The following is a 57,671-nucleotide window of genomic DNA, read 5'->3' on the forward strand; positions in this document are numbered from 1 at the left end:
TGGATGTCTTCAAAATCCTCGCCGTATTGTTCGCTGAATATCCGGTAGTCAAATTCCGCAACCCGGTATATAGTAGTTTTAATATCAATGTATTGTGCGCGCAAATAAAAGTCCATCCGGCGGACCTCTCCTTCAAAATTTACCATTGGATTTCGAGCTGTTAGATATCAGTTTGGAAATGCAAGTTAGCTAACTAATCTCAAACAAAGCCCTCAAACTATCGTTTAGGCACAGAATTCCCCCAATCCGCATAGCAATCATTTTCAAATAATTTTATAGCGCAGTAATGATCAAAAATGGATCATCTAAGTAACTGCCGGATCGAAAGTTTTTAATTTTTTCTGACTGTTTGGGTATCTCTGATATAATATGCTCAATGCACCAGTCTCCAGAAACAGGCTGAATGATCGGTTGAAGTAATTCGTTCGTGTTTGGTTTGTAATGTAGCGGCCAGCGCATCTTTTTAGCGTTTCCCCATTCATATACCTGAATGTAAGAACCGTTACTCACGCCCGTCTCTTGTGTCGGTAAAAGACATTTATAAAGCCGTGGTGTATCTCCATTAAAATACCCATCTATGGGAGGCATTTTTTTAAATCCTAGCTTCCGCCAAAATTTTTCAGATGTAGCAGGCGCGCATTCTAAATATAGCGCGAGTATCCCTTTTTCCAACAAATACGCAAATAACGTCTCAATAAGGTAACAGCCAACTCCCGACCGCCGATGTTCAGCAGCTACCGCTGCAACTGAAATATGACCGCCACGTTTGAATGTGTCCCAGGTCACAAATCCAATTGTTTCATTTGCAGTTGTAATCGTCGCGAACGTGTTTTTTTCAGCATGGTAACTTAGAATACTCAAATCATGTACCAACCCCGTTCGCTTTTTATTTTCTTCAATCATCCAGATATTGATCTGTGCGATCTGTGCTTCCTTAGGCTGAAAATCTATAATATATTTTTGATCGCTCATCTTTTCTTACGTTTTCGTCCGAATTTCAAAGACAGATTTTCCGTTTCATCCAGCTTATCGAAATCAACAACAACCCGCTGATGTTGGGTATCGCGGAATAACTTGCCATCATGCATCAAATCGTGGATACTTGCTTCCCCAATGTTAAAGGCCTTGAGCTCATCCGCCTTTAACCATAATTGCAGCGATTGTTCGCCGGGCTCTTTAATTTCTTCTACTAGATAATCCGAATATTTGAAGTGAAAGAACATTTCTGCTAGCAAGAGATAATTGATGAGTTCTGCCATACGGTTGATCAGGTACTGGCCCTCGGTGCCCCTCAATGGCTTTCGGGGTATTTGAATAATCACAAAAGTATCTTTAAATTGAATTGTTCTTGCCGGCATGTCGTTTTTTTGACAGCCTTGCGCGAACAAGCGAATAAAATAGTCTCGCCTTTCTTCTTCCGAAAGTTTATTGCTATTCCAGACCTTATCGTAGGTCCGGTCATTTTTATTACGCCTTACTGCCAGTTGTTTTTGTGTGATTAAAGGCTGGAATGCCCTGGCGGCTTCTGAGGTTTGCACTATGGTATCTTTCATGTCCAGCCCCATGATATTGACCGCTGTTTCAATAGCAACAATGAAATCGATCAGGTCCTGGATATAATCAATCAACTGTGCTGTCGTTACAATTTTGGTGTCGCTAACTGAAGGCTGGCCGCTGCGTTTGATATTCCTGAACAGGATATGGTCCCCGTCACGGGAAATACCATGTGAGCCGGCATGGGAAATGGCATTACGGATGATCGAAAAATACCCTTTGAGCAGATCATCAGAGCCTAATCGTTTTTTAAGGAACTCATACTTATTAAATTCCCCATGTTCCAGGTTGGCAAGTTCAAATGACTTAAAAGCACCCTCTTTTAATTGTATGGACGCTACGAGTAGAGACACATAAGGGTCGAACAGATCGGCCACTATACTTCGATAAACATTCTCCAGCGCGATTTGCCGGGTTTCTAATTTGATAGTTCTTTTCGCCTTTTTGAATGCTGACAAAATAAAATCCTGACGCGCGTAAGTCGCCCTTAATGTCAATTGATTGGGGAAAAACAGATCTTTAATAAACGTGACGGGCTGCACACCAAACGCATCATGAAAAAGTTGAAGTATCTCTTCGGTGTATCGCGTAGCAATTGCTTCAGTCGATATCCATTTATGAACTATCTTTTCAATTCGTACAAATGTTTTAAGGTCGCTCTTTTCCGGTTTTTTCAGTAACCTGATGTGATCAGTAACACGCATTAACAAAACCTTTGTAATACTGCCTGCTCAGGTGTAATTCCGAGTTCATCGGCTGGCGCATTGATAAAACGGCCGATGTTGATCTCAGGTTTACTGGTTTCTGAACCATTATACTGATTAGTAAAAAAGATAATTAAGTAAGAACTGCCCGATTTTCGGAACACATAGGCGGGATTGGCTACATATGGGTTTTTGGTATTCCAGCAGAAATAGCAAAGGTCGCCTTCGTTCAGTTCGACATTAACCCTCTTATTGCTGGCGTAATGCAATGGCTTGATTCCTTTCACCGTTTTACGTCCGTTATCGATCAGCTTTTTAAGTGTGGGATTAAACTTGATAGTTTCAATTAATTCTCCACAGCTGGTCTCCGCTTTCACAATATCCCTGATGAGGGTTTTTCTATGCTTACCAACTGCTGCACTATTTTTAAAAATGAATTCCGAACAAATGTTCTTCACCATTTTCTGGGTACAGGTATGCCAGTCTTCCAAATCACCATCACACCAAATTTCTTCAGTACTTTTTCCACATTTAAACAGTGAAAAATCATAGTTTTCCCTGTATTTAAAAACGACACGTTCTTCACCAAGCCATTGATCGATCTCCAACTTCCTGAACACGAAATTATTTTCCAGGTAAGCCATAATAGCCGAATACAATTCTCTGTCGGAATACGGCCGGGTGCGGTGGTATGTTGGTGCTGCGATCATTATGATGGGATTTTAAAACTGAAAATTACGAATGTCGAAGCGGATTCCGCAAAGGAGTTTTAAACATAGTGTTATAGCGATCCCAACGGGGCGGGCGCTCTCCTGTACTTTAATCATTCTAAATAGATCTACAAAGAAGGTGGTAACTAATTCCCAATACGTAGAGATATATTATTGCTATATTGCTCAGACCTTTAACACCTCGCAATGTTTTTAACCAACCTTAAACTCTGGAACTTTCGAATATTTGGAAGCGCGGGATCGCTCGATATCCAAAAGCCAGATCTAAACCTTGATTTCAGCAAAGGGGTCAATGTACTCATTGGTGAAAATGATTCGGGCAAGACAGCTATTATCGACGCAATTAAAATGGTGCTCAAGACGCACAGCGCGGAATGGATAAAAGTGGAGGATGAGGATTTTTTTAGAGACGCCGACCGTTTCCGGATAGAATGTCGCTTTAAGGATATTAATGATGACGAGGCAAAATACTTTACCGAATGGATCGATTGGGTTGTTAACGATAAAAAGCTCGGTGAACCTTATTTGACTGTCTATTACGATGTTTCACGTCGGGATAGTAAGATCATGCCTTCAGATATTAAAGCTGGTATTGATGATGCCGGCCATATATTGAACGCCGAAGCTAAAGAAATGTTGAGGACGACCTATTTGCGTCCGCTAAGGGATGCTAAAAGCGAACTCTCCCCCAAAAGAAATTCGCGCTTATCGCAGATATTGTACGCACATGCCGCCTTTGATGATAAAAAGAACCATCGCTTAATGTCGTTGGCAAAAATACTTAACAAGGAAATATCAGGTTATTTTAAAGGCGAGGACGCGAGTGGGGTGGCATTACCGGCTGCTGATCTGCTCGGAAAAGGTGTCAAAGAGGTAATCGATATGTACCTGAACCAATTCTCTAAAAGAAATACGGAATTTGAAATGACGCCGGCCGATCTGAAGGGAATCCTGGAATCACTAAATTTGCTTTTTGAGGATGGCTATAATTTGGGATTGGGTAGTCACAATTTGTTATGCATCGCTTCAGAATTGCTGCATTTGAAAAAAGATAACTGGGACGGTCTACGTTTAGGTTTGATAGAAGAGATCGAAGCACATTTACATCCGCAGGTACAGCTACAGGTGGTAGAAACCTTAAAAAAAGAATCGCAGGATATGCAGCTGATCTTTACTACGCATAGTCCAAATATCGGTTCGAAAATATTACTCGAAAATTTGATTATTTGCCATAAGGGAAGAGCATTCCCTCTAACAAAGGGAATGACCAAACTGGACAAAGACGACTACCAGTTCCTGGAAATATTCCTTGACACCACTAAAGCAAACTTGTTTTTTGCAAAAGGTATCATTTTAGTTGAAGGGTGGGCCGAGGAACTGCTTATTCCGGCTATCGCAAAAGCGATTGGAATTGACCTTACAGAATGCGGGGTAGCGGTTATTAACGTAGGAAGCACTGCCTATCTTAGATTTTCAAAGGTGTTCCAGCGTGAAAATCCGCCATTGATAGATATTCCCGTGGCTATCGTTACGGATGTTGATATCCGTACTTATGAAAAAGAGATAGTTTTAGACAAGGCCGGGAAAGTGGTTTTGGACAAGGATGGAAAGGTTACCTATGATTATGTTTTACGGGACGGATCAACTGTCAAAGCTGAAACATTGGCTAAAAAAACCAAAATCGACGAATCATCTGATAATGTTCAATATTTCATCGCAGAAAATTGGACGTTGGAGTACTGCCTTTTAAATTCAACCTGTATGCGCCCAGTTTTTGAGCCAATAATCAAAGCTATCCACAATCGTACGGACTGGATGGATATGGAAAAAGGGGTGGCGAAAATGCTGATCAATAAAACAGCTAACAAAACGGAGATAGCATACCGCATGGCGAAAACTTTATTATCGGCGCTGGAACTTGATCCGGGCAGGACAAAAGCACCGTTGCTGGCAATCAACGGGATTGGAGCAGGTGACACTATTGATTATATCATCAAAGCGATCAAGCATGCCTCTGGAAATTGAAATCACAGATGCCCAAATAGGCTTGGCTGAAAGTGTACTTTTACCCGAAGGCAAAGGGTTCGATGACCAGCGGGTGGATTTTATAAAAAACCTAGCCACCCTTGATTTGCATGCGGTACCGGGTAGTGGCAAAACAACCGCCTTAATGGCAAAGTTGATTGCGCTTGAACAACATTTGCCCTTTACCGATAAGTCGGGTATTTTGGTGTTATCCCATACTAATGCGGCTGTTGACGAGATCAAAAGTAAAATAGGGCATTTCTGCCCTAGATTGTTTAATTATCCGAATTACATCGGCACCATTCAGAGTTTCACGGATGCGTTTTTGACCATTCCTTATTACAAAACATTACACCGGAAAAGGCCTGTGCGGATTGACAACGAGATATATAATGAGCACCATTACCCTGATCCGAAACTTAAATCATGGTTGGGGAAACGCGGAGATGGCGACGAGATACTTTATGACTATCGTTTAAAAGATGGGGACCAGTTGACCTACAAATTGGACGGTACTCCTTTCAAATTCAAAACAGGCTCTACCTTTCAAAAAATATTGAACATAAAGAAAAAATAAGAGATGATGGCTTTCTGTGTTTCGACGATGCCTATATCCTTGCGGAGGAATATATTACAAATCATCCCCGTATGATCAACATTTTGCAAAAACGTTTTAAGTACGTATTTGTGGATGAAATGCAAGACATGGCAAAGCACCAGTATGATCTGCTGGAAAAACTTTTTGCAGGAGCGCCCACTGGTGGTTACCAAAGAATAGGAGATAAAAATCAGGCTATCCATAATGATGAGTCCGATATGGCTGACGTTTGGAAAGAAAGAAATGTTAAAGAACTAAATGGCAGCCATCGTCTCAATCCGTTGATCGCCGCCATTGTCGAACCTTTGGCATTAAACGCTATTAAAATAACCGGCAGCAAATCAAATTCAGATGGAACATCCATTGATATCAGACCCGTAATGTTAGTTTATAACACCGCGTCGGTCAACAAGGTAATTCCGAAATATGCCAAAATTATAAATGACTTGATAGCTGCCGGTAAAATTAATCCGAAAAGCGAAAATATCTTTAAGGCGGTGGCCTGGACAACAAGCCGGGCCGGTGACCGGAGCGGTATCTTCAAACTCAATCATTATTACCCGGATTTTTCGAAGGAGCAACTCAAATTACAGATCAATTATTCTTGCCTGGAAAGTTATTTACACTATTACGAAACCGGCCCTGCAAAACTGGCCTCGATACGGAAAAGTATTTTAAATGGTCTTTTGAAAGTATTTCGCCTTGAAAATATCCAAAATCCCGACAATGGCCGTGCGTTCACAAAAAAGACATTTATCGAACATTTAAAGACAACCCATTTTTCAATAGAGCAAAAATTCAAACTATACTTATATCTTACTGCTAAGAAAGTCGCAGAAAATAAGATTGCAGAGGCGCTTACTTTATATGTGAGGTTAATTAAAGCAACATTAAAACGATTTGGAGTTAACATATCCGGGTCGAAGCCCTTTATAGATGGCAAACATACGTCCGGAACTACTACCGCCTCGGCTCCGATAATTAAACCAGCTAATCAATATATACTTGATGGTGTAACAATTGATATTTCGACAGTACATGCGGTAAAGGGACAAACGCATACCTGCACCTTATACATGGAAAGTTTTTACCAGATAGCGGTTGATAGCAAGGGGCAATACGAATCATCCAGAATAGCTGACCAGCTTCAAGGCATTGCTCTTCCGGCAACAGCGCATGATTATATTAAGCAATCCTTGAAAATGACCTACGTAGGCTTTTCCAGGCCAACTCATTTACTTTGTTTTGCTATTCATAAATTACGTTACGACCAACTTTATTCCGGCAAACCGGAAACTGCAAAGTGGAATATTGTGCAGGTATGATGTTTAAGCCGGAACGTATCATTATTTAGTTAGGGTGTTAACCCTCGGTATTCCCTTTATTTTGACCTGCTTTATTTTTAGTTGTGACAGCCTGAATTTTAATTTTAAGCAAAACCGCATTATTTGTATATTTTAAATATTTGATTATCAGTATGTTTTGATGATTTTTAAAACTGAATTAAAAAAACATAGCTTTAGTTAAGTTAAAGAATTAAATTAATAAGGGCAGTGTGACAAATCAACCAACCAACCAACAGGAAAAATATGAGTTGTTCTTAAATGATCACCTTAAGCAAATATTATTTGCCAGCGGGTCCGATCTAAAGGGGCTGCTCATGGAAGAATTCAATATCTCTGAAACGAACGCCAGGCAGGCGGTGAGCCGCGCAGCCAAGGCGAAAGTAATTGCTTCGTCTTACCCCTACACGTTTGGGAAAAATCAATACATCTATCTATACCGAGAAAACTATCTAACTGTGTTTATGATAATGGCGGTTAGCCAAAAAAGCCGTCCGCCAATGTACCGCCTGTTAAGATCAATGCTCGATAACGGCGGTATTATATCTCATTATGAAGGAATGAAAATTACTGCGTCGCCAGGTATCGCAACCTCTACGAAAGTGGCAACGCTGGATGATATGATCAAAGTACTCAGCAGCATGAGCATGGTAAGAACCTATACTGATGCCAGGGATATTAAATACATACTTTTTAAAGAATCTCCTTTCAATTTGGGAATTGGTGTTGTTTCAAGTGCCGACGAAGGCCCGTTAATAAAAAATCATTTTAATAAAATGCTGATGGATGCAGCATTGATGCCGGATATCCTGCGCTGGTTATACCGCTCGAACTTGATTGACAATACGAAAATCATCTACAGAAACAAGAAAAATCCACAGACCGGCGCTGTTCATAATAAACTGACTTGGGATGCATTTAGTTATACCAAGGCCACCGGGATAAATCCTACTTTTGGGGCGAAATCAGAAGAGGTTGAAAAACAGACGATGGTCGCTTTGGATATTGTTCTTTCACGAAAATACAGCCAGGAAGATCTTGACGGGTTTTTAGACAGGATACAGATCAATCTCAATTCTGTGTCGGTTGGTCACAGAAAGATGATGCCAATTATCTTTTACAGAGAATGTGATGAATTGGTGTTGAACACAATAAGTAAACTGGGAATAATCGCTTTTGATATAGGTGCGATTTTTGGACAGAAGATTTATGAGGTGCTGCAAGAATTGAGCGAATTAAATAGTCTTTTACAGATTACTGATAACGCAGACGTTGCAGTCAAAAACGTCTTGAAAACGATCAGAAAAACCGGGCAAGATGATCTTTTACGAGATTTAAAGGGCTCATTGTTTGAAGTACTGATGTATCCGCTACTAAAAAATATATTTGGTGACTCTACTATGGAACGAGGGAGAACTCTGATAACTAAAGGACCTAAAGATGCGGAGGGGAAACAAGACACCGAGAAATATGAATATGATTTTATCATACATTCGGCGCATCCTAATGAGTTGATTTTTGTAGAATTAAAAGGCTATATGTCGAACGTCCTAATTCCTTTGGGTGACCGCGATAAAAGAAACTCATTAAGCTGGTTCTTCCGGAGAACTTTGCCATTTGGAGCGACGCATTATCCTATGGAATTGGCGAACGGCAGGGTTTTAAAGGCGATGTATATCACCTCAGCTCAATTTGATCAGGATGGCCAACTGTTTATAGATGATTTGAACAAGGGAAAGCTGAAATCCAAAAACGGTATAACGGCGTATGACCACCACGACCTGATACAATTATTGACCGAAAAGGAATTTAAAAATGAGGTTAAGATCATTAAAAAGTTTTACACTTATAAGCCAGAAAAAAAGAAAGCCGTTAAACCTGCTGGAGAAATTAGCCACGATGTTTTGCCCGATTGGAGCACTGAAAAATTGGATGATATTTTTTAAATCAGTATACAGCCTAGGTAGGAATCTTTCAGGTAAAAATTCTTTACTTAGTTTAAGACAGCAGACGCTCAGCTAATCTGAATTTTTCAATATGACTTGGATTAATATTTAATTCTTGGGCAAACTCATTTATTCTATTCAAGCTAGCATCAGAATGGAAACTGACTTCCCATTCAATATTCTTTGAATCGTCGTTCACTTCTAAAATTTTTTCAAAATAAGGCATGTCAACTTTAGCCAGCGAATGCCCTATCACAATAATCCTTTTTATTTTATTCAAAGATGAAATAACGATTTTATGCGTTTGCAGCACTTTATAAAAATTCTTAAATGATTGTTCGTAATAATCCTCTATTCTTTCTACTGCGAAGTTGATAGCGTGATACTTCGCTTCTGAACCCCAGTTACCGTTACGCTCATCCTCAAGAAAATAGGCGAGATAAGTAGGATTTGAATTATTGTAATATCTATTTCTTTTATTCTTTAATCGAGATTGGAACCTTGGCTTCTTATCGTTCTCCTTAAGCCAGTTTTCTAAGCTATTTTCCGGACTTTCTCCATGTCCTAAAACAATACTTCCAACTTTATCCGACTTCTTGCCATGTAAATAACAAATTTGATGAGGGGACACCCTATATATTGTTTCTATAAAATCAGTATAATTAAAGGATAGGAATAGTGCATTTTTATCAACTTCAATTATCCTACGTTCATATCCCGTAGGCATATTCAATGTTCTGATCCACTGATGAAAGCGTTTCCGTAAGTTTTCCGTAAGTTCGTCAACTAAGTCTCCTGCGTGGTCTTGAGAAAAGAATAATTCTGCATAGGTAAAATCATCATCGTCTACTTCATTCGCAGGAAAAAAAGGGCTTATATATTTGATAAAGGTTTCCCGGGAAATCGTTAATAGATTTTTTTCAAAGTCTCCCCATATATTTTCACAATCATATAGATTCTCTAAAGCATATAGGAGGTCCCGATCATGCTTTGCTAAATATATTTTAAAATCGGAATACTTTGAAGCTATGCCATGATGCAAATCAAATCCATTGCCTATTATGTAGAGGGTTTCCTCCATCCTTTGATTTAAATATTACAGAATTGCTCTATTACAAACTCCTATCAAAAATAATTATTTATTATCACGGAGATAACCTATGAATTTATAAGATGAGCAGGTTAGTAGCCGTTGTTTGGGCTCGAACCTTATTAGCATGATTCAATTATTTGTTGATTCAACAAGATTCTTTAAATGATCTAAAACTGGTGCGCTAATATTAAGCAAAACTCATCGTTCATATTAAGATTAGATTTCTAAATGGCATATACCTTGGATTGTTATTTATAATTTTCATGTACCCATAATAATTCATTACCCTTTTTCGGTAATAAATTTTTTTTATGAAAAATATTACGTACTTTTGAAAAAGATTACCCTTTTTCAGTAACTATAATTTGATGAAAGTAAGTTTCGGTAGTAATAAATTAAAGAAGCAAATGAGCTCGGCATCAGAGATTAAGCGTGCTTTTGGTGTTTTTGCTAAAAAAATACAGCAACGTCTTGATGAAATGCTGACTTCGCCGAATCTGGCTGTACTGAGAAAGATTCCAGCCGCTAATTGTCATCCATTAAAGGGTAACCTACAAGGAGAATGGGCGGTCGATATTTCAGGGAATTATCGGATCATTTTTGAGCCGGATCAAGACCCTTTGCCGAGAATGGAAAACGGCGAAATTGAAATCATTAAAATTACAGATATCAAAATTCTAAGAACAACAGACTACCATTAAATGGCCCTAAAATTAAAAAAGATGAACATGATAAATGACGAAAGAGAATTATTGTCGAAGCCGGGGGATACCATTTTGGAAACAATCGAGTATTTAAAAATGAGCCAGGCGGAACTCTCTGAACGTATGGGTAAGAAACCATCCAAAATAAACGATATAATTTCTGGTAAAGAGCCAATTACAGTCAATACTGCTTTGCAATTGGAAATGGTATTAGGAATTGACGCTCAATTCTGGCTAAACCGTGAAGCATTATATCGAGAGAGACTAGCGAGAATTGAGCAAGAAGAATTCCTCGAACAATGTAAAGAATGGCTGCAACAGCAGCCTTTGAAAGAATTGAAAAGTCTTGGATATATAAAGGCAGAAAAAGCCGGACCGGAAATGGTTAATGAATGCTTACAATTTTACGGCGTAGTATCACCCAATCAGTGGGAATCTATTTATATCGCAGATTATGCTGCAACTAACTTCAGAAAAAGCGGTGCGCACGCTACAGCTCTTGGAAGTATGGCGGCTTGGTTGAGGATTGGCGAACTCGAACTGCAAAAGATAAAAATACCTGAATTTAGCAAAGACAATTTCAAAAAGTCCCTTGAAGTAATTAAGGGTATTGCTAAAGATCATCCAGAAGATTTTGCTATCAAATTAAGAGAAATTTGTTTTGAAGTGGGAGTTGCATTAGTTTATTCGATGAGTCTCCCAAAAGCTCCAATAAGCGGCGCAGCAAGGTGGATCGGTGGGCAACCATTAATTCAAATGACAGATCGTTATAAAACGAATGACCACTTTTGGTTTACTTTTTTTCATGAGGCAGCACATATTTTGCTTCATGGAAAAAAGGATGTTTTCATAGAGGAATTTCAGGGTGTAGAAAATGACCAGGTAAAGGAAAATGAAGCAAATGAATATTCTGGCAATATGCTTTTGCCTAAATCTGCAACTGAGGATTTACCGGAATCTATCACTGAATTGGATATTCGTCGGTTGGCCAAACAATATAATACACATCCTGGGATAGTTGTAGGTCGGCTACAAAAACTCCAACTTGTGCCAAGGACATTTGGAACTAAATTTAAAATGCTAGTAAATCTGGATAATGTTATGAATGTCAAATAAATCAGAATGAACTGATTATTAACACGTAAAAATATGGCTGGGGAATTTATGTACATGCCGGTATTTAGGTTGAGGACCCAAGAAATTAATGTGCTCACAAGCTTTAATTTCGGCGACGAAATGTATCCTTGTTTGGAAGTAATCCGGGAATATCTCGATGTGAAAGACGCTGCAGTTGAAAAGCCGTTTGAGGATACCTATATGCCAATTATCAATAGTGTTCGCAGTAAAAAGGTATTCCTTGACCTGCCAGCTCAAATTAAAGAAAAGCAGGGTATGCAGGAAGATGTGCTCTCGTTTTTTACAAAAGTTGTAGCTAATATGGATACCCGGACCCAATATATGCTCAAATTTAAAGACCGTGCGGATAAAATTATTCCAGTAATATCGACCTATCATAATCGTAACAATCTTTCAAATACTATTGTAAAGCAAGAAATTGATTTAAGAGACTCATTTAATTCATTGGCATTTAGGACCTTTGAGCTAACAATAAAAAGCGATATCCAACAAATAAAGTTGGTTGCCCAGCCCCAAGATTTTTTAATAGTGGATATTGATGATTATGAAGCAAATCCGAATGATGAATATGTCATCCAACCCATCATGGAGCTTTTAGCCGATTTCGACACTTGCCCGGTTATTTTAGTAAGGAATGCCGTTTGGAGTTCAATTACAAATTCCGGATTAAAGCACAAGCAAGTCGTACCGGAAATAAACAACACGTTAATGAACAACTATAAACGTATAAGATGTCAGTGTTTTGGCGATTATGTAGGAATAAAAAAAGATGGGATCAATACAGCTAGAGGTAGAAGTCCTGGTTTTATTTTTTACGACCCTGTTGAAAATAACTCCTATGGCTTCAGAGGTTCTGATGCTAGGCTTTTCGAAGATTTTGAGACCATCATTATTCCAGATGTCTATAATTCAGCAAGTGCTACTAGAATGCAAAACTCCGGGGTGGGGTATCTCCATCGGGATAACTTTGGCTGGCAGATGATAATCGAAATATTAAATGGCGATAGGAAGGGCAAAAGTCCCTCGACATATAAGCGTATCGCTATGGAGCACTACCTTCACTGCTTACGAATTAAAATTGAAACCGGACAAATCTAGCTTTGAAAGTAAATATGTTTCGGCTCGATATTGGCATTAAAGAAAAACTGAATATCAAGTGGTAGGATTTGCTCAGCTCGGCACTTAACAAAATTCCAGCGATATTGATAACGAGTTTTAAGTGCTTCTTTAAATTTTATATTGATACTTTCCGGACTGTTCTCCCGTAAAATATCGACCAATTGCCATTTTCCAAAAGAGAATATCAATTCTTTCTTTGTAAGGAGTGTTAGTTGAAACTCAGCGTCTATTTTTTCATTATACGCGCCCGGTTCGATTATCTTTTTTTTTCCCCGATGAATTGTGATTATACCATAATGCTCTGGAACGATTTGACGGGCATTTTTTAAATGACGTTCATCGATTACGATATTGTTATATTCAAACGCTTTCAAATAGTCTGTGGATTGTTTGGAGAGCTTTTGAAGTGTATCTAGGCTTGATTTAATTTCATATCCGGTTGTGACGCCATTAATAGTTAGAAAGTCAAGTCTACTATTATTTACGTTTATTTCAAAGGCTGCAATAACAGGCTTTAGTTTAAATGCCTTGAATAAGGCATATTTGATGGCTTGCTCCCCGTGATACTGATCGAGCAAATGGTTATTAATACGCTGGTGAAGTTCGAATTTCGGTAAAGACATATAATCTTCTAGCGGATGAATAAGCGAAACTAGTTCCTGCAATTGCGGAAGATAACTCAAGGCGTGGTATCTTTTTGCAATATGCTTTATGACAGTATGGTTATTATCAGAAGCTTTCGCTTTTTTCATATCGTTTGACAAAGGGCTTTCAAATTAAAACTTTAAATCGACTTTTACGAATTGTATACAAAATTTGATAACTCTATCATCAATTCAAACAATAAAATTGCATCAAAATATATTTTTTCATACCTTTGATGTAACTCATTTGCATTCAATTAGTTGCAAAAAATAGGTGAGCATCTGGTGAGCACCAGGTTTTTAGAAAGTAAAAACATTGATTTTTAACGATATAAGGGATAGGTTCGAGTCCCGTCCATTCCGCAACAAAGCCTCACAAATTGTGAGGCTTTTTATTTTATGTCGTTTTACGTTTATATAATACAAAGCAACCACGAATTCTAACAGTATATCAAGTACGATTGATGTTTTGAAAGAAAGCTTTGGGGGACTGGCCTGAAAAACTCCGAAAGTCTTTGATCAGATGGTTATCATCATAATAGCCATGTTCTAAAGCTGTTTGCAACAGCGCTTTGGAAGATAATGAATCCAAACTGCGATAAGCATTCAAAAAGCGTCTAAGCAATAAATAGTCTTTCGGGGATACACCGATGTGCTTTTTGAAGTTTCTTTCCAACCACTTGTAGTTTAAGCGTACACCAAATGCTTTTGCCAGCTCCTTGACGGTGAGGCTCCGTCCCTGCTCAATATGATTAATTAGGTCTCCTAATAGATTTGGAAATGCAGTTGCGCATATCCTTTGGGATAAAAAGTTAGTTGCTACTTCAACTTTATGCTCAATAGAGGCATTGCTGTAAAAGTCATTATTGAAAACGCTAAAATCATCAGTGACAATTTCCACTAGATCAAAAACCGGCTTATGCTTAAAGACATTTTCACTAATATTGAACAACTTAAAAAAAGTAATGGGGTTAAAGCGAATAACAAAAAACTCTTCAGTACTGATGGAGGATTCACAATAGATGTTTTTTAGAAGACCGCCGCAAACCCATGCATTGCCAATATTTATGATATCACCTTTTAAATTGATCAGCATCTTACTTGCACTGTGCTGCATCAAGGTAATTACGGGATAACCATCATTAAAAAAGAGTTGTCTTCCATACAAATCCTGAGTTTTAAATAAATAAAACCCTTCAACGAAATCTCTTAAGCTTTCCGGTGGGCTTATCCTGGTAATAAGCGCATCATTAGGAGTGCAGATATGTCTAAAAAAATTGATAGGCATAATGCGAAGATACCAATTTGTTGATTAGCCAACAGATGTCTAATTTATACTGTCAGGGATAGCTCAATGGCGATATTTTTGAAGCAAAATAAACATGACGATAAATAACGAAAAAGAACTTCAGGGAATGCGGGCCATTAGCGAAGCTGTAGCTGTGACCTTAAAGGAAATGCGGGCATATACCCGGCCGGGAATGAGTACAAAACAATTAGATAATTATGGAGGCCAGGTATTGAGTACTTTCGGTGCGCGGTCTGCTCCGCAGCTTACGTACAATTTTCCGGGATTTACTTGCATTAGCTTAAATAATGAGGTGTGTCACGGAATTCCCTCAAATGATCGGATCATACAGGATGGCGATGTTATAAACATTGATGTTTCTGCCGAACTGGACGGTTATTGGTCAGATAACGGCGGTTCTTTTATAGTTGGACAAGATCGCCATGAAAAAAAGCACCTGGTAGATACCTCGCGGGATGTCCTTAAAAAGGCAATCAATAGCATTAAAGGCGGTGTAAAAATCAATGAAGTTGGCGGACTGATTGAAAAAGAAGTCAAGAATGCTGGTTACAAAGTGATAAAAAACTTAGGTGGACATGGCATTGGAAGGGGACTCCATGAACAACCGGACACTATTTTGAATTACAAAGACAGGATTGATGAAAGACGGTTCAGAAAAAACAGTGTTGTGGCAATTGAAACATTCATCAGCACAGCCTCAACCTGGGCTGTGGAGTTAAGTGACGGATTTACGCTTGTGGGGGACAAAGGCGGGTTTTCAGTACAACACGAGCATACCATTGTTGTAACAGATGGCTTGCCGATTATCCTGACCGAAGCCAATGGAATTTGGGATTAAATGATAAATGCCAAAGATTAATTAACAATACCCATTCGGCAAACAGAAAGAAAGCGCCCAATATGGGATACCTGGTTTAAGCGCATACCACAATAATGGCCAATCAACAATTAGTCCGGGAGGTGTCTGGCCTAAGAGATGCTCCATGCCAATGTTCTATGTTCGGGGAACATCGGATTAACGTCAACTTTATGAATTAATTAAATAGGTTTCCCTCTTTCCTGATAGTAACCTGATCCATCTGTCACCAAAAGTATCTATCCGCCGGGTTGGTAGTGCCACCCGGTAACTACAAGGAAAGTCCCGGTTGCTGATTGATCGGCTAAGTACACATTGTGGCAAACGTGACGGATGGCTCGTTGGGAGACGTTTTAGGACGCTTTAAATCGTATACTTCCAAAAGCTATTTGAACTGATCGCCAATAATGCAAATGAAAGCAGGCGGAAGCCGAGCAGTGTAGCCCATTCGTTGAACGCGATCGGGCTAACGTGTTCGATCCTAAGAAGGACTTTCCCGCCGCTACGCAGGCAGGCTCGATCTGACCTCTATCCGGTCGAATCGACCATTTCCGAAGGTGCTTGGACGTTTGACATGCTGAAAACAAGATTGACTGCGTCCTGTTATGTCAAAGCGGATGTTTTTAGATAGTTCAATGATAAGTATTAACTCTAAAAATTAAAAAAATGAAAACAGTAGTGTACGGTAACATCACTTCATTAAGCGGGTGTTTGCTGATCAACAAAAAAGGAGGTGTGTTATGAAGGCGATCGTTGTAACAGACCAGGCTGCAGGAACAGCCGGGATGAAACTGGTGGAGTTGCCCGAGCCGCAGGCGGCCATAAACGACGTTATCGTTCAGGTTTACGCGTCGAGTATCACCGGGGACGAGCTGTCGTGGCCGTCGACCTGGACCGATCGCGCCGACCGTGACCGGACGCCGTCGATCCCAGGCCACGAACTGGCCGGAGTGGTCACCGCACTCGGCTATGGCACAACTGGGCTGTCGGTGGGACAGCGGGTATTCGGCCTTACAGATTGGTATCGCAACGGCACCCTGGCGGAGTATGTAGCCATTGAGGCGCGCAACCTTGCGCCGCTGCCGGGCGACGTTGACTTCACGGAGGGCTCTGCTCTCGTGATGCCAGGCTTGACCGCGTGGCAAGGACTGTTTGACCACGGCCACCTTCGGGCGGGGCAGCGCGTCCTCGTGCATGGTGCGGCTGGCATAGTCGGTTCGATGGCGGTCCAGCTCGCACGTGAGGCCGGCGCGTACGTCATCGGCACCGGGCGCGGTGCTGCTCGTCAGGCGGCGCTCGACTTCGGCGCACAAGAGTTCATTGACCTGGATAACGACGCCTTAGAAGATGTCGGCGAGGTCGATCTGGTTTTCGATGTCCTCGGCGGCGACATCGCGAAGCGGTCTGCGGGCCTGATTCGTGCAGGAGGAACGCTGGTGACCGTCACCGGCGCGATCGAGGCGCGGCCCGCTGATGGTCTGATTATTGACTTTGTCGTTGAATCAGATCGTGCCCAGTTGGGTGAGATCGTCCAGAGGTTCCGGGAGGGACGTCTGAGGACGAACATCGGCAATATCGTTACGCTCGACGACGCGGTTGCGGCATACAACTCGACCGTTCGGGTCAAGGGCAAGACGATTATCCGGGTTCGCCCGTAAGTACTCGGGGAGGTCGAACGGTCTTGGCCTCCCCGTGGATGGGTATATGGATATTCCGGTAGGCTTGATCATGCTATTCCGTGCGCTTTAGAGCACCGGGTTGTGTTGGTAATTATGGAAACCGCAATTAACAGGCAATAGATTAGTATGGTCAAAGTGTTTCGGAAATACCTGTTTGCAATTCCGGAATGAGGTGGTCAATGGCTCCGGAATATCCACCTACCCGTTCAAACATAAACGTGCGTCCGCTTGAACGCAAAAGACCTGGAGCGTCCACGTGCCCGGGAGCATTTAAAACTACCCCTACTCAACCACTCTTGTTGTAAGGATAACGTCCACCCCTCCATCATATTGCGCATAAAAAAATATAGTTGAAAAACCGTGTTTTGATCCGTTATACCTCATATTTTTGGCTTTGCACATCTCTAAAAAAGCCGCCAACATGATCCCGGAAAACAAAAAAGCAGGAAAAAACATAAACACATATGTACTTGGTTTTCAGGAAATCGACAGGTCAAAATTAATGGTTGCAGGCGGCAAGGGCGCTAACCTGGGCGAACTGTCAGGGATCAACGGGATCCGGGTGCCGGAGGGTTTTTGTGTAACTACTGAAGCGTATAAAAAAATAACCGGAAACAACGCGGAGCTTAGCAGCTTGCTGGATGAATTAACGCGCTTTAAGGCAGAAGAGCGGGAAAATATCAGCCGGATCAGCGCAAAGATTCGTATGTCCATTGAAAGCGTACCCATTGCAAAGGATCTGGCAGAAGAGATTGAGATTTATCTTACAAAGTTTGGTGAAAAAGATGCCTTTGCTGTACGGTCGAGCGCTACGGCGGAAGACCTGCCGACGACCTCCTTTGCAGGCCAGCAGGATACATATTTGAACATTATCGGGAAGGAGGCCATCCTAAAGCATATCAGCAAGTGCTGGGCATCGCTATTTACGGATCGTGCGGTGATTTACCGCATTCAAAACGGCTTCGATCATCGTAAAGTGCACCTGGCTGTGGTTGTTCAGCAAATGGTGTTCCCGCAGGCGGCAGGGATTTTGTTTACCGCCGATCCCGTTACCGGTAACAGGAAAGTGTTATCTATTGATGCCAGCTTCGGACTTGGTGAGGCCATGGTATCGGGCCTGGTGAACGCTGATAGCTATAAAGTACGTGGTGGTAAGGTTACCGATAAGAAAATATCCGCCAAGAAACTGGCTATTTATGCCTTAAAAGATGGCGGTACAAAAGAACAAGCTATTGAGCCTGCGCAGCAGAATAAGCAAGCGCTGACGGATGAGCAGATCTTACAGCTTGAGCGCATAGGCAGAAAAATTGAAGAACATTTCGGCAGCCCCCAGGACATCGAATGGTGTTTGGCCAGCGACACATTTTATATTGTCCAAAGCCGGCCGATCACTACTTTATACCCAATTCCTGAAGCGAATGACCAGGAAAATCGCGTTTACGTTTCTGTCGGTCATCAACAAATGATGACCGACCCCATGAAGCCATTGGGATTGTCTTTATGGCGGCTAACAGCTGCCCGACCGATGTTTAAAGCTGGCGGAAGATTGTTTGTTGATGTAGCAGCTAACCTGGCGTCACCTGCCAGCAGAAAAATGATAATAGATGTGATGGGAGAACACGATCCGCTTATAAAAGACGCTCTTATAACCATCACAGACCTCGTGGATTTTATAAAACCGGTACCAAATGATAAAGAAGAAGTGAGTCTCATCAAAAGCAGTTCAGGTAAATCGTTCGCGGAAATTATGGCACAAATCAAGAACGATCCGGCAATAGTTGCTGATCTGATCAAGCGTAGTCAAATATCGATAGAGGAGTTAAAACAAAACATCCAAACGAAGTCAGGAACGGATCTGTTTGATTTTATCCTGGAAGATATTCAGCAATTAAAGAAAGACTTATTTGATTCGCGAAAGAAGGGTGTTATTATGGCTGCTATAGATGCTTCAACGTGGCTCAATGAAAACATGATGAAGTGGTTAGGTGAAAAAAACGCAGCAGATACACTTTCTCAATCTGCACCCAACAATATTACTTCGGAAATGGGCCGCGAGTTATTAGATGTCGCAGATGTGATCCGTCCTTATCCAAAAGTAATTGAGTATTTACAACATGTAAAAGATGATAACTTTTTGGATGATCTGGTTAAGTTTGATGGCGGGCAGGAAACCCGGGACGCTATCTATGCTTATCTCAGCAAATATGGAATGCGATGTGCCGGAGAAATCGATATTACTAAAACGCGTTGGAGCGAAAAACCGGCTACACTTGTGCCCTTGATCCTCAGTAACATCAAAAACTTTGAGCCGAATGCCAGCAATCGGAAATTTGAGCAGGGACGACAGGAAGCTTTGAAAAAAGAACAGGAGTTATTGGATAGATTGAAGCAATTACCGGAAGGGGAACAAAAGGCCAATGAAACAAAACAAATGATCAGCCTGCTGCGGAATTTCGCCGGTTATCGTGAATATCCAAAATACAGCATAGTTAATCGCTCCTTTGTTCATAAGCAGGCTTTACTGAAAGAGGCCGAACAACTGCTGCAAGCCAGCGTTATTCATGAAAGGGACGACGTATACTATCTCACTTTTGAAGAATTTCGCGAAGTGGTACGCACAAATAAATTGGATCACCAGATCATCAGCAAACGAAAAGACGAGCACAAATTATATGAAAAACTAACTCCGCCACGTGTTATCACGTCTGACGGTGAAATCATTACAGGTGAGTATAAACGAGAAAACCTCCCAGCCGGAGTTATTGTAGGTCTGGCTGTTTCTTCCGGAGTTATAGAGGGACGGGCACGTGTCATCTTAAACATGGAAGATGCTGATATAGAAGATGGAGATATATTAGTCACCTCATTTACTGACCCTGGCTGGACACCATTGTTTGTATCCATAAAAGGCCTGGTCACCGAAGTTGGTGGATTGATGACCCATGGAGCAGTTATCGCACGTGAATATGGCTTACCGGCAGTTGTAGGAGTGGAGAATGTTACCAGGCTGATTAAAGACGGACAGAGAATCCGGGTGAATGGAACGGACGGATATGTAGAAATACTATAACACGGTCTTCTATCCTGTCCGCTGTTTTTTGTTAGTGAAGCAAAAAGAAGTGGACGTGGGAGGGAAGACCGTGTTAGCAAACAAGACAACGAGTACATTGACCTTAAAAATTTGGCGGATCTCCTCTAAACTCAGTTCTTCTGCCGAGCCACCTATAATCTCAGGCCCTTGATAGTCATTGAAATGCGATAAAGCAAATTTCAATGACTTTTAGGGGCAATCCGGGCGCAGGAATAAGAAATAGCTTAAATCTGACGATGCGGTAAATTGATCAGCGTAGCTCCCAGGCTCATTGTTTTGAGATTACAGGAGTTACACCTTTAGGACCGTACCAATCTATGGTCGCCACATAATTAGGTAGCCGGGCATTCCTTGACCGCGCATCTACAAGCATTTTATCACCCGATGGCAGCAATACGCCAAAATAAGGGGTGATCCTGCCTTGCCTGTAGTCGGTGAGGGACTGATGATCCAGATCCCAGCTGTAATCGTCATTATAACCATACATGAATACCCTGGCGCCTTGTTGCAAATAAACAATCTCAAGCACCCCGATATTGGTACCCGTTTGTTGTTGTATGAAAAGTCCGTTTTTGGTATAAGATGTCACCCCGTTAGTTGCAAAAATAATACTGCTCAGGTCGGGATACCAATAGCCATTAACTGGTCCCGCATTAACATAGGGGCCGCTCCAAGTCGTTCCCTTCACGGAAACCCCTGTTGACGGAAATAAGGCTAACTTATACGTGTGCGAACCAGGCGATATGTTATTAGGGTCGTTAGGTGCCATAACCAGGTCTTTTCGGTTGGCAATTGATATTATTTGATCTCCTCCGATGTCAGGAAAATTTACGCTGATGTGCGTACTTCCATCTGCAACGCTGTCGATCTTACTGATCGTACCTTTGATACTATCCGCTGCTGTGAAATATATTCCATCGGTGGTTAACATAAAAAGGGAATATATGGTAATGCTGTTATCCGCATTAAATTTCATGGAGCTAGGCTGTGGATATTGAGCGCGACGACCATCATCAGTACCTGTCCATTCAGTATTTTTCAAAAAATCACTATAAGTTTTTTTTACTGGCGTTGGTGCCGGTGTATTACCACTTTTTTTGCAGCCGGCAACACCAATCATAAAACAGATCATCAGCATGACTTTTTTCATATTTTTCAATTTATTAGAAGATTATATATCAAACTAAGCAAAGAGAACCAACCCGGCGAATAGCCGATATACAATGTAAATACGTGCAGATCTCAATGGGTTTTCACTTGCCACGCAAATCTATACTCCTTATTTTTTTTAGGATTGTAAAAAAGCGCAAATTTTGGTACTTTTCCGCATAAGGTGATTAACGGCAATTTTTATGGCTGCTCAAAGATTTTACCCGCACATAGCCCTTCGTGAATTTGTTTCAGGATACATCCTTAATGATTATCACAGGGATGTCTTGGTGGATAATGACACTTGTATATATCCGGCAGGTTCGGCAATGTTGTGCTTCAGCTTAGATCGTCCGTTTTTATTTAAGGAGATATGTTCGGGCCGTATAATTAAATTTACCAGGTTCAACTTCATTCCTCAGTTTAAACAAGCCCGGTTTTATCAGGTTATTGACTCCCCCAGTAAAGTACTGCATATTGTATTTAAGCCTTACGGCGCATACCGGCTATTGGGCATTCCGCAAAATTGTTCGTTTGACGAACATGGGACTGCTTTATCGGATATGTTGACGAATCAGGTCACCCCTTTGTTAAACCGGATAGAAGATGCCGCTGATGATAGTGATCTGATCATCCAGTTTGTGAATGAATGGCTGGAAGCTAAACTTGTTAAGCATAGCAGTATTGATGTTAGTCGTATTCGTCATGTATGTACATTGATCGAAGCCAATTTTGGTAACTTACCTATTGGACGGTTAGCACAATATGCGGGGTTTTCAAAAAGGGCGTTGGAATACCGGTTTCAGGAGCAGGTTGGACTATCGCCTAAATTATTCAGCCGCATCTCCCGGTTCAATTCATTGCTTGGATTGATCAAAAGTGAGCAGGTTACCAACTGGCAGGAACTGGTTTTTAAATATAATTATTTTGATCAGGCTCATTTTATTAAGGAGTTCAAGTACTTTTCAGGAAATTCCCCAACCCAATTATCATCAATTCACCCTATTTTGACGACGAATTATTGATGTTAAGATGTTAGAATAAAGTATAGCTCTTTGTTGCAGGTAAAAATGAATTGTATCCTGTGCCACAAAACCAGATCGATATAATCCACGGAAATATAAAACAAAACCCTGGTTATTAATTAATCTTGCATACCGACGAATAATGTATGCATGATAGTAAAATTAAAAGCCCGATAAATGTACTGTCTTATCGGGCTTTTATTATATAGTTTAACATGCGAAATACGCATGTCTGGCGGGTACGCTAATGCAATTTCAATATTTCTAAAATATTGGTGGTTACTTTTCTTCCTTGTATTAACGCTGTATCAATAGAAGGCTGATAATGTATACCTGCATAAAATCTGGAATTTCCTGCATCTTCTCCAATCGCTTTGAACGAAATAAATGTTCTTGGAGCAAAACCCATATAATCATAGGTATGATCTGTAAAGTTGCCAATGTTACCAAAGATTGCAGTAAGCGCATCAGCTGTTGCTGACGATATAACAGCATGAGCTGAAGAATATTCAGGATGTGCCGGAGTACTAAGTGTTGAATTCCAGGTTGTAAAGCCCATTACATTACGTATATAGGTTATGGGACGTACCTGGTTATAATGATATTTAGTTTGCCAGCAACTAATGGATGCATCATTTAAACAAACACCAGTTACAGCATATGCAAGGGCTGCTTTTGCAATCGAGGCATGGGTCTGTTGTAATACTTGTTTTAAAATACTTAGCCAATGGCCGGGCGAGGTAACGCCTGGAATATCTCTCCAGAATAGTGCCATGCTTATTTGTTCCGGTGTAAGATTTTGTGAAGCATCATAAAGTTGTTTTACCATATGGAAAAAGGGTGAGGATGGTTCTTCTGAATAAGGAATAGGCGCACCCGGTTGTGTATTAATAATACTGCCTGCAACAGCTGTCCTGTTGTTGCCCCAATAGGGTGTGATGGCTTTTGCAAATGCAGGCGGTGTTGACACCCATAACCCAAAGCCAATTGGCGGAGTATAAGCATTGTTTGCATTTTTATATCCATCTGTTTCTGACCAATTAAAAACGACGTCTGCAATAGATTTTCCAAATGAATTTGACCGGGTTATAACTTCAGCATTACTAATGGACCGGAATGAGTTGTTCAAAGCGGTCTCCAAAGAATCAATGGAAGCTTTATCAGCAGTGTTGGCTGTGGTAAATATGTCCCTGTTCATAGTGGCCAAAGCGGTATTAACACTGGCAGGCCAATAATAAGATTTAGATTTATCCGTTACGGGCAATCCTGTTAATCCATTCCATTTTCCACTTAAAGCTTCACTTTCGGGAAGGCCGGGTGTCAATGCTTCAAGGGCTGCTATGCCAGAATAAGCATAATACCTGGAAAAAGCAACATTTGGTATTCCGGTAGCATCACGCATTAAACGTAATTGCATTACTATCCATTTTCTTATTATTTCAGAAGGATACGTTTGTGCATTTTTTAGATCAGATGAAGAAGATGAAAATGAGGATGGAAATGAAGATGAGGATGAAGTTGGAGAAGTATTAAGACCTTCTTTTTTACAGGACATAAAACTTGTCAGCAGGGCAAAATAAAACAGCGTAAAAAAAATCCCTCTCCGGTTAACTATAAAACATAAATGATGTTTTACAGTAAAGTTTTTTCCTTCAGTCAAAACTTGCCGGGAATCATTTGGCATCGTTAATGTTTTCATTTTGAGTGTTTTTAGGTTTATTTATTTACATAAAGGTCAAATATGTATAATGACAAATCAACTGCATAAATGTGCAGGATATGGGATAGGAATGAGCTATAATAGTCGGCTACCTACATAGATATGTGCCTATGCCTAAGTATTAATGTTCATTGCATTTTCCTAAACGAAAGGAGAACATTTGCTTAAGTTCGTTGCCGCCTTAGAGTTTTGTTTTAACTAGAGAATATTCTATTTTTTTGATCCTTTTAGAAGATGTGTACAGAAGTATTTAAAATGATACCCTCATATTTTTTTAATTTTCTTTATAACATCCATATCCCCATCCTCAACTCTTAACACTACGAAGTGATTAGCATCTTCAAGATTAACAATCCAGAAAGTTCGTCCTTCAAAATTTATTTTGATAGTTGAGTTAATTCCATAATCGAAATATGTACTTTTCACAATAGTTCTCAAATCGGCAGGCATCTCCTTTTCTTTTCCATAAACAATAAGATACAATAACCGGCCACCCCTTGTAAACTCCGCTTTGTTTTTTTGGTTATCCAGAATAAAATTGACAATAAAATTTTTATTAGCCTCAATCCATTCAGGTGCAACAGCGCCTTTAAATAATTCTTCGAATGAATCTGAAACCTTTTTTGTTATTACCGTTTTACTCGATGTGCCAGAAATAGCAACCTCTTTCAGTTGAATTTGAGCAGATGCACTTTTTGTTCCTGCTGTGAATATCAATCCACATAGAAGGATGGCAATGATTAACTTTTTCATGATTTTTAATTTAATTGTTAAAGAAAAAAGCTTCATGTTCTATTATTTATTACGTAAAGTTCGAATATGGATAATAGCAAATCAACAGCATAAATGTGCAGATTACGGGATGGGAATACACTATATATAGCCTGCTACCTGCATATACGTGCCGATACTCAAAGTGTTAATTATCAAAAGGTTTTTAGTTAGGCAATGTTCAGCCTAGCAAGTAGCGAAGAAAAGTAAACTTGTTTTTGATTTTTCTTTAACTTTAAATTTATTTGAGTTTAAATTTTTCCTATAGAGGCCAATTAAGTATAAGCGGGAGTCAACTGCATAAATATGCAGGGTAAAGTACGATTATTCCATTATTACGCCTTTTAACTACCTGTTTATGTAAGTATATCTATAGTTAATTATGTGAAAATTTCTTAACTTGCTTTATCAATTAAAATCAATGCGCCGTTGTTATTATTGGCTTTTAGTTTGGCTTTTTGCATTTCATCTTCAGGAAGCAAAGGCACAGGCTAATAACATTCTTAAAGAACTAAGAATGGAACATTTGACAGCAGAGCAGGGACTAGCCAGCAATTCCATCATTTCAATTTTGCAGGACAGCAAAGGATTTATGTGGTTCATTACTTCTAACGGGTTGAATCGTTACGACGGTTACAATTTCAGGTTTTATGGTTATAATGCAAAAGATTCCAATTCCATTGCAGCCGGTTCGTTTTATGGAATTTTTGATGATAAAAATGCTATGATGTGGTTAAGCGGCACAAGTTTCCGGCAGCTTTACTCTTTTCTACCGGCAACAGAAAAGTTTAAGCTTTATGAGGATAAACCAGATCCCAACAATTCAATTGCAAATTCGCAATATCAGGGAATTGCTTCTGATTCGGCGGGCACTCTTTGGATGCCCACTACAACCGGATTAAATTCTTATAACCCAAAAACCCAAAAAAAACATTTATATACTCACATTAAAGGTGACAAAGCAACAATCAAACTTAACAGTTTTGACCAGATAGAAAAGGACGACGTCGGAAAGCTTTGGTTATTAATGAAAAATAATAATAATTACGAGATTGATTATTTTGATCCGTATAAAGGGAAGGTAATTGAGCATATTACAGGGGGAGCGTTAACAATTCCCGTTAATTTAAATCTTAAACCCGTTTTCTGCCACATAAATATTGGAAGAAATGGAAACTTGTGGATTGGTTCTGTACAATACGGGTTATATGGTTACAATATCCACACCAAAAAAGTAGTTCATTTTGTTCATGATGCAGCTAATCCTTACTCGTTAAGCAGCAAAGGGGCTTACTTTGTTGCCGAGGATCACTCAGGAAACTTATGGATCATTAATGGTGCACATAAATTAGATTTTTACAATTCCTCCAACGGGAAGTTTTATCAGGTTCCGTCTTTCAACAACCTCAGTGATTATAATGTAAATCATATATTTGAAGATAAGAGTGGCAATATCTGGATTGCTACACAAGAAGATGGGATTTATACTTTTAATCCTTTTCAAAAAAAAATTCACATTATAAATCGCGATGCCGGCAACCCTAATTCCCTGGCATCAAATGTGGCTTTGTGTACTTTTAAAACACAATCCGGACAGTCCTTTCTTGGCACCTTCAAGGGAATAACGCTATTTAATCAGAAAACAGGCAATACCTTACCGTTTGCGATTGCCGGGAACAAAAAAGAAGCCGATCTGACACATGGTGTTCTATGTTTGTACCAGGACAGGAAAGGTGTGATCTGGATCTGTGCCTGCGGAAGTTTGCATTCCTACGATCCTGTGAGCAAAAGGCGTCGCTGGTACAGGCATCACGGCGATAATGACGGCTCTTTTAAATGTAGTGGAATAATTGAAGATACAAAAGGCAGGTATTGGATAGCTGCCTGGGAAGGCGGACTTGAATCATTTGAACCTGTTTCCTGTAAGTTTCATGCTATCAAAATCGATGACGGCCATGCGACCAATACATATCCTGTTGGCAACCTGGTTCAAAGTTCAAACGGCAACATTTATATAGGAAGCTGGGGTGGGGGGTTTATTAGTTTTAACCCGGACAATAAAATATTTAAAATTTACCGGCATAGCGCTAAAGATTCAAATTCATTAAGCAGTGATATTGTTTTTGATTGTTACGAAACAAAAAATGGAGTTGTTTGGGTATGTACCAATGGTGGTGGTTTGAATGCATTTGACCCGGTAACTGCAAAATTTAAATCTTTCACCATGCAGGATGGCCTTTGCAATAATGGAGTTACCAGCATTGCGGCAGACAATAGAGGAAATTTATGGATTGGAACCATGAATGGAATTAGTTGTTTTACGCCTCCTGATCATCCTTTTTCACCTGATTGTAAAATCAAATTCCGAAATTACAACGTAAGTGACGGGCTCCCTTCTAACCAAATGTATTTATGTAAAGCTTATAAAGGGCCTGATGGCACGATGTATTTTGGCACTAATAAAGGCTTCTTTTATTTCAACCCTGACGAACTAAATGATAATGCCTTTATCCCCCCGGTTTTTATAACAGCGCTGAATATTTTTAATCACCCTGTGACATATAATGATGGTTCAAAAATTCTGTCGGCGCAAATAGAAGACACAAGGGAACTAAAATTGGATTATAATCAAAACGCGGTCTCATTCATGTTTGCTGCGCTTAATTATTTCCATCCCGAAAAAAATAAATATGCTTATAAACTTGAAAGATTCGATAAGGAATGGACATTCACAGATGGGACAAAGCATTTTGCTGATTATACTAATCTCAATCCTGGCACATATACTTTCAGGGTTAAAGCAAGTAACAATGATGGCAAATGGAATCAGGAAGGTACTTCTTTAAAACTAACTATTACCCCACCTTATTGGCGAACATCGTGGTTCGAGATGCTTTGCATATTGATTATAGGATTGATTTTGTACGCTATCTGGTACAACCAAAGACAGAAATCACTGGCCATCAAAAGTATAAGAAATAAAATTGCAAGTGATCTGCACGATGATCTGGGGGCAACTCTAAGCAGTATTTCAATCATGAGTGTTTTAGTACATCAGCAAATAAAAGATCAATCACCTATTGCGAATCTGTTACTGGAAAAAATAGGAAGCAGTTCCCTTAATATGATCGACTCGGTGAATGATATGGTATGGGCAATTAATCCTAAAAATGACAATTTTGAAAATATCATCAAAAGGATGAAAGCTTTTGCTTCTGAGATTCTTACAGCAAAGGATATTGATTTGCATTTCGATTTCGATAAAAATCTTATGCAATCAAAATTAAATATGGATAAACGGGAAAACTTCTATCTCATATTCAAGGAAGCTGTAAATAATAGCGCAAAATATTCTCACGCAAAAAATGCTTTTGTTGTTATTTGGAATCAACAGAAAAATTTGAAGATGATTATAAGGGATGATGGTAATGGTTTTGAATTAAATACAATAGTAGCCGGTAATGGGTTAACCAATATGCGACATCGAGCTGAATCGATGAAAGCAACTTTTAATATTGAATCGATCCCCGGAGAAGGCACTACTATTGAACTAGGATTTAAAAACGAGTAAATGATGGATATACGTGTGGTAATATTTGAAGATAATTTCTTATTGCGCGAAAGCCTGTTTCAACTCATTAATGGCACACCCGGGTTGATTTGTACAGGGGCCTTTGCAAATTGTGATAATCTCATTTTTAATATAAGCAAGACGTATCCTGATGTGGTATTATTGGATATTAAAATGCCCGGCAAAACAGGTATTGAAGGTATGCTAATTATTCATGATCAATTCCCTCAAATAAAGGTCATTATGCAAACAGTAGTAGATGATGAAGATAAAATTTTCGCGTCTATATGCAATGGAGCATCAGGATATTTATTGAAAAATACTCCCCCTGCCGCATTATTACATGCAATAATGGAAGTATTTGAAGGCGGTGCACCAATGACACCCATAATCGCAATGAAAGTTCTGGAAAAATTTCGTAAACAATCTGTTCCGACTTTAAAGGAATTTAATAATCTCTCAAATCGTGAAAATGAGATTTTAGAATGCTTAGTAGAGGGGATGAGTTATAAAATGATAGCCATTGCCAGAAATATAAGTATTGATACTGTTCGTTTTCATATTCGAAATATTTATGAAAAGTTGCACGTTAATTCAAAATCAGAAGCGGTGGTAAAAGCAATGCGGGATAAAATCGGATAGTAAATACTTTTCCAGGGTTTGAAAAATGAAAAAATCATCTCAACAAGGACAGAAGAAATTTAAACCTAAAACTCATTCTCCTAAAAATAAACCTGCGATAAAATTCGTTCAAGCGGTAGTTGCATGAATGGTCAGGAGGCTGCTCATTTATGCGGCAGTCTCGTTTGTTTTAATAGTTAGATTATAAAACCTATAATAAGTTGAATTATATTAGCTTGATTATTTAACAATGTAAATGGGACAAAAAAAATTTTAACCTGCTTTGTGCCTTTGTTGGTATTGTTATCAACAAATAATCGAACACCTAAAATTTTATAACGTCATTTAGCGTTCTAATCGGTATCTTTAACTCCGCTCTGTAGTTTAGCAGATATAATTAATTTTTTGTATATTGAGGCTTTAAACCTAAGTTTCGCACACAGCTTTTTTTATATGGAATACGGTATTTGTAATCTTGCTATTATACCCTTACGGGCCGAAGCAAATGATAGAAGTGAACTAGTATCGCAAGTATTATTCGGAGAATCATTTGAAATTTTAGAATGGAAAGATAATTGGGTAAAAATTATTACTGCTCATGATAGTTATACCGGTTGGATAGGACGTCTGCAATTTATTATGCTTGGTCACATGGCATATAAACGTTTTAAACAAACGCCCCCGCCTTTAACTTATCGCCCGGTTACTCAGGGCTGGAAAATAGAGAATAATAGTATTTTATACCTTCCTATGGGCAGCTCACTCGCATTTTTAGAAGGCACTACCTGTCATATTGGCGATGAACGATTTGAAATTTTAGGGGATATCGGCGAACCCGATAATCTGGCGGTAACAGCCACTTCTTTTTTAAATACCCCTTATTTATGGGGGGGACGTACACATTTTGGTATTGATTGTTCGGGCTTTACACAGGCTGTGTATAAATTACAAGGAATAAACTTATTGCGTGATGCCAGCCTGCAGGCTGAACAAGGCTACACTGTAAATTCACTGCGTGAAACTAAATTGGGAGACCTCGCTTTTTTTGATAACGCTGAAGGAAACATAGTTCATGTTGGAATTATGCTGAGTAACGAAAAAATTATTCATGCGTCTGGTAAAGTTAAAATTGATACCATTGATGAGAAGGGTATTTATTCAGAGGACTTTAAACGTTATACCCATAAATTAAAAACTGTAAAAAGGATGCTTTAGTTATCAAAACTAATATCCCAAATAATTATTTTTTTATCATCACTCACCGAAATCAGCTGATCACCATTCCATACTATTTTGTTTATAGACAATGAGTGACTTTCAAACCCTTTTTCGCGACTGATTACCTTATACAATTTAAAATCAGATGCACCCCATATTTTTACGCTTTTATCCATACTCGCCGTGGCGAAATATGGAAAAATAGGGTGGAAGACTATACTATTTACCGCGAATAAATGAGCTGGAATATTATGTAGCAGTTCGTAAGATTTTGAATCCCATATCTTTACCTGCGCATCGCGGGCGCCGGATATTAAATAATTGCCTAACGGCGAATATTGCAATGAGAAAACAGACATTGTATGTCCTTCTAGTGTTTTTGTCAGCGAATAATCTTCAAGATCATATATTTTTATCTGATTATTACGGCAGCCAAAGGCAACCTGTTTTTCATCAGGTGAAATGCTGATACACCGTATTGTATCATTCGAAATCCTGATGGAATGTAATAAAGCTAATGTTTTGAGGCTCCAAATAGAAACTGTTCCATCTTCAGAAGCTACCAATAGTTCCTGCTTATGAACAACTGACTTAATATCAAATATTGGCTTTTGATGAGCCTTAAGCGGTAGAAGTAATTGCTGTTTTAAAAAGTCAAAAACTAAAACTTCACCACTTCTCAGTCCTGCAAACAAAAAAGGATAGGTAACAGGACAATGTATAGCATAAATAGAAGAATTGACAGGGAACAGGACTTTAATGAACGAATTGTTTTTTAAACTCCATTCAACCAGTCCCTTATCATTCCCGCCACTAAATAATATTCCCGGTTTTTGCGAAAGCTCCAGTGTAAATATTGGGTTTCCATGCCCATTTAGTTCAGCCGTTTTTTGTACAGAGATCATGTTTTCAGTTTGCAGTTTTCAGTATGCAGTTCGCAGGGTAGGTTCAAAGTTCACAATTTTACTAAAATTAATACTGCCAACTGCAAACTGGTTACTGCAAACTTACTTATGTCTTTCCTCTAAATTCTTAGCTATCCTTTCAAGATTCAGACCTTTTTCGCGTAATAAAACCAGCAAGTGGAAAACAAGGTCGGATGACTCGTTGATCATGTCTGTTTCTGTTTCTGCAAGTGCTGCTATTACTGTTTCAACTGCTTCTTCACCAACTTTTTGCGCTATCTTATTTAGGCCCTTGTTATGAAGTTTGTTAACATAAGAGCCTTCCTGCGGATTTTCATACCTGTCTGCAATTATTGCTTCTAATTGCATGATGAAATTCTGATTATAATCCGTTTTAAAACAACTGCGCGAGCCGGTGTGGCAAGTAGGTCCTTCTGGTTTAACCTTTATTAGTAAAGTATCATTATCGCAATCTAAATGCATGCTTTTTACATGCAGGTAATTATTGCTTGTTTCACCTTTTGTCCACAAACGATTTTTTGAACGCGAAAAAAAAGTAATTATATTTTCTTTAATGGTTTTATCGTACGCGTCCTGATTCATATAGCCAAGCATTAACACTTCTAATGTTTGCTCATCTTGTATGATTACGGGAACGAGTCCGTCAGATTTGTTAAAGTTTATTTTCATTTTATATGTTTTATTCCCTCTTTAACCAAGCGTCATTGTGAGGAACGAAGCAATCTCTGAACTTTATGTATTCGATTTGCATGTGTAGAGATTGCTTCGTTCCTCGCAATGACGCTTAGAGACGAACAATGCTTTTATATCTCCCTTATCTCAATATTATTCTGCTTCAATACTTTCTTCAAGTCCGGTATCAATATCTCACCATAGTGAAATACCGAGGCTGCAAGGGCCGCATCAACATTGCTTTGTTCAAACACATCTACAAAATGCTGAACCGAACCTGCACCTCCCGATGCAATTACCGGTATACTCACCATACCATTCACCAATTTTAATAATTTATTATCAAATCCTGCTTTTGTACCATCATGATCCATGGAAGTTAATAGAATTTCACCGGCGCCGCGGTTTTCAGCTTCCATTATCCAATGCAATGTTTCCTTTTCAGTTGGTATACGGCCACCGTTTAAGTGTACAATATTTTTACCACCGATTAGTCTTGTATCAACTGCAATTACAACAAACTGCACACCAAATGCTTTTGCCAGCTCATCAATTAATTCAGGGTTACGTACAGCTGCTGAATTAATTGAAATTTTGTCAGCACCTGCATTAAGTAATGCATCGGCATCAGCAATTTCGTTGATTCCCCCTCCAATTGTAAATGGTATGTTTATTTGACGTGCAACAGCTTTAACAAGTTCAACCATTGTTTTGCGGCGTTCAACCGTAGCTGTTATATCTAAAAATACCAGTTCATCAGCACCTTGCCTTGAATAGTTCCATGCAAGCTCAACCGGATCGCCTGCATCGCGCAGGTCAACAAAATTTACGCCTTTTACTGTGCGTCCGTCTTTTACATCAAGGCATGGAATAATTCTCTTCGATAACCCCCCCCGCCCCCTAAAGGGGGAGCTAATAGTTTGTTTAATTGTCTCCAATACTTTTTCTAATTGACTAAATATTTCTTCATTTTTAAAACGAAGAACCTTTATTCCGTCGTTTTCTATATTAAGCTGTCTTTCTATATCATTAATTGCGATTTCAGGAACGTCATGTATGCTCCCATCTAGTTCGATAATAATTTTATGTTGGTGGCAATAAAAATCAGCAATGTAAATACCTAAAGGATGTTGCCTTCTAAATTTTGCACCAAGTTGACTACCTTTTAGATGTCCCCATAATATCATTTCAGCCGGCGTTATGTTATTTCTAAGTGCATGAGCGTTTTTAAATATCAAATTGCCCGCATCCATAAACATTCGCTTTTTCATATATGGTTCCCCCTTTAGGGGGCTAGGGGGCTTATATAGAGATTAAAGATTCCAGATTCCAGTTTTTTACTTCTTCGATGGTTATGCGGCCTTCATAAATTGCTTTGCCAACAACGCAGGATTCCACCTTAATATTGCTTAGCTGATAAATATCTTCCATAGTGCTTACGCCGCCTGAAGCGATGAGTTTAATAAAAGGAGAATGGTCGAGCAGTTTTTCATACAATTCAATACCTGCACCCCCCAGCTTGCCATCTTTATTAATATCAGTGCACAGAAAACGAAAAAAGCCCAAAGAAAGGCATTTATCAACATAGTCCATCAGCTTAATAGGCGAGCTTTCCATCCATCCTGAATATTTGATCACTTCGTCTAATACATCAATAGCTACAACTACCTGATCCGAACATTTATCACGACCGCAAATCTCTTTGCTAAGTTCCTTTAAAAATGATGGGTTAGTAAGCGCCTGTGTACCAACAATAACCCGGTGGATACCGGCATCAATTAATTCTTTAACCTTGTCAATGCTCCGTATGCCACCGCCGTACTGAACTTTCATATCTGTTTTGCGGATGACATCAAAAAGATATTGCTGATTGGAGAAATCGTTTTTGGCGCCATTCAAATCAATCACATGGATGAAATTTGTACCATTGGATTGATACTTTTCGATCATTTGCTCAAGGGTAACATCATATTCAGTCACCTGCTTATAATCACCCTCACGTAAACGCACTACTTTTTTGTCTAAAATATCAATAGCAGGAATTATGTACATATTTTTAAAGTTTTGAGAAATTTAATAGTAAAGTTTCACCATGGGCACCTGATTTTTCTGGATGGAATTGTACTCCATAAAAATTATCCATCCAAATTGATGCCGAAAATTTGTTATTATAAATTGTTGATGTTAAAGTATAAGAAAAATTATACTCAATAAAGTATGAATGTACAAAGTAAAAATGTGATCCGTTAGGAATATTTTTAAAAAGTTGATTTTCCTTTTCTGCGAACACCCTGTTCCACCCTGTATGAGGCACTTTGTATTCAGCACTATTAGAAAATTTCAAGGTTTTGATTGGGAAAATGTTTAACAGTTTTGAATCTCCTTCTTCAGAATAAGCCGTTAATAACTGCATTCCAACACAAATGCCCAAAGTTGGTTTGGTTAATGATTTTATTTTAGGTACCAAACCTGTTTGCTCCAATTTATTCATAGCGGCGCCAGCATGCCCCACACCAGGAATTATATAACGATCGAAGTGCTCAAAATCATCCTCATTATTGATCATGCCATAGGCAATTCCCAGCCGCTCAAGCGCAGCAGTCAATGAAAAAATATTCCCGGCCCCATATCTTATTATTCCTACCATTTTTTTAGATAATAGATTCAAGAGTCAAGAAAACTTCTTTCTCCTGAATCTTGATTCTTGCTTCTTGACTCTCGTCACAAAAGTCCTTTAGTGCTCGGTAAAACCATGTTATTTGCATCTCTTTTAATCGCCATTTTTATCGCTTTTGCAAAGGCTTTAAATATAGCTTCAATTTTGTGATGTTCATTTTCTCCTTCGGCTTTTACATTTAAGTTACATTTTGCCGCGTCAGAAAAAGATTTGAAAAAATGAAAGAACATTTCTGTCGGCATTTCACCAATCTTTTCTCTTTTAAATTCCGCATCCCATACTATCCAGTTTCTGCCGCCAAAATCAATAGCCACTTGTGCTAAGCAATCATCCATGGGCAAGTTAAATCCATAGCGTTCAATGCCCCTCTTATCTCCTAATGCCTTAGCAAAAACTTCACCTAAAGCTATTCCGGTATCTTCTATGGTATGATGTTCGTCAATATGCAGATCGCCGTTGGCAATAATTTCCAGATCGATATTACCATGACGAGCTATTTGGTCGAGCATGTGGTCAAAAAAATGAAGCCCTGTTGATACCTTTGCTTCTCCTTTTCCGTCGAGGTTTGTTTTTATATAGATATCCGTTTCTTTAGTAACGCGTTTATGTTCAATTACGCGTTCACCAAGTTTTAAAAATTCGTATATTTTTTGCCAGTCTGTTGTTTCGATCGCAACCGTGCTTTTTACCGCATCTTCTTCAGCTTTTCCGCTAAATTCGTGAGTGCCTAAGTTTGAGTTATCATTCAGCCATATCGCTTTTGCACCCAGATTAAAGCCCAGCAATACATCATTTTTACGGTCACCAATTGTGTACGATCCTTTCAGATCATATTTTTCAGTGTCAAAATATTGGGTAAGCATGCCGGTACCGGGCTTGCGTGTAGGCGCATTATCGGCAGGAAAAGTGCGGTCAATACAGACATTTGAAAAAATAACGCCTTCATTTTCCAAGGTTTTAATGATGAAATTTTGCACCGGCCAAAAAGTATCAGCAGGGTATGAGGCAGTTCCCAAACCGTCCTGGTTGGTAACCATTACCAATTCATAATCAAGCTCAGTAGCAATTTTAGGCAGGTATTGTAAAGCGCCGGGGTAAAATTCCAATTTATCAAATGAGTCTATTTGCTCATCAGCAGTTTCTTTAATAATGGTACCGTCACGGTCAACAAACAATATTTTTTGCAGCTTGCTCATTTAAAATCCTGTAAAGTTTGAAGTAATATAGTGTTTTCGCCTGGTGTTCCTACGGTTATGCGGAGGCAGCCTTCGCATAGTTCTACTTTTGAACGGTCACGCAAAATGATGCCTTTCTGAACCAAAAAGTTATAGATACCTCTTGCATCAGTTGTTTTTGCTAAGATAAAGTTAGCGTCGGAGGGATAAATATCCAGCACGAAATCAAAATCTTTTAATCCTATTACCAGTCTGTCTCTTTGCATTAATGTTTCTTTAATCCAAATGTTCACCTGGTCTACATTAGCAAGCGCTTGTAAAGCCAATTGTTGAGAAGCTTCATTTACATTGTAAGGCGGTTTTACTTTATTCATCACCTCGATAATTTCTTCACTGGCAAATGCCATCCCTATGCGTAAACCGGCAAGGCCCCAGGCTTTTGAAAGTGTTTGTAAAACTACCAGGTTAGCATACTCAGTTAATTCCTGTATAAAAGTTTTTTGCCTGCTAAAATTGATATAAGCTTCATCAACCACCACAATGCCGTTGAAATTTGCCAGCAATGTCTCCACATCAGCCCGGTCAATTGAGTTTCCGGTCGGGTTATTTGGTGAACAAATAAAAATGAGCTTGGTATGCTTGTCAATGGCTTCGGCAATACCTTCAAGGTTGAGCTGGAACTCTTCTGTAAGCGGTACATTTCTGGCCTCAACATCATTGATATTAGCCGAAACTTTGTACATGCCATAAGTAGGAGGGACTAAAATCACATTATCCACACCTGGATTGCAAAAACTGCGGAACAAGATATCAATAGCCTCGTCGCTGCCATTACCTAAAAATATATTGCGGATTGGCACTCCTTTTATCTCACTTAAACGTTTTTTAACCTCGTACTGTAAAGGATCAGGGTAACGGTTAAATTGCTGCTCCAAAGGTGAACCGAATGCATTTTCATTTGCATCTAAAAATACGCTCGCCTCTCCCTGGTACTCATCACGCGCGGAAGAGTAGGGGACAAGCCGCTTTATATTTTCTCTTAAAATATTATTAATACTAAACATGCTAATTATAAGCCTTAAAATCTTTTGAGAATTTCATTAATTTATCTTTTCCAGCATCAAAATAAATGGTATCATTTTTTATATAAGGCAATGGAAAATAGTTACTATCATCAGTTTCAAGAACATCGTTGAGTAAAAAATAGCTTTGGGTTTTACGAGTGAACGGATCAAATTCTGTTGCTGAAACCTTCAGTGTGCCTACGGTGTCAATCTTTTCTAATTTCCAAAAATAAATTTTTTGATTAATTACGTTCGGAGATGAAAAATAATCATCGAAGCTCGATGTTAAATTATCAAATGCAGTCTTTTTATTGTTAGTAATCAAAAAGAAATTTCCTTCTTGAAGCATTAAAGTTTTTTTAGAATCCCCTTCAGTTGACCCCATTTCATGCTCTAATTTATGATAAAAATAAGTTTTATTTCCTAGTTCCTTCATTCCATAATAAAGGTCAATCGTGTCAACAACTTCTCTATTATTTTTTATTATAGCATATGAACCGCCGGTCATCGGGCCTTCGTTTGAATATTCACCGGTATCAATTACCGTATAATCGTCATATATTTTATAAGGTGTAATTTTAACCTTTGGACGTTCTTTTTTTAAAGTTTCAGTGACTGTTGTTGAAGTGTTGGACGTTGTGTCTTTCAATGCAGCCGTATTTTTGCTTTTACACGAACACAAAATAAAAAAAGATAATATGTAAGAAGTTGTTTTCATTGCTAATACTTACTATTCTAATAATATTAATTAATTGTTCGTAGTGTCACCGCATTCTTATGCGCATGCAAACCTTCCAACTCTGCCAATATCTCTACAGACGGTCCAATATTTTTAATACCTTCCGGCGTTATATGCTGAAAGGTGATCTTCTTTACAAATGAATCAACCGACACACCTGAATAAGCCCTTGAATAAGAACTTGTTGGCAAAGTATGATTAGTTCCTGATGCATAATCGCCAGCACTTTCCGGCGTTAAATTCCCCAAAAATACCGAACCAGCATTAATAATGTTAGCAGTTATCAGTCTCCAGTTTTCAGTTGCCAGTATTAAATGTTCCGGTGCATATTGATTGCTGAATTGCATTGCTTCATTCAAGGTATCTGTTACCATGACATAGGAGTTTTCCAAAGCTTTTTTTACAATCTCCGCACGCGGTAAAACCGGTATTTGCTTTTCTACTTGGGCCAAAACGTCTTCGGCAATTTTATGCGAAGTACAAACCAATATTGATTGACTATCCATGCCATGTTCAGCCTGGGCCAGTAGGTCGGCTGCCACAAAAACAGAGTTTGCTGTTTCATCGGCTATCACTAATACTTCAGATGGTCCAGCGGGCATATCAATCGCCGTTGTAGTGGTTGATTGGATAATGGTTTTTGCTTTAGTAACAAACTGGTTCCCGGGGCCAAATATCTTATCAACTTTAGTTATAGTTTCAGTTCCATAAGCCATCGCTGCTATCGCCTGGGCACCGCCTGCCAGGTAAATTTTATCAATGCCTAACAACAAAGCAACAAAAGCTATAAACGCGTTTACCTTACCGTTTTTTTGTGGAGGTGAACAAACCACAATTTCATGGCAGCCTGCAATACGGGCAGGTATGCCCAGCATCAAAAATGTGCTTGGTAAAACAGCGCTTCCGCCGGGTATATATAAACCAACCTTTTCGATCGGTCTTAATTCGCGCCAGCAGGTTACACCGGGCATAGTTTCTACCTTGCCTTCAGTTTTTAGCTGCGCCTGGTGAAATTTATATATATTATTATAAGCTACTTCGAGGGCTGCTTTTTGTTCCGATGAAACAGATGCAGCAATATTAGTTAATTCATCTTTATCCAGGTAAAGTTTATCCAGCTCTACTTTATCAAATTTAAGGGTATAATCAAACAGGGCACGATCTCCATGTTCCTGTACATTCGCAATTACTTCCTCCACAACCGCACGTATCTCATTAGCCGGATCAACATTGCGCTGAACCAGTTTTTGAATTTCGGTTTTGCTTAAATCTGAATAATTGTATCGCTTCATTGGCCCCCTAACCCCCTAACGGGGGAATTGTTATTTTATAATTTATCAATTCAACTGTTACCTCCCATTCACTCCCCCTTTAGGGGGTCGGGGGGCTTGGCTTATAATATTATTTTCTCAATCGGCATTACCACGATGCCTTCTGCGCCGGCTTGTTTTAACTGACTTATTTTGCCCCAAAAATCGTGCTCTGGTATTACAGTATGTACTGCTACCCAATTTGCTTCTGCTAATGGTACAACTGACGGACTTTTAACCCCCGGCAACAGTTTTATAATCGCAGGCAAATTATCCTTGTTCACATTTAAAACTACATATTTGGTTTCCTTTGCACGCAAAACAGATTGTACACGCTGTATAAGTTCTTTTACAAGTTCCGAGTTTTCAGAACCTTTAGTTCCAATCAATACAGCTTCGGACGACATTACATGCGAGAAAGCAACTAAGCCGTTACTTTTAAGCGTACCGCCTGTTGATACCAAATCGCAAATGGCATCGCTCAAACCCAGGCCCGGTGATATTTCAACTGAACCAGAAATGGTACGGATATCGGCTTTTATATTATTCTCTTTCAAAAACTTACCTAAAATAACCGGATAAGTAGTAGCTATCGCTTTTCCGTTAAGATGGCTAAGTTCTTGTATGCTATTATTGTTTGGTACAGCGATTTTTAAAGAACATTTACCAAATCCCAGCTTTTGAAGGTAACTTACCTCAGCTTCGGTTTCGTTAATCACGTTTTCGCCTACAATACCGAGGTCAGCAATGCCATCCTGTACATACTCAGGGATATCATCATCGCGCAAAAAAAGTATTTCGAGCGGGAAATTGGAAACAGGTGATATGAGCGAACTTTTATAATTTTCGAATGTTAGGCCGCAATGTTCTAATAATTCAACGGATTTTTCGTTGAGCCTCCCCGATTTCTGGATGGCTATTTTAAGTGTTTTCACTGATTAATTTTAAAAGACTATAATTTGGAATATAAACGGAGGTTGTTATTTCGCGTAGAAACATACATTATCTTTTCACCACATGGTGGTGATGGTGCAGATGAATGTGATATAATGTATAACCGTTCATTTTTTATATAGATGAGCGGTGCAAATATAGGGAGTTGTTTGGAAAATAAAAATAAAATTAATGTCAGAATCAGGTTACAGGATTATATTGTCTGAATCAGGATTTACAGGATTAGATGATTGTAGGATTTTATCTGCTTGTCATGTTTATGTTCAATTATATTTTAATAACTTTGTATGAGGAAGATTTAAAACTCGTTGTTGATGGAACTGATAATTGACTTTGACAATATTAATGACCCTGGTAAAAAGGAGTGGTTGCTGCATACTTTGAAACTTATGGGCATTGGTTTCCATGCAATAGAGAAACCTCAAACCGCTGAACAGTATAACGAAGATCTGGAAGCCGGTAATGCCGAAATTGAACGCGGTGATTTTACAACCGCCGAAAATTTAAAGAGCGAAGCCAGCAAATGGTAGTAGTTTGGAGCAAGAGCGCTAAGGCAGAGCTGAAGAAGGCTTATTTGTACATTTTATTAGATTCCTTACAAAATGCTGAATTGGTAAGGGATGATATTATCAATCTTACTATCGATTTACGAAAATATCCCGAAAAGTATCCTTTGGATATATTTAAAAAGAATAATGACGGAACATGGAGGTCTTTCGAAAAACACCACTATCGTATTTCTTACAGGATTACCCCAAATGAAATCCGCATCGTTCGCTTGCGCCATACCAGCAGATCTCCGTTGAACTTTTGATATCAAATCCTCGCTCTACACGAGTATGCATTGCAGGTCAAAAGAGGTGTGGTACTCACGACCTTTACGTTCTATTTAGGCAGTGCGGGCACGAGTAGCTTTTGCCCGCCTACCAACCCGACAGACGCGCCAGTGGGGAGTTATTTGGAAAATAAAAATAAAATTATTGTCAGAATCAGATTTACAGGATTTTAGGATTGCAGGATGTTAATGCAAGCGTTCCAAATTACGACAAGAACATCCGGAACGCATAGAACACTGGCATAAATTTTTCAGTATTGGTCTATCGTCTACCTGACATGATCACTAAAGATTTGACAACATTTTAAAAGTTGTCAAATCTAACACCTTAACGCCGTTTAACTAAAGTTTGTCGCCAAGCGTCTGCGGCTAACGCTTTAACAGTGTTGATATTTAGAATAGCTTTTTCAGCCATAATAACTCTTTCTGCTGTCTTAAACCAATCCATCGGAATATCATCAATTGACTTTTTAGGTATAAATTGATAATTGTATCCATTTATATTATCAGAATCAACCTCATCTATAACCATTTTTGCCAATTTATCTAATTCATTTACATCTTTGCTATTCTGAATGTTAAAAAATAAATCGGGTTGTCCAAGAAATCGACTTTCTGTAATTCGTACGGTTTCTAGGAAGTACTTTATAGCCTTTTCATCTTTTTCATTCCACCAGGCATCTTTTACACCTTCTTTAGAGTGCTCCTCATTTAAAAGTATCCCTCTCTCTTCTGTTGTTAAAAAATTTCCTATCCTTTGGTAGGAATTTTTTGGAATATCACCCCCGTATCTAGCCCAAATAGTTGTTTTAGATATATAAAATGATGCTGTAAACATACTATCGTAATATCTTGAAATGGTTAATCCAAGAGTTAAATACAGATCATTTTCAACTAATTTGATATATAATCCCTGAGCAGGAGTAATTGTGTCTTTAATCTCTCGGTAACCTAATTCTTCCAACCCATTTTTAGTTATTCGTATTAGTTTATTCTTAATAAGTTTCATTTAAATACATTTTCGGTTCAATATATCGCGAATTAGGCCACATTCTGTCTTATCACCTCCCATCACAATAATAAATCTCCCCCTCCTTAGCAGCACCAATTTTAACCAGCTTTTTATTTTTCATAATGTCCGGTAAGCTAACCAGTTCATTGTTGTACAGGTTATCAAACCAAATCAGGTAGAAACTCTTATTAGCATAAAACTTTTGCACATCGGCTTTGAAAAATTTGTGCGGTATCAATGCAGATGGCAAACCAGTAAATAGATAAACGGCTTCATTAGCGTCAGAATAAATTGGAATACCCGGTTTAAACAGGTTTTTATGCTGTTTAAGATAGGTTACAAATTCCGATTTGTTCCAGCTGTCATCGCTATAGCCGGGTACGCCATAATCGTTTTCATCATCGTACCGCTGCCAGTCAACTTTATAAGATGAGTATTCAAATGCCAGCATCATAATAATTGCGACGCAGGCTAAAACGTATTTTGCTTTTGATTTTACCAGGCGCAGGACATCAGGTACCCAGCTGGTACAGGCAATTAAAAGCGGGATAAACATAGGCGCCAGCAGGCGGCTGTTTATTGCCTCGTACCTGGATATACTTGCTGATATAACAATAAACAGCCCATATACAACTGCAAAAGCGATAACAATATTTTCATAACTATTAATGCTTTTTTTACAGGCTTTCCAAATCAAAATACCGATTAGTGCCAATAAAATAACGGAGGCTATTAATATAGCAAATGGATAAGCACCCTTGCTTAAACTTCCCCAGTCGCAAATAACGGTACCGAAATAATACAAATTTTTAAAGAAAGGAGTTATTGACGGCTCACGTGTACCGGTGCTTAAACCTGTTGAAAAACTGTTTAATAGGAGGTTTGCCGCAAGTAAAGAAATAGAAATAAACCCAAATATCAGGATATGCTGGATTTTTTTACGGATAGGCAATTCATTATCAAGTAAAAGCATTAATCCGCCGGTTCCTACTATGGTAACACCTGCATAACGTGTAATACAGCTTATAGCGGTTATAACAGCTACAACTAACAAAGCTTTTGTTGTATGCGTATGCATATAACGCCAGTAAGCGATAATAAAAAATAAAGTCTCTAATATAAACAGTGTTTCAGACCATAAAAAGCTGTATATCTCCAGCAAGCCGGGACTTAAAATAATAGCCGCTAAAATGATCCACTTATATATCCTGGAATGTGCTACGAATTTTTGCATGATCCAGCCGGTGGTAAATATCACCGATGCAAACAGGAAAGCATTAATAATCGCTCCTGCCTTAATGGGATCAACACCTGAAATAAACTGGATTACCCCCAGGAAAAAAGGATAAAAAACAGGAAAAAATACCAGTGGTGTTTTGTTAAATGTTAGTAAAGAACCATGTGCCTGGATATTGGTTGCCGTACTGGCATACATGATAGAGTCGGGCGATAAACCTACACCACTATAAGCAGTGAAAAGATAAATGGCATAAAAACCAATGATGGCAGCAATAAATGAATCTAGATTGTTTAAGTACCGATTTAGGTTCATCAACTTTTATAATTATGTATTTTTTAATTTAATAGACACTAATTAATTCGAATTAAAACGAATTTCACGAATAAACACTAATTATTTCGAAATAAAACGAATTTCGTGAATTTATCTATTAAACCTATTTATACGCTGACTTCCGACTTCTGCTTCTGATGATCTCTGATTTCCGACCTCCGACTTCAGACTTCCAACCTCTACTTCACTCAATCAAATTCAGTACTTCACTCAAAGGCTGGTTGCTATCAACCAATATACCTTTAACGCCGGCGGCAGTGCCTGCTTCAACATCCCGTTCGCGGTCGCCGATAAAGTAAGACTTTGCCGGATCAATGTTGTATTTCTCTATTCCCTGCAACAATAAACCCGGTTTAGGTTTACGGCAATCGCAATCGCCGGTAAAGTCGGGATGGTGTGGGCAGTAAAATATATCAGTGATTTCTACACCATGCTTATTATATTGCTCTTTTAAATGACGGTGCATTTTTGCCAGCTCATCTTCGCTGTACCAGCCCTTCGCCAATCCGCCTTGGTTTGTTGCGACAATTAGTAAATAACCCTTGTCCTGCAAGGTTTTTAAGGCTTCAAAATTATCAAGCAGATGGAAATCTTCAAAATGGCATACATAATCACCCATTTCACGGTTAAGCACACCATCTCGATCTAAAAAAACAGCTTTATTTTTTGCAGGCATTTGTGGGGAAATCTAAAGTCTTAAGTTCAAAGTCTTGAGTCAAAAGTAGCAAGTCTTAAGTCGAAAATATCTTAATTTGATGTCAATAGGTTTTAAATCGCGTTATAAGTATAAGTTTACGACTCAAGACTTACGACTCCCGACTTAAGACTTAACTTAATTATTTACTAACTTATAAGGCATATTATTAAATGCCCCGGCGGAAATTTGCGATCTGTAAACCGAGACTATATTACCGTTGCTATCGTAATTATTTTTCATTGTAGAACAGGAAAATGTTCCTGTTATTATTTTTTTTACTGAATCTATAGCGGTGATAATAATTGTACCTGATCCCGGACCAACTGTACCCTGCGGTGCGAGAACATCGGCACCTGCTGAATTTTTTTGCTCGGTATAATAAGACATCTGCACATCAGACGTTGTGCTTACGTTATAGGTTGCTAAAGGAAAGCCAGTGGTAGCAGGAGCATTATTTTGTGTAACAGACATATTAATCTCTTTATTAAGGCCTATTCCTGAACAGGTAAAAATCTTGCTTTTTGTTGCGGAATTATAAGTTATTGATGCATTAACTGTGTCGGCGTTCCATGTGGTGTCATTAATCACAGCAAAAAATAAATTAGCAGAAGTGGCGGTGGCGGTTACGGTGTCCTTTTTACAATTTTGTAATAATAAAGCGGCTAATAAAAAAGTAACAAAAAGATAAATTTTCTTCATATATGATTGTTTAAGCAAAAGAACGACTTTTAGTTAATAAACATATAACAGGCGTTGTTTTTTTCACATTATTTAACAAAGCCGGATGATTAATGTAGTTTTTTTAAACATAGGATTTTTGGCCTGCACGGGAAACCGGCCGGGAAATCAGAAATCTTAAATCAATGCTTTTATTTAAAGTAAGACATCGGTATAACTTTCCACATACCATGAGAAAGATGACCTATAAGCAGTTCATAAATAAGATATAGCGGCCAAAATATGTAAGTGATTAAAAGTATAATAAGATTGTGATTGTAATACCAGCTTACCATTAATGCGTATATTCCCAATACGAGGTAAATAATGCTTGAATCTCTGTTTCTCATGATTAAAAAGCTAATAATTTATAGGTTGTATTTTATGGAGTTAAAATAACATTTAAAATTAATGTTTCAAATATATATAAATTGCTTTGTTAAAATTTTAAAGTATATGCTTCGAAATCACCAAAATCAGCTTTAGCAATAATCAATTTCCTGCATACAACTTTTCAATTTTCTTTTAAGTAGAAGATTTGGAAAGAATGTCATGGTCGTCAGCCCATTATTTGAGAACAACAATTTAAATTTTATCCACTAATCCTTTTAAGCGCAATTGCTTCACAAGTTTATTAAAACGCCGCTCGTGCCTTGTACCTGAATCAAGCGCATCATAAACTAAACCCACGGTGAGTGCGTAAACAGCATGATGAAAACCATCAATGGCTATTGTTTTAGCATCCTCTTCAGTTACAGGAGGGGCAGCATCAAATTTAGGTAACATGACCATAGCGGTACTCCATACTGCACCATAATGAACTATAGTAGCTGGTATACCCTTTAATCCTGTTAAACCAATCAATCCCCGGGCAATACCCCATACTGTACCATAGGCCCAATGAATTTCCTGTGATACTTTTTCTTTTTGTTCTGGTGAAATAGGCTGTATACCAGTTGTTTTCGAAGCCACCTTAACAGGAGCTTCACTTGGCTCCCTTTTCGTAAATTTCATTTCTATAATTTGCGATAAAGTAATCGCGGCTGTACCTGCAAGGCCTGCAATAAGCCCCTTACCGATTGCACTGCCTAATTCACCTAAGGTATTATTTTCCCGTATTTTCATAATTTGTTACTTTTTGATTTATTGATAACACAGGTTTTTTCATATTGATTTATTATTTTTATTAAAGATTATTTCTTCAAAACCACTCTTAAAAAGTAGGAATGATTATTGTTTTTGTCAGATTCTTATAAAATAATTAAGTGTTTTTGTTTTGAAGACACCTGATTTTGGCTCACCTCTATAGGGAGAAGAAAAAATTAGTTAAGATTAAGATTATGAAATTAAAAATATCAAATCCATTTTGGCAGGTTTTAAGTTTAGGTGCGCTTGCCGGTATGCGTTCTGCATCGGCACCTGCTATCGCCAGCCACATTTTAAGCAGCCATCGTTCGCACATGCTTTCAAAATCATCATTAAGTTTTATGCAATCTAAAAATGTTTCTAACGTTTTAAAAGTAATTGCAGCAGGTGAAGTTATTGCCGATAAATTGCCGTTTGCTCCTGACAGAATTAAACCGTTTTCTTTGTTTGCCAGATGTTTAGCAGGCTCATTGGCCGGAGCAAGTATTTATAAAGCATATAACGGCAGCTTAATTACCGGCGCATTGTTGGGAAGTGCAGGTGCAATAACTTCTGCTTTTGGAAGTTTTTATTTACGTAAATCAATTGTGAAGCACGCTAATCTTATTGATCCGGTTATTGGTGCAATAGAGGATACATTAGTGTTTGGGGCAGGGGCAAGCTTAATTTATACAGCTTAGATTTGTAACAAAATAGTCGACAATTGATAGGTAAAAAATTTTATGTTGTAATTTTTGATAAATTTGTTTAAAAAGTCAAAGAAAAAAATTACTGTTGAATAAGCTAATGTTATATTTAATTTATCAATGAATAATGCAATAAATTATCATCAGGATATAAAAAAAGAGAAAATACTGGAAGCCGCTCATCATAGGTTTTTGCATTATGGTTACTCCAAAACAACGATGAATGAAATATCAGGGGATATTTGCATGTCGAAAGCGCTCCTTTATTATTATTTTCCTGATAAAAGTCAATTATATGTTGCAGTAATGCATAAAGTAGCTGATGATTATTTAAATAGCCTGGAAAGTAAAATCAACACATTTTCCAGTTTAAAAGAGGCATTCGCATTTCAAATAAATACGCAGCATGAATTTATGTTTAAAAATTATAATTTCTTTGATTTTTTTAGACTGAATGAGCAAAATTTACCTGATGCGATTTGGGAAATAGTAGATCAGGTTCATGATTCTGAAAGAGATTTGTTAGTTAATGCGATAAAAAATGAAGCAGCTAAAGGCACAATCAGACCTGTTTCAAACCCAGGTGAAATTGTTAGTCTCATATTAGATGCATTACATGGAGTAAGGGTAAGCGCTGTTTCTCATAAAAAAACGGTTTTTCATAATAAAGAACATTTAGAAGAAATCAGGGCAAAACGTTTATTGCTTACTGATATATTCATAAAAGGGTTAATGTATTGATCAATATGCCTGTTAAGGTTCATTACTGTCACGCCGTAGTCAAAAGATACATGTTTAATTAAACGCGGATATTAATGTTATAAATTTGAATTATAATATTTAAACTAATCAATAATTAAATATTATAAAAAGACTTCTAATTTAAAGGTGATTGTTTTAGAGTGATTGAAGCGGACCATGAAAAAAATCATGGCCCGCTTTTTTAGTTAAGGTTTAGGAGGTTATGGCTTTCATTTGTTTATACTGCTATAATCTTAAAAGTTTAATTTGTGCGTTTCTTTACTTCTTAATAAAAGTCATAGCAGTGCCTTGCACCTTCAAATTTATGATAGGTATCTGATCTTGATGGAATAGTTGTTTCGTAACCTACACTTACTTCTGTAGTACCGGCGGTGTTTCCATAATTTAAACCGGAAGTCGGTACATCATGACTAACACCTAAACGAAGTTTTTCACCACCATCCGGATTAATATACAAGTCAAATATCAGTGATAGTACAACAGCAGCCGGCCCATACTGACCACCTGTGCGATACCACAAACCCGCATTGACATTGGTTCGTTTATATTGAAAACCAACATTTAAAGACTCTGAGGTCAACTCCTTATAATAAATAATAGATGGTATGATGAATGATTTTTGATTTTCATCATTATTATCATAGGGATTTAAGTCTAATCGATAACTGGCATGACCAGTAAAGCGCATTGGAAGCTTAGCCGGGGTGTTTGTAAACGATTCATTTGGCTGGTTAATATGTTGTACAGCGCCTCCCAGGTTAAATTCACTTACAACAAGGTTTAACCCGGCACCTGTATCAAAGAAAAATTTATTGTTATATGCGGGTTGTACAGCACTTGATACAGTACCTGGCATATATCCAAGTTGTGAACTTATCTGATCATCAAATACCAGCTTGCTCCAGTCAATATTATCATTCGAAACACCAGCCTGTAATCCAAAAGACAATATAAAGTCTTCTGATCCAACACTATAAGAATAGGTTCCGGCAATGTTATTTTTAGTAAAATATGCGGTTCCCTCACTGCCTCGTGTAAAAATAAGGCCTATTCCGCCGCCAAATTTTGGTATATTATAATCAATAGCAGCCGTCATGTAATTAAAGCTGCCAGGCACAGAAGTGAATTGGTTGCGATAAATAAGATTCATACGTAAATCGCCTGGAAACTGTCCGGTAAGAGCAGGGTTAAGATATATAGGCGAGTTAAAAAATTGCGAATACATATGATCTTGAGCAAAACTATTTAGACATACCATCAAAAATATGATAGAAAACACACCTAGCTTACCCAAATTCCTCATCAATTTATCTTATTAAATGTATTACGCCCGTTACGCTTGGAACAGATTTTTTAATAACATTTCCCTTCCAATCAGTACCATTTATAAATCTGGCTGTTATTTGCCATACATATACGCCCTGTGGCATCGGACTACCCTTATAGGTACCATCCCATCCGTCAACAGGTGCTCCTTTATCATCAAGCTTTCTTGTTTCCCAAATACATTGTGCGTAGTTATTAAATATTTGCATATGCCATTCTTTCATACCTGATCCCTTAGCCGTAAATGTGCGTAATTCTATAGAGGCGCCATCAGGTTGAAACGCATTCGGTAAAAATACTTGTCCTGGTGTACCCGTTATACGTACATAATGACTAATTGTGCTGTCGCACCCTAATTGACTTATGGTGGTTAATGTAACCTTGTATAAACCCGTATCAGGGTAAGTGTGATATGGGTTTTGTGTTGTCGAAACCTGGCCATCACCAAAATTCCAGTTCCAGTATTTAGGAATACCTGTTGTCTTATCTATAAAAGCAAAACCGTAGTTAGGTATGGTGGTCACACTGTCGGGTTTTTCAGTAAATTCTGCTCCCGGTGGCGGAGTAATAATTATGTAATTTATTTTCGAAACCGAATTTGTACAGCCCGTAGATGAATTAGTTGCAGTTAAAGTTACCGTGAAAGGTGAATTTTTAGAGCTATAGCTATGCGGTGGCGGAGTGAATCCGTTAGCATGTGGCGATCCGTCTCCAAAATCCCAATCGTAAAACATGGAAGCAGCCTGGGTATTTGCATCATTAGGAGTTGTATTAGTAAAGGTAACCAAAACATTTCTGCAGCCCGAAGTTAGATCAGCTGTAAATGCCGGTACAGGCGGAGGATATACATCTACACGTATAGGCGGATTTGATTCAGCCATCGAACAACTGTTCATAGCCGTTACTGTAACATAATATGTTCCTGGTTTATTAAAAGTATAAGGCAACATAGACACACCGCCTTGTCGTCTGTCAACAACAACATGATTTACGTCATAAATTGTATAATAATAGGTGTCGGCCCCAATCGAATTATTCACAAAGTTTACAGTAAACGGCGCACATCCTTTATTTGCATTGTTTTCAATAAACATTTGTGCAACAATAGTTGATACCGATATTGTTATCGGTATAATTTTGCTTTGACCAGTGTTACCACAAAAGCCTGTGGCAACCATATATAATGAATATGTTTTTGTAGCGCTTACATTAATCGGGTTAAACCTTACCTGGTTTTTATTAGTTGTTACAATTTGTTGTACAAGTACCGAACCATCATATAAATAATAAGTGTAACTTTTATTAGTACCTGGCGAGTAATTATCTACAGCTAAAGTAAATGGCGAGCATCCTATCAATTGTTGAGGCAGAATGTAAGCAATTGGTGCATCAGGTCTTATTGTTACATTAACGGTATAGGGTGCTCTTTGAGCGCAATTGTTAACAATATTTAAAGAAACAGTGTAGGTCGTATCCCGTCCATCTGTGCGCGGAACAAAATCATGTGATGGGTTGACAGCAGTTGATGTCGGAGTACCGTCTCCAAAATTCCACACAAAACTAACACCTGTTAATGAGCTTGAGGTATTTGTGAAATTAACAGTATAAGGGCCGCATCCGTCGGTTTTATCAGCAACAAAGCTTGCTATTACATCTTTGAGGTCATGAATTTGAACAGGATCACTGCTGTCCGGACATGGAGACTGGCCCTTTATAGTCCATAAAAATGTATAAGTATTTCCAGGTACCAAACCGGTAACTTGAGTTTGATAATTATTTGGCGATACAATAGTGATAACAGGACCGGATGTTTGTGTCCATACACCCGTAAATGGAGCAGGATTATTTCCTTGCAGAGTGAAAGAGGTTGCACCGCATAACTGTTGGTTACCACCGGCATTGGCAAGAGGTACCGCTTGGTTTACCGTAACTGTGGTAACACTTGAATAAGCAAAATTACAAACCCCATTTTGTACTACCGCCCTATATTGGGTAGTTTGTATAAGGTTAAGATATTGCTGCGTTGTTGATGTATTAACTATGGACTGCCAGCTAGTTCCATTATCCGTTGATGTTTCCCATCTTAAAATATTGCCAACCTGGCCCGTTAGGGTAATTGTTGCACCATTACTACCTGCACAAACCGTTGCGTCGCCGGTTGTAACGCCTCCTACTGTAGGTTTATCATCTGTAATGGTTACTGTACTTGAATTTGGAGTACACGGCGCGCCTGGCGTTACAGTCCAGGTAAACTGGTATGTATTTCCGGGTATAATCCCCGTTACGGTAGCGTTAGATTTTGTTGGATCAGAAAAAACAATACCTGTTTGACCCGAGGTTACAGTCCAAAGCCCTGCACCTGGTGAAGGATTATTTCCTTGTAAAACGTAGAATGAGGCATTACATATTTCCTGGTTTGTTCCGGCATTTGCCTGTACCGCAGGTGCGTTAATAACAATAGTTGAAACTGTGGAATTAGCAAATGAACAAACACCGTTTTGTACCACTGCCCTGTACTGGGTGGTTTGAAGAAGATTAATATATTGCTGGGTTGTTGTTGTATTAACAATTTGCTGCCAGGTAGTGCCATTATCCGTAGACGACTCCCATCTTAAAATACGTCCAACCTGCCCGCTGAGTATAATGGCCCCGCTATTTGGGCTTCCTGCACAATACACATTTGCTCCTGAGGTAGTCCCTCCAACAGTTGGTGCATCGTCTGTAATTGTCACCAAACTGGAGTTTGGCGCACATGACGGCCCTGAGGTTATTGACCATGTAAACTGATAGGTTTGGCCCGGTACCAGCCCGCTTACAACAGCATTAGGTTGTGTCGCATCCGAAAAAACAACACCGGTTTGTCCTGAAATAACGGTCCATAGGCCGGTACCTGGAGCGGGGTTATTACCTTGCAGCACATAGGAAGTGACATTACATACTTCCTGATCTGCTCCAGCGTTTGCCATTACAGCAGGTGGGGTTATGATAATAACAGAAACAGTTGAATAAGCAAAATTACACAGCCCATTTTGTACTACCGCCCTGTATTGCGTTGTTTGGCCAAGATTAAGGTATGGCTGTGTTGTCGTTGTATTACCAATAGCTTGCCAGGTACTTCCGTTATCTACAGATGATTCCCATCTTAAAACACGGCCGAGTTGCCCGGAGAGGGAAATTGTTCCGCTGATATTACTCCCTGCACAGTATGTAGTACCTCCTCCGGTAGTTCCGCCTACGCTTGGTGCATCATCTGTAATAGTTACCGAACTTGAGTTTGGTGTACATTGAGGTCCCGCAGTTACAGTCCAGGTAAACTGATAGGTCTGACCAGGGGTCAGCCCGCTTACAGTGGCGTTAGGTTGGGTAGGATCAGAAAACGTAACACCTGTTTGGCCGGAAACTAACGTCCAGAGCCCGGTGCTTGGAGCGGGGTTATTCCCCTGTAAAACAGATGATGTTGCATTACATAGTTCCTGATTGGCCCCTGCGTTTGCTGGTACAGCAGGAGGATCTACAACAATAGCTGAAATGGTTGAATTAGCAAACGTACAAACGCCATTTTGTACCACCGCTCTGTATTGGGTAGTTTGAGTAAGATTAAGATATTGCTGCGATGTGCTGGTATTGGCGATAGATTGCCATGTAGCTCCATTGTCTGTGGATGATTCCCATCTCAAAATTGCACCAAGTTGCCCCGACAGCGTTATAGTCCCACTGATGTTGCTACCCGCACAAAAAGTATTAGCCCCTGCAGTAGTACCCCCAACAGAAGGCGCGTCATCTGTAATGGTTACAGAACTTGAGTTCGGCGTACATGGTGCCGACGGGGTTATTGTCCAGGTAAACTGGTAAGTTTGACCAGGTATCAATCCGCTTACAGTAGGAGTAGGTTGTGTAGGATCTGAAAAAGTAACTCCCGTTTGTCCTGAAGTTACGGTCCATAGCCCGGTACTTGGAAAAGGATTATTGCCCTGTAAAACGTAAGTCGTGGCATTACATACTACCTGGTTTGTACCGGCATTTGCCGTTACAGCAGGCGGATTTACAATGATAGTGGTAACACTCGAATAACCAAACGCACAAACCCCGTTTTGTACAGATGCCTTGAATTGGGTTGTTTGGTTAAGATTAGCATATGACAACGTAGGGGTCGTGTTGGCAATGGATAGCCAGGTAACTCCATTGTCAGTTGATGATTCCCATCTTAAAACATTCCCCAGCTGCCCGGTAAGTGTAATACTGCCATTGTTATTGCCGCTGCAGACCGTAGCAGTTCCGGCACTTATACCACCAACGGTTGGTGCATCATCAGTAATGGTTACAGTACTTGAATTTGGCGTACATGGGGCCGTAGGGGTTATTGTCCAGGTAAACTTATAGATTTGACCAGGTATCAGCCCGCTTACTGTAGCATTGGCTTGTGTAGGATCTGAGAAAATAACACCGGTTTGACTTGAAGTTACAGTCCACAGCCCAGTACCAGGAGAAGGACTATTCCCATTGAGGGTATATGAAGTGATATTACATAACTCCTGGCTTGTTCCGGCATTTGCAGGTACAGCTTGCGGGTTTATAACAATGGTGGTAGCAGTTGAATTAGCAAATGTACATACCCCGTTTTGTACCACCGCCCTGTATTGGGTAGTTTGGGTAAGGTTAAGATATGGCTGCGATGTTGCCGTATTTGCAATAGCTTGCCAGGTACTTCCGTTGTCAGTAGATGATTCCCATCCTATAACCGCTCCAAGTTGCCCGGAGAGCGTAATCGTCCCGTTATTACCGCTTCCTGCACAAAAAGTATTAGCTCCTGCAGAAGTACCTCCAACAGAAGGTGCGTCGTCTGTAATAGTTACCGAACTTGAGTTTGGTGAACATGGAGCTCCCGGAGTTACTGTCCAGGTAAACTGATAAGTCTGACCCGGTACCAGGCCGCTTACAGTAGCGTTAGGTTGGGTTGGATTTGAAAAAGTTACGCCTGTTTGACTTGAGGTTACTGTCCATATCCCTGTACCAGGGGAAGCACTATTTCCATTGAGCAAGTACGTGGTAACATTACATAGTTCCTGGTTAGCCCCTGCATTTGCTACTACTGCGGGCGGGTTTATGGTAATAGTAGTAACGGTTGAATTAGCAAACGTACAAACCCCGTTTTGTACCACCGCCCTGTATTGGGTGGTTTGAGTAAGGTTAAGATATTGCTGCGATGTGCTTGTATTGGCGATAGACTGCCATGTAGCTCCATTATTTGTTGATGATTCCCATCTTAAAACCGTTCCGAGTTGCCCGGTGAGTGTAACAGTTCCGCTAATATTGCTTCCTGTACAAAAGGCAGTGGCCCCTGCAGTAGTACCGCCAACAGAAGGTGCATCATCTGTAATAGTTACGGTACTGGAGTTTGGTGTACATGGCGCCGCCGGGGTTATCGTCCAGGTAAACTGGTAGATTTGACCCGGTATCAATCCGCTTACAGTAGGGGTAGGTTGTGTAGGATCCGAAAAAATAACACCTGTTTGTCCTGAAGTTACCGTCCAAAGTCCCGTAGCAGGAGAAGGATTATTGCCCTGTAAAACGTAAGTGGTCGCATTACATATTATCTGATCTGTTCCGGCATTAGCTGTTACAGCAGGCGGATTTACAATAACAGTGGTAACACTCGAATATGCAAGTGTACATACCCCATTTTGTACTACTGCCCTGTATTGAGTGCTTTGAGCAAGGTTAGCATATGGCAACGTAGGGGTTGTGTTGGCAATAGATAGCCAGGTAACTCCGTTATCAGTTGATGATTCCCATCTTAACACTGCGCCTAGTTGACCTGTGAGTGTAATACTGCCATTGTTATTGCCGCTACATACTGTAGCAGTTCCGGCAGTTGTACCACCAATTGTTGGTGCATCATCAGTAATAGTTACAGTACTTGAGTTTGGCGTACATGGAGCGGTAGGGGTTATTGTCCAGGTAAACTTATAGGTTTGACCCGGTATCAGCCCGCTTACTGTAGCGGTAGCTTGTGTAGGATCTGAAAAAATAACACCGGTTTGATTTGAAGTTACCGTCCACAGCCCTGTACCAGGTGAAGGATTATTACCATTGAGCGTATAAGAGGTAACATTACATAATTGCTGGTTTGTTCCTGCGTTTGCAGGTACGGCTTGCGGGTTTATAACAATAGTGGTAGCAGTCGAATTAGCAAATGTACATACCCCGTTTTGTACCACCGCCCTGTATTGAGTAGTTTGGGTAAGGTTAAGATATGGCTGCGATGTTGCTGTATTTGCAATAGCTTGCCAGGTACTTCCGTTGTCTGTCGATGATTCCCATCTTATAACCGCTCCAAGTTGCCCGGAGAGTGTAATAGTTCCGTTATTACCGCTTCCTGCACAAAAAGTATTGGCACCAGCAGTAGTACCTCCGATTGAAGGTGCATCATCCGTTATAGTTACCGAACTGGAGTTTGGTGAACATGGAGCTCCCGGAGTTACTGTCCAGGTAAACTGGTAGGTCTGGCCCGGTACCAGGCCGCTTACAGTAGCGTTAGGCTGGGTTGGATCCGAAAAAGTAATACCTGTCTGGCTTGAGGTTACTGTCCATAGTCCGGTACTTGGAGAAGGCGAAGGTGTATTACCGTTGAGCACATAAGTGGTAACGTTACATAATTCCTGGTTTGTACCGGCATTTGCGGGTACAACAGGGGGGTTTATGGTAATGGTAGTCACGGTTGAATTAGCAAACGTACAAACCCCGTTTTGAACCACTGCCCTGTATTGGGTGGTTTGAGTAAGGTTCAGATATTGCTGCGATGTACTTGTATTGGCAATAGACTGCCATGTAGCTCCATTATTTGTTGATGATTCCCATCTTAAAACTGCTCCAAATTGCCCCGATAGAGTAACAGTCCCGCTGATATTGTTTCCCGCACAAAAGGTAGTTGCCCCTGCAGTGGTACCCCCAATTGTTGGCGCATCATCAGTAATGGTTACAGTACTGGAGTTCGGCGTACATGGTGCCGAAGGGGTTATTGTCCAGGTAAACTGGTAAATTTGACCCGGTATCAATCCGCTTACAGTAGCGTTAGCTTGTGTAGCATTCGAAAAAACAATACCGGTTTGCCCTGAAGTTACCGTCCAAAGTCCGGTAGCAGGGAAAGGATTATTGCCCTGCAAAACATAGGAAGTAGCATTACATACTCTCTGATCTGTTCCGGCATTTGCTGTTACAGCAGGCGGGTTTACAGTAATAGCAGTAACTGTTGAATTAGCAAACGTACATACCCCATTTTTAACCACCGCCCTATACTGGATGGTTTGAGTAAGGTTAGTGTATGTTAGCGTTGTACTTGTATTGGCAATAGTTTGCCAGGTTGCCCCATTATCTATTGACGATTCCCATCTTAACACTGCGCCAAGTTGACCTGCAAGCGTTATACTGCCACTGTTATTGCCACTACATACTGTAGTAGTTCCGGCAGTTGTACCACCAATCGTTGGGGCATCATCAGTAATAGTTACAGTACTTGAGTTTGGCGTACATGGAGCGGTAGGGGTTATTGTCCAGGTAAACTTATAGGTTTGACCCGGTACCAGCCCGCTTACTGTAGCGGTGGCTTGTGTAGGATCCGAAAAGATAACGCCGGTTTGACCTGAAGTTACCGTCCATAATCCTGTAGCCGGAAGAGGGCTATTGCCATTGAGCGTATACGAAGTGATATTACATAATTGCTGGTTTGTTCCGGCGTTTGCAGGTACGGCTTGCGGGTTTATAATAATGGCAGTAACTGTCGAGTTGGCAAACGTACATACCCCGTTTTGTACCACCGCCCTGTATTGAGTAGTTTGGGTAAGGTTAAGATATGGCTGCGACGTTGCCGTATTTGCAATAGCTTGCCAGGTACTTCCGTTGTCTGTCGATGATTCCCATCTTATAACAGCACCAAGTTGTCCGGTTAATGTAATAGTCCCACTATTATTGCTTCCGGCGCAAAAAGTATTGGCACCAGCTGTAGTACCCCCGATTGAAGGCGCATCATCCGTTATTGTTACCGAACTTGAGTTTGGCGCACACGGTAATGCAGGGGTTACTGTCCAGGTAAACTGGTAGGTTTGACCGGGCACCATTCCGCTTACAGTAGCGGTAGGTTGAGTTGGATCTGAAAATGTAATGCCTGTCTGGCTTGAAGTTACTGTCCACAGCCCTGTGCTGGGAGAAGGGCTATTGCCCTGCAATACGTACGAAGTAGCATTACACAATACCTGGTTTGTTCCTGCATTCGCTGTTACAGGCGGCGGGGTAATTGTAATGGTGGTAACACTCGAGTTAGCAAATGAACAAACACCATTTTGTACTACCGCCCTGTATTGGGTAGTTTGGGTAAGGTTAATGTATTGCTGTGTTGTGGTTGTGTTAGCAATAGTTTGCCAGGTAGTTCCGTTATTTATAGACGATTCCCATCTTAAAACAGCGCCAAGTTGGCCTGTTAATGTAACAGCTCCGCTAATGTTGCTTCCCGGACAAAAAGTATTAGCGCCCGCAGTAGTACCTCCAATAGAAGGAGCATCGTCTGTAATAGTTACGGTACTGGAATTCGGCGTACATGGTGCCGCCGGGGTTATAGTCCAGGTAAACTGGTAAATTTGACCCGGTATCAATCCGTTTACTGTAGTGTTTGCTTGTGTAGCATTCGAAAAAGTAATTCCGGTTTGTCCTGAAGCTACTGTCCAAAGTCCTGTGCTTGGTGAAGGGTTATTGCCACTAAGCGTATAAGAAGTAGCATTGCATATTACCTGGTTTGTTCC

Annotated in this window: 44 protein-coding genes and 1 pseudogene (1 of these 45 only partly in view); 18 read left to right on the plus strand and 27 right to left on the minus strand. The window is 39.5% G+C overall.

Going from position 1 to position 57,671, the window contains the following annotated elements:
* Window positions 1–273: 273 nt before the first annotated feature.
* Genes JWQ54_RS03475 through JWQ54_RS03485 form a run of 3 tightly spaced genes read right to left on the minus strand, consistent with a single transcriptional unit; the run spans window position 274 to window position 2,968 of the window.
* On the minus strand, window positions 274–972 hold the full coding sequence (locus JWQ54_RS03475; RefSeq protein ID WP_299580260.1) for an N-acetyltransferase: 699 nt from the start codon (window positions 970–972) through the stop codon (window positions 274–276).
* Entirely contained in the window at window positions 969–2,258 is a 1,290-nt protein-coding gene (locus tag JWQ54_RS03480) for a hypothetical protein (RefSeq protein WP_299580263.1), read from the minus strand. Before JWQ54_RS03480 ends, JWQ54_RS03475 begins: the two co-directional genes overlap by 4 nt.
* The gene (locus tag JWQ54_RS03485; RefSeq protein WP_299580266.1) at window positions 2,258–2,968 is read right to left on the minus strand and encodes a hypothetical protein; all 711 of its coding nucleotides are present in this window, start codon (window positions 2,966–2,968) and stop codon (window positions 2,258–2,260) included. Before JWQ54_RS03485 ends, JWQ54_RS03480 begins: the two co-directional genes overlap by 1 nt.
* Before the next feature lie 207 nt (window positions 2,969–3,175).
* Between JWQ54_RS03485 and JWQ54_RS03490 the strand changes: the two genes are divergently transcribed.
* From JWQ54_RS03490 to JWQ54_RS03505, 4 genes are all read left to right on the plus strand, one after another.
* Window positions 3,176–5,014: an AAA family ATPase gene (locus tag JWQ54_RS03490; RefSeq protein ID WP_299580269.1), complete on the plus strand. Its 1,839-nt coding sequence runs from the start codon at window positions 3,176–3,178 to the stop codon at window positions 5,012–5,014.
* The gene (locus tag JWQ54_RS03495) at window positions 4,998–5,591 is read left to right on the plus strand and encodes a UvrD-helicase domain-containing protein (protein WP_299580276.1); all 594 of its coding nucleotides are present in this window, start codon (window positions 4,998–5,000) and stop codon (window positions 5,589–5,591) included. The genes JWQ54_RS03490 and JWQ54_RS03495 overlap by 17 nt, the downstream gene beginning before the upstream one ends.
* 35 nt (window positions 5,592–5,626) lie before the next feature.
* The gene (locus JWQ54_RS03500; protein WP_367187083.1) at window positions 5,627–6,937 is read left to right on the plus strand and encodes a UvrD-helicase domain-containing protein; all 1,311 of its coding nucleotides are present in this window, start codon (window positions 5,627–5,629) and stop codon (window positions 6,935–6,937) included.
* A gap of 230 nt (window positions 6,938–7,167) precedes the next feature.
* Window positions 7,168–8,901, plus strand: coding sequence for a hypothetical protein (locus tag JWQ54_RS03505; protein WP_299580279.1), 1,734 nt, complete (start codon window positions 7,168–7,170; stop codon window positions 8,899–8,901).
* A 52-nt stretch (window positions 8,902–8,953) separates the two neighbouring features.
* On the opposite strand, the gene JWQ54_RS03510 is transcribed toward JWQ54_RS03505, so the two are convergent.
* Window positions 8,954–9,982: a bacteriophage abortive infection AbiH family protein gene (locus JWQ54_RS03510; RefSeq protein WP_299580281.1), complete on the minus strand. Its 1,029-nt coding sequence runs from the start codon at window positions 9,980–9,982 to the stop codon at window positions 8,954–8,956.
* Window positions 9,983–10,362: 380 nt separating this feature from the next.
* Here JWQ54_RS03510 and JWQ54_RS03515 point away from each other — a divergent pair, with 380 nt between their 5' ends.
* From JWQ54_RS03515 to JWQ54_RS03525, 3 genes are read left to right on the plus strand one after another with little or no spacing between them, the layout of a single operon-like run.
* Complete coding sequence (locus JWQ54_RS03515; RefSeq protein WP_299580284.1) at window positions 10,363–10,695, plus strand: type II toxin-antitoxin system RelE/ParE family toxin; 333 nt, start codon at window positions 10,363–10,365, stop codon at window positions 10,693–10,695.
* Window positions 10,696–11,814, plus strand: coding sequence for a HigA family addiction module antitoxin (locus JWQ54_RS03520; RefSeq protein ID WP_299580287.1), 1,119 nt, complete (start codon window positions 10,696–10,698; stop codon window positions 11,812–11,814).
* 33 nt (window positions 11,815–11,847) lie between these two features.
* The gene (locus JWQ54_RS03525) at window positions 11,848–12,933 is read left to right on the plus strand and encodes a hypothetical protein (RefSeq protein ID WP_299580290.1); all 1,086 of its coding nucleotides are present in this window, start codon (window positions 11,848–11,850) and stop codon (window positions 12,931–12,933) included.
* On the opposite strand, the gene JWQ54_RS03530 is transcribed toward JWQ54_RS03525, so the two are convergent.
* Both JWQ54_RS03530 and JWQ54_RS03535 read right to left on the minus strand, forming a co-directional pair.
* Complete coding sequence (locus tag JWQ54_RS03530; RefSeq protein WP_299580293.1) at window positions 12,930–13,706, minus strand: sce7726 family protein; 777 nt, start codon at window positions 13,704–13,706, stop codon at window positions 12,930–12,932. The two genes, JWQ54_RS03525 and JWQ54_RS03530, sit on opposite strands and share 4 nt — an antisense overlap.
* A gap of 343 nt (window positions 13,707–14,049) precedes the next feature.
* Window positions 14,050–14,886, minus strand: a complete 837-nt coding sequence (locus JWQ54_RS03535; protein WP_299580296.1) for a helix-turn-helix domain-containing protein — start codon at window positions 14,884–14,886, stop codon at window positions 14,050–14,052.
* Window positions 14,887–14,980: 94 nt separating this feature from the next.
* Between JWQ54_RS03535 and map the strand changes: the two genes are divergently transcribed.
* The 3 genes from map (at window position 14,981) to ppsA (ending at window position 20,512) form a co-directional block, all read left to right on the plus strand.
* Window positions 14,981–15,745 carry a type I methionyl aminopeptidase gene (map, locus tag JWQ54_RS03540; protein WP_299580299.1) on the plus strand — a complete coding sequence of 255 codons (765 nt, stop codon included), beginning with the start codon at window positions 14,981–14,983 and terminating at the stop codon, window positions 15,743–15,745.
* 758 nt (window positions 15,746–16,503) lie between these two features.
* Window positions 16,504–17,421, plus strand: coding sequence for an NADP-dependent oxidoreductase (locus JWQ54_RS03545; RefSeq protein ID WP_299580302.1), 918 nt, complete (start codon window positions 16,504–16,506; stop codon window positions 17,419–17,421).
* Window positions 17,422–17,863: 442 nt separating this feature from the next.
* Window positions 17,864–20,512: a phosphoenolpyruvate synthase gene (gene ppsA, locus JWQ54_RS03550; protein ID WP_299580305.1), complete on the plus strand. Its 2,649-nt coding sequence runs from the start codon at window positions 17,864–17,866 to the stop codon at window positions 20,510–20,512.
* Between the two features lie 289 nt (window positions 20,513–20,801).
* Here the strand turns inward: ppsA and JWQ54_RS03555 are convergent, their stop codons facing one another.
* Window positions 20,802–21,683, minus strand: a complete 882-nt coding sequence (locus tag JWQ54_RS03555) for a hypothetical protein (protein ID WP_299580308.1) — start codon at window positions 21,681–21,683, stop codon at window positions 20,802–20,804.
* A gap of 202 nt (window positions 21,684–21,885) precedes the next feature.
* Between JWQ54_RS03555 and JWQ54_RS03560 the strand changes: the two genes are divergently transcribed.
* Window positions 21,886–22,707, plus strand: coding sequence for an AraC family transcriptional regulator (locus tag JWQ54_RS03560; protein ID WP_299580310.1), 822 nt, complete (start codon window positions 21,886–21,888; stop codon window positions 22,705–22,707).
* A gap of 244 nt (window positions 22,708–22,951) precedes the next feature.
* Here JWQ54_RS03560 and JWQ54_RS03565 read toward each other — a convergent pair whose 3' ends face one another.
* Together JWQ54_RS03565 and JWQ54_RS03570 are read right to left on the minus strand one after the other, a co-directional pair.
* Complete coding sequence (locus JWQ54_RS03565) at window positions 22,952–24,406, minus strand: vanadium-dependent haloperoxidase (protein ID WP_299580313.1); 1,455 nt, start codon at window positions 24,404–24,406, stop codon at window positions 22,952–22,954.
* Between the two features lie 285 nt (window positions 24,407–24,691).
* Entirely contained in the window at window positions 24,692–25,180 is a 489-nt protein-coding gene (locus tag JWQ54_RS03570; RefSeq protein ID WP_299580316.1) for a hypothetical protein, read from the minus strand.
* Window positions 25,181–25,619: 439 nt separating this feature from the next.
* Here JWQ54_RS03570 and JWQ54_RS03575 point away from each other — a divergent pair, with 439 nt between their 5' ends.
* The 3 genes from JWQ54_RS03575 (at window position 25,620) to JWQ54_RS03585 (ending at window position 30,605) form a co-directional block, all read left to right on the plus strand.
* Entirely contained in the window at window positions 25,620–28,769 is a 3,150-nt protein-coding gene (locus tag JWQ54_RS03575) for a two-component regulator propeller domain-containing protein (protein WP_299580319.1), read from the plus strand.
* A complete protein-coding gene (locus JWQ54_RS03580; protein WP_299580322.1) occupies window positions 28,770–29,411 on the plus strand; it encodes a response regulator transcription factor in 642 nt (213 codons plus the stop codon).
* A 432-nt stretch (window positions 29,412–29,843) separates the two neighbouring features.
* Window positions 29,844–30,605, plus strand: a complete 762-nt coding sequence (locus JWQ54_RS03585) for a C40 family peptidase (protein ID WP_299580325.1) — start codon at window positions 29,844–29,846, stop codon at window positions 30,603–30,605.
* Here JWQ54_RS03585 and JWQ54_RS03590 read toward each other — a convergent pair.
* The 11 genes and pseudogenes from JWQ54_RS03590 to hisG all read right to left on the minus strand — a co-directional run bounded on the left by JWQ54_RS03590 (window position 30,602) and on the right by hisG (window position 40,106).
* Complete coding sequence (locus JWQ54_RS03590) at window positions 30,602–31,513, minus strand: WD40 repeat domain-containing protein (RefSeq protein ID WP_299580328.1); 912 nt, start codon at window positions 31,511–31,513, stop codon at window positions 30,602–30,604. The two genes, JWQ54_RS03585 and JWQ54_RS03590, sit on opposite strands and share 4 nt — an antisense overlap.
* Before the next feature lie 102 nt (window positions 31,514–31,615).
* A complete protein-coding gene (hisIE, locus tag JWQ54_RS03595; RefSeq protein ID WP_299580331.1) occupies window positions 31,616–32,203 on the minus strand; it encodes a bifunctional phosphoribosyl-AMP cyclohydrolase/phosphoribosyl-ATP diphosphatase HisIE in 588 nt (195 codons plus the stop codon).
* Window positions 32,204–32,337: 134 nt separating this feature from the next.
* Entirely contained in the window at window positions 32,338–33,123 is a 786-nt protein-coding gene (hisF, locus tag JWQ54_RS03600) for an imidazole glycerol phosphate synthase subunit HisF (RefSeq protein ID WP_299580403.1), read from the minus strand.
* Between the two features lie 9 nt (window positions 33,124–33,132).
* A pseudogene (locus tag JWQ54_RS03605) lies at window positions 33,133–33,477 on the minus strand (endonuclease domain-containing protein); the annotation flags it as partial.
* A gap of 31 nt (window positions 33,478–33,508) precedes the next feature.
* Window positions 33,509–34,258: a 1-(5-phosphoribosyl)-5-[(5-phosphoribosylamino)methylideneamino] imidazole-4-carboxamide isomerase gene (locus tag JWQ54_RS03610; protein WP_299580334.1), complete on the minus strand. Its 750-nt coding sequence runs from the start codon at window positions 34,256–34,258 to the stop codon at window positions 33,509–33,511.
* 4 nt (window positions 34,259–34,262) lie between these two features.
* Window positions 34,263–34,853 carry an imidazole glycerol phosphate synthase subunit HisH gene (gene hisH, locus JWQ54_RS03615; RefSeq protein ID WP_299580337.1) on the minus strand — a complete coding sequence of 197 codons (591 nt, stop codon included), beginning with the start codon at window positions 34,851–34,853 and terminating at the stop codon, window positions 34,263–34,265.
* Between the two features lie 74 nt (window positions 34,854–34,927).
* A complete protein-coding gene (gene hisB / locus JWQ54_RS03620) occupies window positions 34,928–36,079 on the minus strand; it encodes a bifunctional histidinol-phosphatase/imidazoleglycerol-phosphate dehydratase HisB (protein WP_299580340.1) in 1,152 nt (383 codons plus the stop codon).
* Window positions 36,076–37,122, minus strand: coding sequence for a histidinol-phosphate transaminase (hisC, locus tag JWQ54_RS03625; protein WP_299580343.1), 1,047 nt, complete (start codon window positions 37,120–37,122; stop codon window positions 36,076–36,078). Before hisC ends, hisB begins: the two co-directional genes overlap by 4 nt.
* A 1-nt stretch (window position 37,123) precedes the next feature.
* Window positions 37,124–37,840 (minus strand): hypothetical protein, encoded by a 717-nt coding sequence (locus JWQ54_RS03630; RefSeq protein ID WP_299580346.1) that lies wholly within the window; start codon window positions 37,838–37,840, stop codon window positions 37,124–37,126.
* A gap of 26 nt (window positions 37,841–37,866) precedes the next feature.
* Window positions 37,867–39,153: a histidinol dehydrogenase gene (gene hisD, locus JWQ54_RS03635; protein ID WP_299580349.1), complete on the minus strand. Its 1,287-nt coding sequence runs from the start codon at window positions 39,151–39,153 to the stop codon at window positions 37,867–37,869.
* 101 nt (window positions 39,154–39,254) lie between these two features.
* Entirely contained in the window at window positions 39,255–40,106 is an 852-nt protein-coding gene (gene hisG / locus JWQ54_RS03640) for an ATP phosphoribosyltransferase (protein WP_299580352.1), read from the minus strand.
* A gap of 333 nt (window positions 40,107–40,439) precedes the next feature.
* Between hisG and JWQ54_RS03645 the strand changes: the two genes are divergently transcribed.
* The gene (locus tag JWQ54_RS03645) at window positions 40,440–40,655 is read left to right on the plus strand and encodes a hypothetical protein (RefSeq protein ID WP_299580354.1); all 216 of its coding nucleotides are present in this window, start codon (window positions 40,440–40,442) and stop codon (window positions 40,653–40,655) included.
* Window positions 40,649–40,939 (plus strand): type II toxin-antitoxin system RelE/ParE family toxin, encoded by a 291-nt coding sequence (locus JWQ54_RS03650; RefSeq protein WP_299580356.1) that lies wholly within the window; start codon window positions 40,649–40,651, stop codon window positions 40,937–40,939. The genes JWQ54_RS03645 and JWQ54_RS03650 overlap by 7 nt, the downstream gene beginning before the upstream one ends.
* 349 nt (window positions 40,940–41,288) lie before the next feature.
* Here JWQ54_RS03650 and JWQ54_RS03655 read toward each other — a convergent pair whose 3' ends face one another.
* From JWQ54_RS03655 to JWQ54_RS03675, 5 genes are all read right to left on the minus strand, one after another.
* Window positions 41,289–41,969 (minus strand): hypothetical protein, encoded by a 681-nt coding sequence (locus JWQ54_RS03655; protein ID WP_299580358.1) that lies wholly within the window; start codon window positions 41,967–41,969, stop codon window positions 41,289–41,291.
* Window positions 41,970–42,021: 52 nt separating this feature from the next.
* Window positions 42,022–43,524, minus strand: coding sequence for a hypothetical protein (locus tag JWQ54_RS03660; RefSeq protein ID WP_299580360.1), 1,503 nt, complete (start codon window positions 43,522–43,524; stop codon window positions 42,022–42,024).
* Window positions 43,525–43,729: 205 nt separating this feature from the next.
* A complete protein-coding gene (locus JWQ54_RS03665) occupies window positions 43,730–44,221 on the minus strand; it encodes an HAD family hydrolase (RefSeq protein ID WP_299580362.1) in 492 nt (163 codons plus the stop codon).
* A gap of 156 nt (window positions 44,222–44,377) precedes the next feature.
* Window positions 44,378–44,941, minus strand: coding sequence for a DUF6252 family protein (locus tag JWQ54_RS03670; protein ID WP_299580365.1), 564 nt, complete (start codon window positions 44,939–44,941; stop codon window positions 44,378–44,380).
* A 603-nt stretch (window positions 44,942–45,544) separates the two neighbouring features.
* Window positions 45,545–46,084 (minus strand): hypothetical protein, encoded by a 540-nt coding sequence (locus JWQ54_RS03675; protein ID WP_299580368.1) that lies wholly within the window; start codon window positions 46,082–46,084, stop codon window positions 45,545–45,547.
* A gap of 215 nt (window positions 46,085–46,299) precedes the next feature.
* Between JWQ54_RS03675 and JWQ54_RS03680 the strand changes: the two genes are divergently transcribed.
* Together JWQ54_RS03680 and JWQ54_RS03685 are read left to right on the plus strand one after the other, a co-directional pair.
* Window positions 46,300–46,785: a DUF4126 family protein gene (locus JWQ54_RS03680; protein ID WP_299580371.1), complete on the plus strand. Its 486-nt coding sequence runs from the start codon at window positions 46,300–46,302 to the stop codon at window positions 46,783–46,785.
* 126 nt (window positions 46,786–46,911) lie between these two features.
* Entirely contained in the window at window positions 46,912–47,532 is a 621-nt protein-coding gene (locus tag JWQ54_RS03685; protein WP_299580374.1) for a TetR/AcrR family transcriptional regulator, read from the plus strand.
* Between the two features lie 286 nt (window positions 47,533–47,818).
* On the opposite strand, the gene JWQ54_RS03690 is transcribed toward JWQ54_RS03685, so the two are convergent.
* Both JWQ54_RS03690 and JWQ54_RS03695 read right to left on the minus strand, forming a co-directional pair.
* The gene (locus JWQ54_RS03690; protein WP_299580377.1) at window positions 47,819–48,856 is read right to left on the minus strand and encodes a PorP/SprF family type IX secretion system membrane protein; all 1,038 of its coding nucleotides are present in this window, start codon (window positions 48,854–48,856) and stop codon (window positions 47,819–47,821) included.
* Window positions 48,857–48,860: 4 nt separating this feature from the next.
* Window positions 48,861–57,671, minus strand: the 3' portion of a protein-coding gene (locus JWQ54_RS03695) for a PKD domain-containing protein (protein ID WP_299580380.1). It continues 6,933 nt past the right edge of the window; only the last 8,811 of its 15,744 coding nucleotides appear in the window; its start codon lies beyond the right edge, outside the window; the stop codon is at window positions 48,861–48,863.

It is taken from the genome of Mucilaginibacter sp., assembly GCF_028288225.1.
In the GTDB taxonomy this organism is placed as follows: Bacteria; Bacteroidota; Bacteroidia; order Sphingobacteriales; family Sphingobacteriaceae; genus Mucilaginibacter.

Coding starts and splice junctions, on each gene's coding strand:
- JWQ54_RS03680 (WP_299580371.1), top strand. CDS start 46,300: ATGAAATTAAAAATATCAAATCCATTTTGGCAGGTTTTAAGTTTAGGT.
- hisH (WP_299580337.1), bottom strand. CDS start 34,853: ATGGTAGGAATAATAAGATATGGGGCCGGGAATATTTTTTCATTGACT.
- JWQ54_RS03510 (WP_299580281.1), bottom strand. CDS start 9,982: ATGGAGGAAACCCTCTACATAATAGGCAATGGATTTGATTTGCATCAT.
- JWQ54_RS03585 (WP_299580325.1), top strand. CDS start 29,844: ATGGAATACGGTATTTGTAATCTTGCTATTATACCCTTACGGGCCGAA.
- JWQ54_RS03685 (WP_299580374.1), top strand. CDS start 46,912: ATGAATAATGCAATAAATTATCATCAGGATATAAAAAAAGAGAAAATA.
- JWQ54_RS03520 (WP_299580287.1), top strand. CDS start 10,696: ATGGCCCTAAAATTAAAAAAGATGAACATGATAAATGACGAAAGAGAA.
- JWQ54_RS03570 (WP_299580316.1), bottom strand. CDS start 25,180: ATGAAAAAGTTAATCATTGCCATCCTTCTATGTGGATTGATATTCACA.
- JWQ54_RS03630 (WP_299580346.1), bottom strand. CDS start 37,840: ATGAAAACAACTTCTTACATATTATCTTTTTTTATTTTGTGTTCGTGT.
- hisB (WP_299580340.1), bottom strand. CDS start 36,079: ATGAGCAAGCTGCAAAAAATATTGTTTGTTGACCGTGACGGTACCATT.
- JWQ54_RS03580 (WP_299580322.1), top strand. CDS start 28,770: ATGATGGATATACGTGTGGTAATATTTGAAGATAATTTCTTATTGCGC.
- JWQ54_RS03690 (WP_299580377.1), bottom strand. CDS start 48,856: ATGAGGAATTTGGGTAAGCTAGGTGTGTTTTCTATCATATTTTTGATG.
- JWQ54_RS03530 (WP_299580293.1), bottom strand. CDS start 13,706: ATGAAAAAAGCGAAAGCTTCTGATAATAACCATACTGTCATAAAGCAT.
- JWQ54_RS03485 (WP_299580266.1), bottom strand. CDS start 2,968: ATGATCGCAGCACCAACATACCACCGCACCCGGCCGTATTCCGACAGA.
- ppsA (WP_299580305.1), top strand. CDS start 17,864: ATGATCCCGGAAAACAAAAAAGCAGGAAAAAACATAAACACATATGTA.
- JWQ54_RS03610 (WP_299580334.1), bottom strand. CDS start 34,258: ATGTACATAATTCCTGCTATTGATATTTTAGACAAAAAAGTAGTGCGT.
- JWQ54_RS03565 (WP_299580313.1), bottom strand. CDS start 24,406: ATGAAAACATTAACGATGCCAAATGATTCCCGGCAAGTTTTGACTGAA.
- hisC (WP_299580343.1), bottom strand. CDS start 37,122: ATGTTTAGTATTAATAATATTTTAAGAGAAAATATAAAGCGGCTTGTC.
- JWQ54_RS03575 (WP_299580319.1), top strand. CDS start 25,620: ATGCGCCGTTGTTATTATTGGCTTTTAGTTTGGCTTTTTGCATTTCAT.
- JWQ54_RS03480 (WP_299580263.1), bottom strand. CDS start 2,258: ATGCGTGTTACTGATCACATCAGGTTACTGAAAAAACCGGAAAAGAGC.
- JWQ54_RS03650 (WP_299580356.1), top strand. CDS start 40,649: ATGGTAGTAGTTTGGAGCAAGAGCGCTAAGGCAGAGCTGAAGAAGGCT.
- hisD (WP_299580349.1), bottom strand. CDS start 39,153: ATGAAGCGATACAATTATTCAGATTTAAGCAAAACCGAAATTCAAAAA.
- JWQ54_RS03475 (WP_299580260.1), bottom strand. CDS start 972: ATGAGCGATCAAAAATATATTATAGATTTTCAGCCTAAGGAAGCACAG.
- JWQ54_RS03665 (WP_299580362.1), bottom strand. CDS start 44,221: ATGCCTGCAAAAAATAAAGCTGTTTTTTTAGATCGAGATGGTGTGCTT.
- JWQ54_RS03655 (WP_299580358.1), bottom strand. CDS start 41,969: ATGAAACTTATTAAGAATAAACTAATACGAATAACTAAAAATGGGTTG.
- JWQ54_RS03555 (WP_299580308.1), bottom strand. CDS start 21,683: ATGAAAAAAGTCATGCTGATGATCTGTTTTATGATTGGTGTTGCCGGC.
- JWQ54_RS03495 (WP_299580276.1), top strand. CDS start 4,998: ATGCCTCTGGAAATTGAAATCACAGATGCCCAAATAGGCTTGGCTGAA.
- JWQ54_RS03545 (WP_299580302.1), top strand. CDS start 16,504: ATGAAGGCGATCGTTGTAACAGACCAGGCTGCAGGAACAGCCGGGATG.
- hisIE (WP_299580331.1), bottom strand. CDS start 32,203: ATGAAAATAAACTTTAACAAATCTGACGGACTCGTTCCCGTAATCATA.
- JWQ54_RS03515 (WP_299580284.1), top strand. CDS start 10,363: ATGAAAGTAAGTTTCGGTAGTAATAAATTAAAGAAGCAAATGAGCTCG.
- map (WP_299580299.1), top strand. CDS start 14,981: ATGACGATAAATAACGAAAAAGAACTTCAGGGAATGCGGGCCATTAGC.
- JWQ54_RS03560 (WP_299580310.1), top strand. CDS start 21,886: ATGGCTGCTCAAAGATTTTACCCGCACATAGCCCTTCGTGAATTTGTT.
- JWQ54_RS03645 (WP_299580354.1), top strand. CDS start 40,440: ATGGAACTGATAATTGACTTTGACAATATTAATGACCCTGGTAAAAAG.
- JWQ54_RS03490 (WP_299580269.1), top strand. CDS start 3,176: ATGTTTTTAACCAACCTTAAACTCTGGAACTTTCGAATATTTGGAAGC.
- JWQ54_RS03525 (WP_299580290.1), top strand. CDS start 11,848: ATGGCTGGGGAATTTATGTACATGCCGGTATTTAGGTTGAGGACCCAA.
- JWQ54_RS03670 (WP_299580365.1), bottom strand. CDS start 44,941: ATGAAGAAAATTTATCTTTTTGTTACTTTTTTATTAGCCGCTTTATTA.
- JWQ54_RS03660 (WP_299580360.1), bottom strand. CDS start 43,524: ATGAACCTAAATCGGTACTTAAACAATCTAGATTCATTTATTGCTGCC.
- JWQ54_RS03535 (WP_299580296.1), bottom strand. CDS start 14,886: ATGCCTATCAATTTTTTTAGACATATCTGCACTCCTAATGATGCGCTT.
- JWQ54_RS03675 (WP_299580368.1), bottom strand. CDS start 46,084: ATGAAAATACGGGAAAATAATACCTTAGGTGAATTAGGCAGTGCAATC.
- JWQ54_RS03590 (WP_299580328.1), bottom strand. CDS start 31,513: ATGATCTCTGTACAAAAAACGGCTGAACTAAATGGGCATGGAAACCCA.